Origin of the sequence: Escherichia sp. XD33, assembly GCF_019375075.1 — a bacterium.
GTDB lineage: Bacteria > Pseudomonadota > Gammaproteobacteria > Enterobacterales > Enterobacteriaceae > Enterobacter > Enterobacter flexneri_A.
On sequence record NZ_JAENDM010000002.1, the window covers coordinates 227519 to 274138 of the forward strand.

The following is a 46620-nucleotide window of genomic DNA, read 5'->3' on the forward strand; positions in this document are numbered from 1 at the left end:
TGCGGCTCATCGCCAGCGACAACGCTCCGCGCTTCATCCACTAACGCGAGAATTTGTTGGCTATAGCGTAAAAAGTTATGCCCGGCAGGAGAGAGACGTAAACGCTGATTCTCGCGAATAAACAGATCAACCCCCAGTTCTGTTTCCAGCTGGCGCAGACGGGTAGTGAGATTCGACGGCACGCGATGCACTTTTGCTGCAGCCTGGGTTATGCTGCCAGCTTCGGCAACCGCGTTGAACATCTCCAGTTGGGTCAGATCCATAGCATTCTCGATTCGTGAATAAGTGGCTTAATATTATTCATTTTAAAGCAAGAGTAAATCTGCGTATCTTCATACCATGACTCATAAAGGAGATACCCCGATGACCATTACTCCGGCAACTCATGCAATTTCGATAAATCCTGCCACGGGTGAACAACTTTCTGTGCTGCCGTGGGCTGGCGCTGACGATATCGAAAACGCACTTCAGCTGGCGGCAGCAGGCTTTCGCGACTGGCGCGAGACAAATATAGATTATCGTGCTGAAAAACTGCGTGATATCGGTAAGGCTCTGCGCGCTCGTAGCGAAGAAATGGCGCAAATGATCACCCGCGAAATGGGCAAACCAATCAACCAGGCGCGCGCTGAAGTGGCGAAATCGGCGAATTTGTGTGACTGGTATGCAGAACATGGTCCGGCAATGCTGAAGGCGGAACCTACGCTGGTGGAAAATCAGCAGGCGGTTATTGAGTATCGACCGTTGGGGACGATTCTGGCGATTATGCCGTGGAATTTTCCGTTATGGCAGGTGATGCGTGGCGCTGTTCCCATCATTCTTGCAGGTAACGGCTACTTACTTAAACATGCGCCGAATGTGATGGGCTGTGCACAGCTCATTGCCCAGGTGTTTAAAGATGCGGGTATCCCACAAGGCGTATATGGCTGGCTGAATGCCGACAACGACGGTGTCAGTCAGATGATTAAAGACTCGCGCATTGCTGCTGTCACGGTGACCGGAAGTGTTCGTGCGGGAGCGGCTATTGGCGCACAGGCTGGAGCGGCACTGAAAAAATGCGTACTGGAACTGGGCGGTTCGGATCCGTTTATTGTGCTTAACGATGCCGATCTGGAACTGGCGGTGAAAGCGGCGGTAGCCGGACGTTATCAGAATACCGGACAGGTATGTGCAGCGGCAAAACGCTTTATTATCGAAGAGGGAATTGCTTCGGCATTTACCGAACGTTTTGTGGCAGCTGCGGCAGCCTTGAAAATGGGCGATCCCCGTGACGAAGAGAACGCTCTCGGACCAATGGCTCGTTTTGATTTACGTGATGAGCTGCATCATCAGGTGGAGAAAACCCTGGCGCAGGGTGCGCGTTTGTTACTGGGCGGGGAAAAGATGGCTGGGGCAGGTAACTACTATCCGCCAACGGTTCTGGCGAATGTTACCCCAGAAATGACCGCGTTTCGGGAAGAAATGTTTGGCCCCGTTGCGGCAATCACCATTGCGAAAGATGCAGAACATGCACTGGAACTGGCTAATGATAGTGAGTTCGGCCTTTCAGCGACCATTTTTACCACTGACGAAACACAGGCCAGACAGATGGCGGCACGTCTGGAATGCGGTGGGGTGTTTATCAATGGTTATTGTGCCAGCGACGCGCGAGTGGCCTTTGGTGGCGTGAAAAAGAGTGGCTTTGGTCGTGAGCTTTCCCATTTCGGCTTACACGAATTCTGTAATATCCAGACGGTGTGGAAAGACCGGATCTGACGCGACATATTCAGCTCTGATATACTCGCAGGTCTTTTCAGACCTGCGGTCCAGGAGTAGAAAGTGGCAGTCGCCATGGATAATGCAATTTTAGAAAACATCTTGCGGCAAGTGCGGCCGCTCATTGGTCAGGGTAAAGTCGCGGATTATATTCCGGCGCTGGCTACAGTAGACGGTTCCCGATTGGGGATTGCTATCTGTACCGTTGACGGACAGCTTTTTCAGGCCGGAGACGCGCAAGAACGTTTTTCCATTCAGTCTATTTCCAAAGTGCTGAGTCTCGTTGTCGCCATGCGTCATTACTCCGAAGAGGAAATCTGGCAACGCGTCGGCAAAGATCCGTCTGGATCACCGTTCAATTCCTTAGTGCAACTGGAAATGGAGCAGGGTATACCGCGTAATCCGTTCATTAATGCCGGTGCGCTGGTGGTCTGCGATATGTTGCAAGGGCGATTAAGCGCACCACGGCAACGTATGCTGGAAGTCGTGCGCGGCTTAAGCGGTGTGTCTGATATTTCCTACGATACGGTGGTAGCGCGTTCCGAATTTGAACATTCCGCGCGAAATGCGGCTATCGCCTGGCTGATGAAGTCGTTTGGCAATTTCCATCATGACGTGACAACCGTTCTGCAAAACTACTTTCATTACTGCGCTCTGAAAATGAGCTGTGTAGAGCTGGCCCGGACGTTTGTCTTTCTGGCTAATCAGGGGAAAGCTATTCATATTGATGAACCAGTGGTGACGCCAATGCAGGCGCGGCAAATTAACGCGCTGATGGCGACCAGTGGTATGTACCAGAACGCGGGGGAGTTTGCCTGGCGGGTGGGACTACCGGCGAAATCTGGCGTTGGGGGCGGTATTGTGGCGATTGTTCCGCATGAAATGGCCATCGCAGTCTGGAGTCCGGAACTGGATGATGCAGGTAACTCGCTTGCGGGCATTGCCGTCCTTGAACAATTGACGAAACAGTTAGGGCGTTCGGTTTATTAATGCAGTCTCTCGATCCTCTCTTCGCGCGTTTATCCCGTTCAAAATTTCGCTCTCGCTTTCGTTTGGGCATGAAAGAGCGTCAGTATTGTCTGGAGAAAGGCGCGCCAGTCATCGAACAACATGCGGCGGATTTTGTCGCTAAACGTCTTGCTGCGGCATTACCGGTTAATGACGGTAAGCAAACCCCCATGCGCGGGCATCCGGTGTTTATCGCTCAGCACGCCACCGCGACCTGCTGTCGCGGTTGTCTGGCTAAGTGGCATAACATTCCGCAGGGTGTTTCGTTAAGCGAAGAACAACAACGTTATATCGTGGCGGTAATCTATCACTGGCTGGTTGTACAGATGAATCAGCCATGAGAATTGCGGAAAACGACAAAATAGCATTCCCAGGGTACCTTTATTTGCCGCCGCTGTCAGCGAACATGCTATCTTGGTTCGGTCAGTATTGATAGTCTGGATTTCTGGCCTTTGCTTGCGGACTGGTTCAGTGAGCAATTCTCAACGGGCGTGTTGATCGTGCCTTGTATGCTGACGTTGGCTATTCCTGGAGTGCTGCCGCGCTTTAAAGCAGAACAGATGATGCCCGCCATCGCGCTTATTGTGTCGGTTATTGCCTCGGTAGTCATTGGCGGAGCGGGGAGTCTGGCGTTCCCGCTGCCTGCATTAATCTGGTGGGCAGTGCGCTATACGCCGCAGGTAACATGTCTGTTGACCTTTGTCACCGGTGCGGTGGAAATCGTACTGGTGGCAAATTCGGTGATTGATATCTCGGTCGGTTCGCCGTTCTCCATTCCGCAAATGTTCTCCGCACGTCTCGGTATTGCCACGATGGCGATATGCCCAATTATGGTTTCTTTTAGCGTGGCAGCGATCAATTCGCTAATGAAGCAAGTTGCGCTGCGAGCCGACTTTGATTTTCTGACTCAGGTTTACTCACGGTCCGGTCTTTATGAGGCGCTGAAAAGTCCATCGCTGAAACAGACACAACATCTGACTGTCATGCTGCTTGATATCGACTATTTCAAAAGCATTAACGATAACTATGGACATGAATGTGGCGATAAAGTGTTAAGCGTGTTTGCCCGGCATATTCAGAAGATTGTCGGTGATAAGGGGCTGGTGGCGCGAATGGGCGGCGAAGAATTTGCTGTTGCAGTGCCGTCGGTGAATCCTGTCGATGGTCTGCTAATGGCGGAAAAAATCCGTAAAGGCGTTGAACTGCAACCATTCACCTGGCAACAAAAAACGCTTTATCTCACGGTAAGTATTGGCGTCGGTAGTGGTCGCGCATCGTACCGAACGCTGACCGATGACTTTAATAAATTGATGGTCGAAGCCGATACGTGTCTGTATCGCTCGAAGAAAGATGGGCGCAACCGTACCAGCACTATGCGTTACGGTGAGGAAGTTGTCTGACATCTTTATTCATTACGCGCGATTTGAATGCAATGTGTTCTACCACTTTATGATCCAGGAAAAGGCGTTTTTCCTCGATTAAACCATGATCCGCGCCACACTTTTCTCATAAAACTGCTCATTAATCATCAGGAGTTGATCAAAACAGGGGTTCGGCGTATTAAAGTTTGCTAACCTGTCGTACCAATTCAAACAGGTTGTATGACTAATCAGAAGGGAACCCATTGTGAAAACACTAAATCGTCGCGATTTTCCCGGTGCACAGTATCCAGAACGTATCATTCAGTTTGGTGAAGGTAACTTCCTGCGCGCCTTTGTTGACTGGCAAATCGATCTCCTGAATGAGCACACCGATCTGAATTCTGGCGTGGTCGTTGTTCGTCCGATTGAAACTTCATTCCCGCCGTCACTGAGCACGCAGGATGGTCTGTACACCACCATTATCCGTGGCCTGAATGAGAAGGGGGAAGCGGTCAGCGACGCGCGTCTGATTCGCTCGGTTAATCGTGAAATCAGCGTCTACAGTGAATACGATGAATTCCTGAAACTGGCGCACAACCCGGAAATGCGCTTTGTTTTCTCTAACACCACCGAAGCGGGTATCAGCTACCATGCGGGCGATAAATTCGATGACGCGCCAGCGGTAAGCTATCCGGCAAAACTGACCCGTCTGCTGTTCGAACGCTTTAGCCATTTCAACGGTGCGCTGGATAAAGGTTGGATCATCATTCCGTGTGAGTTGATTGACTACAATGGCGACGCGTTGCGTGAACTGGTGCTGCGCTATGCGCAAGAGTGGGCACTGCCAGAAGCATTTATTCAATGGCTGGATCAGGCTAACAGCTTCTGTTCTACGCTGGTGGACCGTATCGTTACCGGTTATCCGCGCGATGAAGTGGCTAAACTGGAAGAAGAACTGGGTTATCACGATGGTTTTCTCGACACCGCTGAACACTTTTACCTGTTTGTGATTCAGGGACCGAAATCCTTAGCGACTGAACTGCGTCTGGACAAATATCCGCTCAACGTGCTGATTGTTGACGATATTAAACCGTACAAAGAACGCAAAGTGGCAATCCTCAACGGTGCGCACACCGCGCTGGTGCCGGTGGCGTTCCAGGCAGGGCTGGATACCGTAGGTGAAGCGATGAACGATGCTGAAATTTGCGCATTCGTTGAAAAAGCTATCTACGAAGAAATTATTCCGGTACTGGATTTGCCTCGTGATGAACTGGAATCTTTCGCCAGTGCAGTCACCGGGCGTTTCCGTAACCCGTACATTAAGCATCAGCTGCTGTCTATCGCGCTCAACGGTATGACCAAGTTCCGCACCCGCATCCTGCCACAGCTGCTGGCAGGGCAGAAGGCAAACGGCACACTTCCGGCGCGCCTTACTTTCGCATTAGCGGCATTGATTGCGTTCTATCGTGGTGAGCGTAACGGCGAAACATATCCGGTACAGGACGATGCACACTGGCTGGAACGTTATCAGCAACTCTGGAGCCAGCATCGTGACCGTGTTATCGGCACCCAGGAACTGGTAGCGATTGTTTTGGCAGAAAAAGACCACTGGGAGCAGGACCTGACGCAAGTGCCTGGTCTGGTCGAGCAGGTTGCTAATGACCTGGATGCGATTCTCGAAAAAGGGATGCGCGAAGCTGTACGTCCGTTGTGCTAATAACACCGTTACTTCTGAACCCGGTTTCGACCGGGTTTCTTATTTCACCATATTAGTTACAACATCCTATATGCCTTTATCATTAACAGGTGCCACATGCAGCGCCTGCTAATGTTGTAAGCTTGTAGGTAATTTGTAAGTAGCGTCTTGAGAATGTGATCGTAATCACGTTTAATAGGGCGACTTTTCCACGCCTGAAGATAACCATGATTGTTCGTCCACAACAACACTGGCTGCGCCGTATTTTTGTCTGGCACGGCTCAGTATTATCCAAGATATCCTCGCGCTTACTACTCAATTTTCTCTTTTCTATCGCTGTTATTTTCATGCTGCCCTGGTACACGCATCTGGGCATCAAATTCACCCTCGCACCGTTCAGCATTCTCGGTGTCGCCATCGCCATTTTTCTTGGTTTTCGTAATAATGCCGGGTACGCCCGTTACGTTGAAGCGCGAAAACTTTGGGGGCAGTTGATGATTGCCTCACGGTCGTTACTGCGCGAGGTAAAAACGACATTGCCGGATTCGGCAAGTGTAAGGGAGTTTGCCCGGCTGCAAATCGCTTTCGCCCACTGTTTACGCATGACATTACGCAAACAGCCACAGGCGGAAGTGCTGGCTCATTATCTCAAGACTGAAGATCTTCAGCGTGTACTGGCTTCGAACTCTCCAGCTAACCGTATCTTGTTAATAATGGGAGAATGGTTGGCGGTTCAGCGCCGCAATGGACAGCTTTCAGATATCCTGTTTATTAGCCTCAACGATCGGCTTAATGATATTTCAGCGGTCCTGGCAGGATGCGAGCGCATTGCCTATACGCCAATTCCCTTTGCCTACACCCTGATTTTGCATCGTACCGTTTATCTGTTTTGTATCATGCTGCCGTTCGCGCTGGTCGTGGACCTGCATTACATGACGCCTTTTATCTCTGTGCTGATTTCCTACACTTTTATTTCGCTGGATTGTCTGGCGGAAGAACTGGAAGATCCGTTCGGTACTGAAAACAATGATTTACCACTGGATGCCATCTGCAACGCTATTGAAATTGACCTGTTACAGATGAACGATGAAGCCGAAATTCCAGCAAAAATTCTTCCCGATCGTCATTACCAGCTGACGTGATATTTACTCCATACGCCGGGCAACAATAAACAGACGCGGAAATGCCAGCAGTATCTGTCCGTTCTCTTGCAGTGGATACTGCTCTTCCAGCATCTGATGGTAGCGCTTAAGAAAAAGCTGCTGTTCGCTCTCGGTCAGATCCTGTAACCACGGACGTAATCCAGTGGCAGTCACCCAATCGATAATCGCCTGGTGTGACGGCATCTGGTGATAGTAGGTGGTTCGCCAGATATCGACCTCACATCCGGCTTCGCTCAAAATATCGTAGTAAGCATGAACGCCAGCCAACGGCTCACGCCCGCGATCCGGGTAGTTTTGTTCCCAGGCAACTTCGCGCATGAGCACATGGGTCGGCTCCAGCCAGTTATCTGGCATCTGTACTGCCAGCACGCCCTGCGGATTAAGTAAAGAAACCAGATGAGGAAACAATTCGTAGTGGTCGGGCAGCCATTGCAGTGAGGCATTAGCAAAAATCAGATCGAGTGCCTGTACCGGTTGCCAGTTGCGGATGTCTGCTTCCACGAACTGGCAGTCTGGCAAAGCACTGCGCGCTTCAGCAATCATCGCCGGAGACGAGTCGATGCCTGTTATCCTGGCCGCAGGCCAACGTTGTTGTAGAAGGGCGGTGCTGTTACCTGGGCCACAGCCAAGATCGGCAACATATTCGACATTTTCCAGCGGCACTCTGGCAAGCAGCTCCACCGCCGGACGCGATCGTTCAGCGGAAAAGTGCAAATATAAAGAGGGGTTCCAGTCAGACATTTTTTTACTCCCGTCAGCGCGTTACCCCAATTGTAGATAAAATTGATAAATTCGCCTCACGGCATCAAACCATTGAACAGACGTTTTTTACGCGGCCCGGTCATTAAAGATTCCAGTTTCGCGACACAGGTTTTGTAGTGGGGCGTGGTTTTATGGAACGCCACTGCGTCTTCATCTTTATAGGCTTCGTAGATATAAAAGCGCGAATTCACTTCCGGGTCCTGTAAGACATCGAAGCGCAAATTGCCTTCTTCCTGTACAGAGCCCAGGTGGTTCTGGCGAAAAACTTCGATAAACTCGTCAACCTTGTCTTCATGAACGTTAATTTCAACCAGTGTGACGTGCATAATTCTTCTCCTTAGATCCGCAGTTACTGTTTTTCACTCAGATAGAGTTCATATGCTCGATCAGCCGTTTCGTTATGGTGAACCACCGCCTGTACGGCTTTCATCATCGCCACCGGATGGTCAGACTGGAAAATATTACGCCCCATATCCACACCAGAAGCGCCCTGATCGATAGCCTGCCAGCACATTTCCAGCGCCTCGCGCTCCGGTAATTTTTTACCGCCAGCAATAACAATGGGTACCGGACATCCGGCAACAATCCGTTCAAAACCTTTTTCGACATAATAGGTTTTGATAATTTGCGCCCCCATTTCAGCGGCGATTCGAGTCGCGAGCGAGAAATAACGCTGATCGCGCACCATATCTTTGCCCACGCCAGTCACGGCCATGGTCGGCATTCCCACTTTCATTCCGGCATCAACCAGCTGAATAATATTTTTGATCGACTGATGTTCATATTCGCTGCCGATATAAACCTGCGCCGCCACCGCGCAACTGTTCAGGCGCACGGCATCATCCATCGATAACGCCACGGCTTCATTACTTAATTCCGCCAGAATAGAGTTCGCACCTGACGCCCTCAGTACCACCGGCTTATTGGTCGCTGGGGGAACTACGCTGCGCAAAATGCCGCGCGTACACATTAATACATCGGCATGTTCAAACAGCGGGGCGATATTTATATCAATGCGTTCAAGTCCGGTAGTCGGCCCCTGAAAATAACCATGATCAAAGGCCAGCATCACGGTATTACCCGTTTTCGGATTAAATATCCGCGATAAGCGTGACTGCATTCCCCAATCCAGCGCACCGCAACCTTTCAGGGTAAAAGGGATATTTTGTTGCGGTTGATCGGTACGAAAATCTTTACCATCTTTAATATCGTCTAAATCTGCCATAACTTACTCCGGTTAAGTAATGCACATCAGAAATCGTATTTGCCGATATTCTCTTTGTTGAATATCACGCGCTCCGGTAACAGTACGATGCCATTACCATCCGCTTCGTAGTCATAGCCCTGAACGCTATTTGGCGAGACTTCAACCTGACCTACGCCCTGGATATCCAGCTTGTCGCCCGTTTTCATTGATCCTTTTTTCAATAATGCATCCGCGACATACACTGAAATTTTGCCTTGCTGAACCACATTCCACAGGCCAAATTCTTTCACCGTGCCGCGTTCCACATATGGACGCATCACGTTTGGCGTACTGAATCCGACAATCGCTACTTTGTCATTTTTCAAGTTTTCTGCGGCTTGTGCGGCAGCGGGCAGGGCGTTGGCATCGGGGGCGATAATGGCGTCGAGATCGCTATACGCTTTTAATATTCCTTCTGCGGTTTGTAATGATTTAGTGGCATCGTTATAGCCAAACTGCGTAGTGACAATTTCCCAGCCAGGATGCTCTTTGGCGATTTTCGCTTTCGCTTCTTTCACCCACTGGTTTTGGTCCGTAACGGTGGGGCTTGAGTAGAAAAACGCGACTTTGGCTTTGTCTTTATTCACCTGACGCGCCGCCATATCCACCAACATACCTCCCAACTGGGCGGGCGTTCCCTGATTAATGTAGTAAGAGCGGCACTCCGGTTTAGTATCAGAGTCCCAGGTCAGCACTCTCACACCACGTTGCATGGCGCGTTTCAGTGCCGGACACAAGCCATCAGGCGAAACCGCAGAAACGATAATGGCGTTATAACCTTGATTGACGAAGTTATTAATCAACTGTACCTGACCAGAAACACTGGGTTCTGTCGGCCCGTCGTAGGTCACATCAACGCCCAGCTCTTTACCCGCTTGTTGTGCGCCGTTGCCACCGCTGGTAAAAAATCCCACGCCAACCAGTTTGGGAATAAATGCAATACGCTCTGCGGCCTGCACATTCATAGAGATTGCGGCAATGCCAAGAACGCTAAGTAAGGCGATTTTCTTAAAGCGATGAAGTGTCATGAAGATATCCTTTATGGCAATGGGTTATTGGCCCGACGCGCCAGCCACTCTTTAATTTGCTGGCGATGCAGGCTAACGGAACGACCTACGACAACGACGATAAGTAGCGCACCGGAAAGGGCGCTGGACACCTGATTTGGCACTCCTGCCATTTGCAAACCTTGTTGCAAATATCCCACTAATAAAACCGCAATGGCGGTGCCGATAATGGAACCGGAACCACCATAAATATTGGCACCGCCAAGCACCACGGCGGTGATGGCGGGCATCAGAAACGACGCACCGAGATCGGAACGTGCTGAACCAAAATACGATACCAGCAGCACAGCGGCGACCGCAGACGCCAGCCCCGTCATGGCATAGAGCGCACATAAGGTGCGGTTAACTGGAATCGCGCTATAAAGCGCCACGCGCGGGCTTTGCCCAATCAAAAACACATTACGTCCGGCATGGGTTTTATGCAGCCAGAGCCAGAAAACGAGGAGACATATCAGGAAGATAATCAGCGGAACGGGGAGTCCCAGCACATCCAGGTTAGCGAAATCTGTAAACGCCATCGGGAATCCACCAATACCTTCGTACCCCGTCGCTCCGGCCATACCGGAAAGCAGCAGAGCGCTTCCGGCAAACAGATACAGCGTGCCAAGCGTAATCACCAGCGGGTTAACTTTGGTATAGATAATTAATCCGGCGTTGATCAGCCCGCACAATGCGCCGAGCAGTAAGGTCAGGAGTATCGCCAGCGGCATCGGCACACCACTTTGAAACAGTACGCCCAATGCAATGGCGCAGAGGCCGATGGTCGAACCAAACGAAATATCGATCCCGCCACTGACAATCACCATCGTCAGCGGTAGGGCGACAATGCCAATGCAGATAAAGTCACTGGTGCTGAACAGCAACATATTGAGATCTAACATCCGCGGGTTAATTGCACCAAATGCGACAATCTCAATAACGAGCAGTGCGGCAAGAGCCAGTTCCCAACCGTAGCGAATACGCATTATGCGGCCTCCCGTTTTTTACCTGACGAAGCGGGTTTAACGGATGGCGGTGGCGTCATAAAGCGGGCATATTTTTGCCGCCGTAGATTACGTTCCAGCGCACAACGCAGGCGTCCATCAAACACCAGCACCGCCAGCAGAACCAGACCCGCGATAAAATCATTCCACCATGCCGGAATGCGCAACAGCACCAGTACGCTATCGATCTGCGTCAGGAACCATGCGCCGAGTACCGCACCAATGATCGCACCGGAACCACCGAGCAAACTAATGCCGCCCAGCACGCAGGCTGCAATTGCTTTCATCTCCAGCCCGGTACCGGTCTGGTTGGGGATAAAACCAATCTGCGAAGCAAACACAATTCCCGCCAGTGCCGCCATGCAGCCGTTCAACGAAAATGCCACAATGCGAATGGCTTCAGTACGAACGCCCAGTTGACGAGCGCCCTGTAAATTATCGCCCGTGGCATAAAAACTGCGTCCAAACGCCGTCTTTGCCAGCAGCCAGGCCATAAATGCCACCAGAATTATCGTCAACCAACCAATTGCTGAAACGCCAAGCAGCAGCGGGGCGGAGAGCTGTTTCAGTTCGGCGGGTAACCCTTCAATCCATTTGCCGCCAGTCCACAGCAACATGATGCCTCTGTACAACCCTAACGTGCCAAGGGTGGCAACAATGGCAGGGATCTTTAGCCACGCGACCAGGACACCGTTGAAAAATCCCGCGAGCAAACCAAGCAGTAAAGTCGCGACACAAGCAACAGGTAGTGAATATCCTGCGTTCAGTAACATCCCCAACAGCACCGCGCACATTCCGGTAATCGGAACCCACTGAAACATCAATATTGCGCGTAAGCATTACCAGCGTCGCGCCCATTGCCAGCAGGATCAGGATTTGCGCGCTGCTATAAACCATGGTCAGCGTTTGCACACTTAAATACTGGCGGTCGAGAAAACCGGGTAATACAAACAGCAGCACCACCGCCAGCAGTGCCGTGATTTCACGGTTGTTCTGAATAAACTTCAGCATGACGCCTCCTGACGCTGACTATCGCCGAAGGCAACGCGCATAATAGTCTCGACATTAATATCGCGCTCGGTCAGTGCAGAGTGGGTAATTTCGCCCTGATGCATCACATACACACGATCTGCCATCAGTTCGATCTCTTCCAGGTCGGAGGAGATAAGCAGCACAGCCACATTTTGTGCGGCGATGCTGCGCAACAGCTGGTAGATATCATTACGGGCCGAGACATCCACGCCGCGCGTCGGCTCATCGACAATCAATACTTGCGGCGAAGCTTCCAGGCATTTGGCAATGAGGATTTTTTGCTGGTTGCCACCGGATAATGTCCGTGCAGCTTGTTCCGGTTGGTTGAATTTAATATTCAGCGCCCGACGATAACGTTCCAGGGTGGCATTATCTTTCGCGGTTTTCGCCCAGAATCCACGAAGGTTATGAGTAAGGGCGCAGACGTTCCAGGCCAGCGAAGCATCGAGATTCAGTCCGGATGACTGGCGATCTTCCGGCAGATAAACCAGACCGCGCAGTAAACGTTCTCCAGTGGATAATTTATTGATCTCTTTACCATTCAGCATAATGCGTCCGCCACGCAAAGTACGCAGACCATAGAGCGTCTCGGCCAGTTCTGTGCGTCCGGCCCCCACCAGCCCAGCCAGGCCCAGAATTTCTCCGGCATTGAGCGTCAGGCTGACATTCCTGAAACCTTCGCCGGTCAGATTTTCCAGTGTCAGCACCGGCGTTCCGGCGGCATGTTGTGGGCGGTTACCAGGTAACTCCAGCCATAATTTTTGGCTGGCAGAGAGCGATTTTTCCCGTACCGCTGGGGTGATGGCCTGAATAATGTCGTCGGTAGACAGTTCGCTGGTTTTGCCGCTTAAGGCGATGGTTCCGTCGCGCATCACGCTAATTCGATCGGCAATCTGGCGAATTTCCGGCAGCTTATGCGAGATAAAAACAATACCCACGCCAGTAGCAAGCAGCTCTTGCAAGCGACTAAACAAGCGTTCGGTTTCCGCAGGGGTAAGCGAGGCGGTAGGTTCATCGAGGATCAGAATCCGCGAGTCGCGCATCAGCCCGCGGAGGATTTCCACCATTTGGCGATCGGCGACATCCAGCGATCCTGCCAGACTATGCAGATCAAACTGGCAGCCCAGCGCCGCCAGCAAGTTCTTCATTTTCTGCATGGAGAGCTGTTTTTTTGCCAGCCCAAACAGGATGTTTTCTTTTATCGACAGGCTTGGGAAAAGCAGCGGTTCCTGGGGAACGAGATAAATACCCAGCTGATGAGCATGAACTGGCGTTAATCTGACGTAGTTGTTGCCCTCAATCTCCAGCGTACCGCTATCAGCAGGGGTAATACCGGCAATAATCTTCATTAACGTCGATTTACCGGCACCATTGCCGCCGAGCAGGGCGTGGACCTCCCCCTGATGCAACGTAAAATCGATGCCTTTCAGGACATTGACCCCTGAATACTGTTTATAAACCGAGCGGGCGCAAAGTAGCGGTAACGCGCGGGTATCACTCGTTTGCATATTTCCCCCGTTCAGTTTTGCAGGTGAGTTTTGAACAAATGTATTTCTGCTTTTAATTTGTTCATAACCTTAGGTGGACATTGCACATATTTCCGACGAATAGATCACAATTTATGCTATTTTGATTTTCACGGTTGCGTTTGTTCATGCTCGTAGAGTCAAACTGTGGTTGCCATCACAGATATAAATGAGCAAGAACTGAACAATTGCATTAAAGATTTAAATATGTTCAAAGTGAAGAATGAATTATGACAATCAACGATTCGGCAATTTCAGAACAGGGAATGTGTGAAGAAGAACAGGTCGCGCGGATCGCGTGGTTTTACTATCACGACGGGCTGACCCAGAGCGAGATCAGCGATCGTCTCGGCCTGACACGTTTGAAAGTGTCGCGATTGCTGGAGAAAGGGCATCAGTCCGGCATTATTCGCGTACAGATTAATTCTCGCTTTGAAGGCTGTCTGGAATATGAAACTCAATTACGTCGTCAGTTTTCGCTGCAACATGTCCGGGTGATCCCTGGGCTTGCGGATGCTGATGTCGGTGGGCGACTGGGGATAGGCGCGGCGCATATGTTGATGAGTTTACTTCAACCACAACAGATGCTGGCGATTGGTTTTGGCGAGGCAACCATGAATACGCTGCAACGCTTAAGTGGTTTTATTTCGTCACAGCAAATTCGCCTGGTCACGCTCTCCGGTGGCGTCGGTTCTTATATGACGGGAATCGGGCAGCTTAACGCGGCGTGCAGTGTGAATATTATTCCGGCCCCGTTGCGGGCATCCTCCGCTGACATTGCCCGTACGCTAAAAAATGAAAATTGCGTCAAAGATGTTCTGTTAGCCGCGCAAGCAGCGGATGTGGCGATTGTCGGCATTGGGGCCGTGAGTCAACAAGACGACGCGACAATCATTCGCTCCGGTTATATCAGCCAGGGCGAACAGTTAATGATTGGCCGAAAAGGGGCGGTTGGCGACATTTTAGGCTACTTTTTTGATGCAAAAGGTGACGTTGTCACGGATATCAAAATACATAACGAACTGATTGGCTTACCTTTAAGCGCGCTGAAGACCATACCCGTCCGGGTTGGCGTGGCAGGGGGAGAAAATAAAGCCGAAGCAATTGCCGCTGCAATGAAAGGCGGTTATATCAACGCACTGGTTACCGATCAGGACACAGCAGCGGCGATTTTACGTAGTTAAATTTGCATGACCTTATTACCGGGAATGATGGAGAACGTATAGAGGAACAGACAGAACGCATAAGCCGAGGATAATCTAATGGCTCGACTCTTTACCCCTTCAGAATCAAAGTACTACCTGATGGCGCTGGATGCAGGCACCGGAAGTATTCGGGCTGTGATATTCGACCTGGAAGGCAATCAAATAGCAGTGGGACAGGCGGAGTGGCGGCATCTGGCAGTACCGGACGTTCCTGGTTCTATGGAATTTGATCTCAACAAAAACTGGCAACTGGCGTGTGAGTGTATGCGCCAGGCGTTGCACAACGCCGGCATAGCCCCGGAGTATATCGCTGCCGTTTCGGCATGTTCGATGCGTGAAGGCATTGTTTTATATAACAATGAAGGAACACCGATCTGGGCCTGCGCCAATGTGGATGCCAGAGCGGCGCGCGAAGTTAGCGAACTTAAAGAACTGCACAACAATACCTTTGAAAACGAAGTTTATCGCGCGACCGGACAAACACTGGCTTTAAGTGCCATCCCCAGATTACTTTGGCTGGCGCACCATCGTTCCGATATTTACCGTCAGGCATCAACCATCACCATGATCAGCGACTGGCTGGCCTATATGCTCAGCGGCGAACTTGCGGTGGATCCCTCTAACGCTGGCACCACGGGACTTCTTGATCTAACCACCCGTGACTGGAAACCTGCATTGCTGGATATGGCTGGCCTGCGTGCCGATATTCTTTCTCCTGTCAAAGAAACCGGCACATTGCTGGGTGTGGTGAGTTCACAAGCGGCGGAACTCTGCGGTCTGAAGGCGGGCACTCCGGTGGTCGTTGGAGGAGGTGACGTGCAGCTTGGTTGCCTGGGGTTAGGCGTTGTGCGTCCGGCACAAACCGCTGTTCTTGGCGGCACATTCTGGCAGCAAGTTGTAAACTTAGCCGCGCCGGTGACCGAGCCAGAAATGAACGTGCGCGTTAATCCCCATGTTATTCCTGGCATGGTACAAGCTGAATCTATAAGCTTTTTTACCGGACTCACCATGCGCTGGTTCCGCGATGCTTTCTGTGCCGAAGAAAAACTGATTGCCGAACGTCTAGGCATCGACACCTATACGCTGTTGGAAGAGATGGCCAGCCGGGTGCCGCCTGGGTCGTGGGGCGTAATGCCGATATTCTCCGACAGAATGCGCTTTAAAACCTGGTATCACGCTGCGCCTTCCTTTATTAACTTGTCCATTGACCCGGATAAATGTAACAAAGCGACATTGTTCCGTGCGCTGGAAGAAAATGCGGCGATTGTATCAGCGTGTAACTTGCAGCAAATTGCTGATTTCTCGAATATTCATCCTTCATCGTTAGTCTTTGCAGGCGGAGGTTCAAAAGGGAAATTATGGAGTCAAATTCTCGCTGATGTCTCGGGATTACCCGTCAATATTCCGGTGGTCAAAGAAGCCACTGCATTAGGATGTGCCATTGCAGCTGGCGTCGGTGCCGGAATTTTTTCATCAATGGCAGAAACCGGAGAACGCCTGGTTCGCTGGGAACGGACGCACACACCAGACCCGGAAAAGCATGAACTTTATCAGGATTCACGCGATAAGTGGCAGGCAGTTTATCAGGATCAGCTGGGGCTGGTTGATCATGGACTGACGACGTCGTTATGGAAAGCGCCTGGGTTATAGTTTCATTGACAGCCACATCATGATGACCGTGGCTGTTAGTTTTTGAGTATAGTTATTCTTATTTCCCTTCTTTTAGAACTGGCTTGTTAAATGCCAGCTTGCAGATTCATCCTTCCATCACCAGTAATATATTCAAGGGGAAATTGCTATTTTTCTTAAAGCATTAAGCATAACCCTTATTTTATAACGAATATTCCTAAAGACACTAATGGATGCAAAAGGGGTTTAATAAACTTCGATTTTTAGCAATTATTGCTATTCTTTGTTAAATATGATGATGATAATTTTCTTATTGAAAGAAACAGTTTTCTTATTAAGCAACAATAACTCATAGTTCATTTTTAAATAAAATAAGAACTATGCAATTTTTAATCTATCAATTCGAAAGCATTAGCAAATTAGCCAAATTGACACCTTCCCACCTCCAACTAACACTCAATACAGACCTCTGACAATTTAATAAGTTTCATTTTTAATGTCTGACGACTCATCTCTTTCGTGGCTGTATTGTTTGTATATGGAGCGTTTATATGAATAGAATCTATCGCGTGATATGGAATTGCACTCTACAGGTATTTCAGGCCTGCTCGGAATTAACTCGCAGGGCAGGTAAAACATCGACGGTTAATTTGCGTAAATCCTCTGGACTGACAACGAAATTCAGTAGATTGACGCTGGGTGTTTTGCTGGCACTAAGCGGTTCAGCGTCTGGTGCAAGTCTGGAAGTTGATAATGATCAGATTACCAATATTGATACTGATGTTGCTTATGATGCCTACCTGGTTGGCTGGTATGGCACTGGAGTGCTTAATATTTTGGCTGGCGGTAATGCCTCCTTAACCACTATTACTACCAGCGTCATTGGCGCTAATGAGGACTCAGAGGGCACCGTTAATGTTTTGGGTGGCACCTGGCGATTGTATGATAGCGGAAATAATGCAAGGCCTTTAAATGTGGGTCAATCCGGAACGGGGACGCTGAATATTAAACAGAAGGGTCACGTCGATGGAGGCTATTTAAGATTAGGTTCTTCGACAGGAGGCGTCGGGACGGTCAATGTTGAGGGAGAGGACTCTGTTCTGACGACCGAATTATTCGAAATAGGTAGCTATGGCACAGGTTCATTAAATATTACGGATAAGGGTTACGTCACGAGTTCAATCGTCGCCATTTTAGGCTATCAGGCGGGCAGTAATGGCCAGGTTGTCGTTGAAAAGGGTGGCGAGTGGCTAATAAAAAATAATGATTCCTCAATTGAATTTCAAATTGGTAATCAAGGAACTGGGGAGGCGACTATTCGCGAGGGGGGGCTGGTTACGGCTGAAAATACGATTATCGGTGGCAATGCCACCGGTATCGGAACCCTGAATGTGCAGGATCAAGACTCTGTCATCACGGTACGCAGACTCTATAATGAATATTTCGGTAATGGCACAGTCAATATTTCCAATAATGGACTGATTAATAACAAAGAATATTCATTGGTGGGCGTTCAGGACGGTTCCCACGGTGTCGTCAACGTGACCGATAAAGGGCATTGGAATTTCCTCGGAACGGGCGAAGCTTTCCGCTATATCTATATCGGTGATGCTGGCGACGGTGAACTTAATGTCTCGAGTGAAGGCAAAGTAGATTCGGGAATTATCACTGCGGGGATGAAAGAAACAGGCACAGGCAACATTACTGTTAAGGATAAGAACTCCGTTATCACTAATCTCGGAACTAATCTTGGTTATGACGGCCACGGCGAAATGAATATCAGTAATCAGGGGCTTGTTGTCAGCAACGGAGGAAGTTCACTCGGTTATGGAGAAACCGGCGTCGGGAATGTCAGCATCACCACGGGGGGAATGTGGGAGGTCAATAAGAATGTCTATACCACCATTGGTGTTGCGGGCGTCGGAAACCTCAATATTAGCGATGGCGGTAAGTTCGTATCGCAAAATATTACTTTTTTGGGCGATAAAGCAAGCGGTATCGGCACACTGAACCTGATGGATGCGACATCATCGTTCGATACTGTGGGTATCAATGTCGGTAATTTTGGTAGCGGTATCGTAAATGTCAGTAATGGTGCCACCCTTAATTCAACGGGCTATGGATTTATCGGAGGAAATGCCTCCGGTAAGGGGATAGTTAATATTTCAACGGACAGTCTCTGGAATTTAAAGACATCATCTACTAACGCACAATTGCTACAGGTCGGTGTATTAGGCACGGGTGAACTGAATATTACCACCGGAGGTATAGTTAAAGCGCGTGATACACAGATAGCTCTCAATGACAAAAGTAAGGGCGACGTGAGGGTGGATGGGCAGAACTCTCTTCTTGAAACATTCAATATGTACGTAGGGACATCTGGTACGGGTACGTTAACCCTGACGAATAACGGTACGCTGAATGTCGAAGGTGGAGAAGTTTACTTAGGTGTTTTTGAGCCTGCTGTAGGAACGCTAAACATTGGTGCTGCTCACGGTGAGGCGGCGGCAGATGCCGGATTTATCACCAATGCGACGAAAGTGGAGTTTGGTCTTGGCGAAGGCGTTTTTGTCTTTAATCATACCAATAACAGTGATGCCGGCTACCAGGTCGATATGCTGATTACAGGTGACGATAAAGACGGAAAAGTGATCCATGATGCAGGCCATACGGTGTTCAATGCAGGGAATACTTATAGCGGTAAAACGCTGGTCAATGACGGCCTCCTGACCATTGCGTCTCATACGGCAGATGGGGTAACGGGCATGGGGTCGAGTGAAGTAACCATTGCAAACCCCGGTACGCTCGACATTCTCGCATCAACGAACAGTGCAGGAGATTACACGCTGACCAATGCGCTCAAAGGCGATGACTTGATGCGAGTGCAGCTGTCATCCTCCGACAAGATGTTTGGCTTTACCCATGCAACAGGGACTGAATTCGCCGGTGTTGCCCAACTGAAAGACAGTACCTTCACTCTGGAACGCGACAACACCGCTGCGCTTACTCACGCGATGTTGCAGTCTGACAGTGAAAATACCACATCGGTAAACGTGGGAGAGCAATCCATTGGTGGACTGGCCATGAATGGCGGTACGCTCATTTTCGATACGGATATTCCTGCTGCGACGCTCGCGGAGGGATATATCAGCGTCGATACGCTGGTTGTCGGCGCGAGTGACTACACCTGGAAAGGCCGTAACTATCAGGTAAACGGGACGGGCGACGTGCTTATCGACGTGCCTAAACCGTGGAATGATCCCATGGCGAATAACCCTCTGACGACGCTCAATTTGCTGGAACACGACGATAGCCATGTCGGCGTTCAACTGGTGAAGGCGCAAACGGTTATTGGGTCGGGTGGCTCATTAACGTTACGTGATTTACAGGGCGACGAGGTGGAAGCGGACAAAACGTTACACATTGCGCAAAACGGAACGGTGGTCGCCGAGGGTGATTATGGATTCCGCCTCACGACCGCACCAGGTAATGGTTTGTACGTTAACTATGGGCTGAAAGCGCTGAACATCCATGGTGGGCAAAAGCTGACGTTAGCCGAACATGGCGGAGCCTATGGCGGAGCCTATGGCGCAACGGCCGATATGTCGGCAAAAATCGGTGGTGAAGGGGATCTGGCAATCAATACGGTGCGACAGGTTTCGCTTTCCAACGGTCAGAACGACTATCAGGGGGCAACCTACGTTCAGATGGGGACATTACGTACCGATGCGGATGGTGCACTTGGCAACACCCGGGAACTGAACATCAGCAACGCGGCCATCGTCGATCTTAATGGATCGACGCAGACGGTAGAGACATTCACCGGGCAGATGGGTTCGACTGTTTTGTTCAAAGAGGGGGCGCTGACGGTAAATAAAGGTGGGATCAGTCAGGGTGAACTGACAGGTGGCGGAAACCTGAATGTTACAGGGGGAACGCTGGCTATCGAGGGGCTTAATGCACGCTACAATGCGTTAACCAGCATTAGCCCAAATGCGGAAGTCAGCCTCGATAATACTCAGGGGTTGGGCAGAGGAAATATTGCCAATGACGGTCTGTTAACGCTAAAAAACGTGACTGGCGAACTGCGTAATAGCATAAGCGGGAAGGGTATCGTGAGCGCAACCGCCAGGACAGATGTAGAGTTGGATGGCGATAATAGCCGCTTTGTGGGGCAATTCAACATTGATACAGGCAGCGCGCTCAGCGTCAACGAGCAGAAAAACCTGGGTGATGCTTCCGTTATCAATAATGGCCTGCTCACCATCTCCACTGAGCGTAGCTGGGCGATGACGCACAGTATCAGCGGTAGCGGTGATGTGACAAAACTGGGTACCGGGATCCTGACTCTTAACAACGATTCCGCGGCGTATCAGGGTACGACGGATATCGTGGGGGGGAAATTGCTTTCGGTTCCGACTCTGCCATTAATATGGCAAGTCAACACATTAATATCCATAACAGCGGTGTGATGTCGGGAAATGTCACCACTGCAGGTGATATGAACGTTATGCCTGGGGGGGCACTGCGTGTCGCTAAAACCACTATCGGCGGCAACCTGGAGAATGGCGGCACGGTTCAAATGAATAGCGAAGGGGGGAAACCGGGGAATGTACTGACCGTTAACGGCAACTATACCGGAAACAATGGCCTGATGACGTTCAACGCGACGCTGGGCGGCGATAATTCGCCCACCGATAAGATGAACGTGAAAGGCGATACCCAAGGGAACACTCGCGTTCGGGTTGATAACATTGGCGGCGTCGGTGCACAAACGGTCAACGGTATTGAACTCATTGAGGTTGGCGGTAATTCTGCAGGTAACTTCGCGCTGACCACCGGAACTGTCGAAGCTGGGGCTTACGTCTACACGCTGGCTAAAGGGAAGGGGAATGACGAGAAAAACTGGTATCTGACCAGTAAATGGGACGGCGTAACGCCAGCGGATACACCCGATCCCATCAATAATCCCCCTGTTGTGGATCCGGAAAGCCCATCAGTTTATCGCCCGGAGGCCGGAAGCTATATCAGCAACATTGCCGCAGCCAACTCGCTGTTTAGCCATCGTTTACACGACCGTCTGGGTGAGCCGCAGTATACAGATTCACTGCATTCTCAGGGGTCGGCAAGCAGTATGTGGATGCGTCATGTCGGAGGGCACGAACGTTCAAGGGCCGGTGACGGTCAGCTAAATACTCAGGCTAACCGCTATGTATTGCAGCTAGGCGGCGATTTGGCGCAGTGGAGTAGCAACGCGCAGGATCGCTGGCATCTTGGCGTGATGGCAGGCTACGCCAATCAGCACAGTAATACTCAGAGTAATCGTGTGGGTTATAAATCGGATGGGCGCATCAGCGGTTACAGCGCTGGGCTGTACGCGACCTGGTATCAGAACGATGCGAATAAGACCGGCGCTTATGTTGACAGCTGGGCGCTGTATAACTGGTTTGATAACAGCGTCAGTTCCGATAACCGTTCTGCTGACGACTATGATTCTCGCGGTGTGACGGCCTCTGTTGAGGGTGGGTATACCTTTGAAGCGGGAACATTTAGCGGCAGCGAAGGGACGCTGAATACCTGGTACGTCCAGCCACAGGCGCAAATCACCTGGATGGGTGTGAAAGATTCCGACCATACCCGGAAAGACGGAACGCGCATTGAAACGGAAGGCGACGGAAATGTGCAAACGCGACTTGGGGTGAAAACCTACCTGAACAGCCATCACCAGCGTGACGATGGTAAACAGCGTGAGTTCCAGCCTTACATTGAAGCGAACTGGATCAACAATAGCAAAGTCTACGCCGTGAAGATGAATGGTCAAACCGTAGGCCGTGAAGGTGCGCGTAATCTCGGTGAAGTACGTACCGGGGTTGAGGCGAAAGTAAATAACAACCTTAGCCTGTGGGGGAATGTCGGTGTGCAACTAGGTGATAAAGGCTATAGCGATACTCAGGGCATGCTGGGAGTGAAATATAGCTGGTAAACCGTATAAGCCGCATGTCGAGATGGCATGCGGCTTAATATTGCCGACTTCAAACGGCGCATCAACGCCTTATTTAAATCCTCCTTTTTATCCGCGATCGCGGATATCGCAGCGTTTATCCCGTAGAGCGGATAAGATGTGTTTCCAGATTGACTTATCCTCACTAAAGGATAAAACTTATAATATCCCCTTAAGCGGATAAACTTGCTGTGGACGTATGACATGATGAGCTTTCAGAAGATCTATAGCCCAACGCAATTGGCGAATGCAATGAAACTGGTTCGCCAGCAAAATGGCTGGACGCAGAGCGAGCTGGCGAAAAAAATTGGTATTAAGCAGGCGACGATTTCCAATTTCGAAAACAACCCTGACAATACCACGCTCACGACATTTTTTAAGATTTTACAGTCGCTTGAACTCTCAATGACGCTATGCGACGCGAAAAATGCCTCGCCAGAATCAACAGAACAGCAAAATCTGGAGTGGTAATGCCTAAACTTGTCACTTGGATGAACAACCAGCGGGTAGGCGAGTTAACGAAGTTAGCCAACGGCGCGCACACCTTTAAGTATGCACCGGAGTGGTTAGCAAGCCGTTATGCCAGACCGTTGTCACTTTCGCTGCCATTGCAGAGGGGGAATATCACCTCTGATGCCGTATTTAACTTCTTCGATAACCTGTTACCCGATAGCTCGATTGTACGTGACCGGATCGTTAAACGTTATCATGCCAAATCCAGACAACCGTTTGATTTATTGTCAGAAATAGGGCGAGACAGCGTTGGTGCCGTGACGTTAATACCCGAAGACGAAACCGTAACGCATCCGATAATGGCATGGGAAAAGCTTACTGAAGCCAGACTTGAAGAAGTATTAACGGCTTATAAAGCAGATATCCCGCTAGGCATGATTAGAGAAGAAAATGACTTTCGCATCTCGGTTGCTGGCGCACAGGAGAAGACAGCACTGCTCAGAATAGGCAATGACTGGCGCATTCCGAAAGGAATAACGCCGACGACGCACATCATTAAATTACCGATTGGCGAAATCAGGCAGCCCAATGCGACGCTCGATCTCAGCCAAAGCGTTGATAATGAGTATTACTGTCTGCTGCTGGCGAAAGAACTTGGGTTGAATGTTCCGGACGCAGAAATCATTAAAGCGGGAAATGTGCGCGCGTTAGCGGTCGAACGTTTTGACAGGCGTTGGAATGCTGAGCGAACGGTTTTACTTCGCTTGCCACAGGAGGATATGTGTCAGACATTCGGTTTACCTTCATCGGTGAAATATGAATCAGATGGAGGCCCAGGCATCGCGCGGATCATGGCTTTTTTGATGGGGTCCAGCGAGGCGCTGAAAGATCGCTATGATTTTATGAAATTCCAGGTCTTCCAGTGGTTGATTGGCGCAACGGACGGTCATGCAAAAAACTTCTCCGTATTTATTCAGGCTGGCGGCAGTTATCGACTCACGCCATTTTACGACATCATTTCAGCATTTCCGGTCCTTGGCGGTACGGGAATACACATCAGCGATCTCAAACTGGCAATGGGGCTTAACGCATCCAAAGGCAAAAAAACGGCAATCGATAAAATTTATCCGCGACATTTTTTGGCGACAGCAAAGGTGCTGAGATTCCCGGAAGTGCAGATGCATGAAATCCTGAGTGACTTTGCCAGAATGATTCCAGCAGCACTGGATAACGTGAAGACTTCATTACCGACAGATTTTCCGGAGAACGTGGTGACGGCAGTTGAAAGCAATGTGTTGAGGTTGCATGGACGGTTAAGCCGAGAATACGGTAGTAAGTGAGATATGGGGTTTGGTCATTGTTAATGAGCATGACAATCATGACCGCCAACGACTGGATTCTTCCTTGGTTTATATTGGTGCGCATAATGTGTTGAACATGTTAAATGACTGCACGAAGTGCTGGCATTTAGCCTTCTGCAATGAACTGCCAGACGTTGTCACTTGTTTTCTGGCATAGAAAATCACTGCAACAGCGGAATTACAGATACATCCTGAATGTTCGTTTTTCTTATTAATAGATAGCATTGTGAAATGCCGGTTATTTTATGACTATTTATAGCATCATCAACAGGTTGTAGCAATACAGTTTATGTCGGGATTTCTGTTTTCCCACTGAAGTATGAGCCAGCGCAGGTAATAAACATAAACCTGTACATCACCATCAATCATGTAGCAATTACGCTGAATCTTTTTTGTGAGAGGCCAGAACAACACTGTGCCATAAGGAGTTTCACACAGGATTACTTTCATATTCCCGTCAAGAACAACTTCATAATGAATTTGATTGTTTTTTAATTCATCTTCAGCCTCCATTAATATCTTATCTCGAATTTTATTTATTTCATGATAATGCCCGGAAGGAATCTTCATGGCAACGCGTCGTAATCCAGCTTCCCTGGCATTTTCTTCTGTGCTGATAAATGCCACCGTGTCAGCAGAATAAATCCGGCGATGTGAGTAATCCTTATCGAGCTCATACTCTCCCGGATTATCCTTCCATTTGTTGTAGCCATGCAATTTTGGAAGGTCATTGCAGAAGTTCTGAAAGTTATGCCATCGCTCGCATACAGTGACACCTTTGTAGCCTTTAAAATACTGCTTCCCTTTGGTTGTCATGTAGCACCTTGCCAGCATGTTATGCCAGAGTATGAATGCTCTCGTTCTTTGGTGTGTTCGGGTGTTTTCAATAGTTGAATGACATCCATTACCAATATATCCGACGCCGTAATATTTTGGTGTCATCAGCAACTTTCGTCGTTCTTCCTCCGATGATGGAAAAGCTTCGTCTGATACAGAACCAGTTTTAATATGCGAGCCATAGGCTTCCTTGATGATGCCACTGTCTTTGAATTCCACGACATAATAGCCTCGCCTTGATTTATCATCAGAGCGGCCAAGAATGGCGCATTCTCCATTATGTCGGGTTCTGAATGTTGCGCCGGGGAACAATACGTCATGAGTATAATTTTGATGAAAGCAATTATTACGGATACCTTTTTTGTAGCGGGGCATGATATTTCTCCTGCGTGATTTAACTGAAAGGGAAGGGAGTAAAAAGAATCGGGGCGGGTCCTTCTTTTTCGATTCACCTTCAGTCAGGCACTCATGCCGGAGAGATGGATTATATTTATGTAATCACTTCAAAAAATAAAATATAAAATTTTTCAAACAATGAATTGTGACAGATGATGGTACAAACCGTCAGGCGCTCTGTGTGGCATCATTAATACGGCACATGCAAATGCGTCAGGTTGCAGCCGGATGCGCTCAGATGGCTGTACAGATGCAATAAACAGGGCGCAACAGGGGGGGTTGCCAGTGTGAGAGGGCGCATATGCCTGACAATTGCAGGACTGTTTATTTATACAGCATCTGGTATTTTGCTTACATCGTGACCGCTGACTGCCTGTATGCGGTTTTGGGGTGATTTTGGCTTTAGTCATGGCTTTGCATTGCTACTGACTCTGGCGTTGCGCATGGTGCATTACAGGGAGCGCACTCAGGGTCAGGACTGCGCCGGAATCACCCGATAGGGTGGGTAAATAAAAAAATAAATATAATCGTTTTACAGATTTAAATATCTGTGCTACCATCGCCAAATCGCCAACCGGGGTTAATTCTTTTATATATGTTCTGTTATTCTCTTATATAGACTTGCTGTTTAATTGTTATTATCGGTTTTCTGTACTTATCTGCATCTGTCTTTGATGTTTCAATATTATCCCAATATTAAGCCCTCCGCAGGAGAGCCATGCGGCTTGAGCTGACAATAATAAGAAAAGAAAAATAAGAATCTCCACAAAAGTGAAGACTCCTATCAGTAATAAAAATCAGAAACTTATCTTATGAGTAGTGTTTTTAAAAACTAAAATCAATAGGTGTATTTCTAAACACTTTGTACTGACTATCATTCATTGCACTGAGCTTGATTTTTTGGGTTCTCTTTAAAACATAAGAGCATGCATCATTATCACCGGACTCTACTTTTATTGACAACACATTACCACTTTGAGAGAACCATACTTTAATAGAGCACTTTTGTCCTGTTAAGTCAGGTGCGCCACTCCTGATTTGGCTAAATGCATTACGAATTTCCATGCTATAATTTTGTATTTCTTGCCTTTCCTCTATTTCCTTTTGTGATAAGGGTTTCGCTATTGCTTGCTTGTTTTCACTATTTATCTTGGGTGTTTGCTTTCCAACATTGCAACCCATGCGATATGCCTGAGAAATTTCAATATACTCAGCGCGTTCCATTCCATGCAATGTATCCGCCTGTTTATTGAATTGTCGTATTTTGCTTTCGCATGCTGAGTTTCGACCCTGCATCGATTCTTTAGCTCCATTCAGACACACTTCATAAACCACGCCTGGACTGGCAATTCTGGACATACTTGCGTAAGAATCACATGTAGCAGTCGCTCTCATCTGCATCTGTGATTGCGTAATCGCCAGTGACTGATTTGCAAATAACAAACCGGTCATTGATATCAATAAGGGAAGGGTGATTAATTTTTTCATTCAGCACCTACCTGTAAGATGCAATCAATTCCCATTACGTCAGTACCCCAAAGTTTGATATCCGGCTCGCCACCTGATGCACCCTGAGTGCTCATATCCAGAGCAAGGATATAGAAACTGTTTTTATCAACATCAAACTCGTAGTTAACAAGTGGAGCACCACTGGTCTGATACACCGATTGCTGAATGTCCTGAATGCGTTTTTGTGAAATGAGCTTGCCGTTATGCAATAACTTTATGACGCCAACATCTTTCATGTAGCTCATGAATCCACTACTGGCACTACCGGTAACGTGTCGCTCAATGCTCCAGCCGCCATGACAAACAATATTGTCTGCCATTGCAGCAACCGGAATGGTCATGCTTGCGGCAGAGGCAAGGATTGGAATCAATCGTTTCATTTGAATCAGTTCCTGAAGCGAACATTCAGAACACTCAACAAGCCCGGTGAAGGCCGCAAGACATTTCAACCGTTAGGCGAACCAACCAGACTCAGCACATCCATATTCTGCGAGAACAAGGATGTCCACAAATCACTGGATTCTCCCTTGGTTTATGTTGGTGCGCATAATGTATATTATGTTAAATCATGTCTGAGTGATGCGAAGTGCTTTTCTGGTAGTCGTTATTCGTTCAGGGTTCAAGAACTTAAGCCTCTCCTCTTTCATAATTGGCCTGTGCATGGAGAAATAGCCTGGTTATTCCCTGCCCCATGCTAAGAGCGCAGTGTCTGTCGCATAGACACTGCATACGAAAACACCAGAGGGTGCTGTTACTTATTTAAGGACGGATCAAGCGGGAATGAGTCCACTCCGGTATCAGAAATGGCTACGTCTCAATGAAGTCAGGCGACCGATGCTGAATGAACATTACGATGTCACCACAGCAGCCTATGCTGTCGGTTACGAAAGCTATCCCATTTCAGTCGGGAATATTCGCGGATGTTTGGAGAGTCACCCAAGAGAGATATTACCAGGTTAAGAAAGTCTGTCGGACAGCTTTAATAAACCCTGCACTTATCTGTTTAGAGCAATTCGGTGTTAGTTTCAGCAAGCAAACATTAACCATAGCTAATGATTTATAGCCATATTAACCATTGGTAGCTCTTGACCTTTCCTGACACTTCCCTTGTTCGCAATAATATTCTGTTTAGTCACGGTTTATAAATAACATGCATAATGAAATCGTCATGTTATTTAGCGACATAAAATGTTTTTGCAAATACTCTCTTCAACAAGTGCAGCAATAAACTTGTTGTGGAACCAATATCCAGGTCGCAGGATATCGCTATTCTACGCAAGGTTTTTATAACTTATCCGACAGTGCATACAGTCGAATGAGTGGTTACACCGTCAAGCCTCCTACCGGAGACAGCAATGAGCAGACACAATTTATTGATTATTTTAATCTGTTCTACAGTAAGCGTGGTCAGGAACAAATAAGCATCTCTCGGCAGCTTGGAAATTACGGTACGACATTTTTCAGTGCCAGTCGCCAAAGTTACTGGAACACGTCACGCAGCGACCAGCAAATATCATTTGGATTAAATGTGCCGTTTGGTGATATTACGACTTCGCTGAATTACAGCTATTCCAATAATATATGGCAAAACGATCGGGATCATTTACTCGCTTTTACGCTTAATGTTCCCTTTAGTCATTGGATGCGTACAGACAGTCAGTCGGCATTTCGTAATTCAAATGCCAGTTACAGTATGTCAAACGATTTGAAAGGCGGCATGACCAATCTATCGGGGGTTTATGGCACTCTGCTGCCGGATAATAACCTGAATTATAGCGTTCAGGTCGGTAACACCCAAGGGGGTAATACATCGTCTGGCACCAGTGGTTACAGTTCTCTTAATTATCGTGGAGCTTACGGTAATACGAATGTCGGTTACAGTCGGAGTGGTGACAGCAGCCAGATTTATTACGGAATGAGTGGTGGGATTATTGCTCATGCTGATGGCATCACCTTTGGACAGCCGCTGGGCGACACAATGGTTCTGGTTAAGGCTCCTGGCGCTGATAATGTCAAAATAGAGAACCAGACCGGAATTCATACCGACTGGCGTGGCTATGCAATATTACCATTTGCGACAGAATATAGAGAAAATCGTGTCGCTCTTAACGCGAATTCCCTTGCAGATAATGTTGAACTGGATGAAACCGTAGTCACTGTCATCCCAACTCACGGTGCTATTGCCAGAGAAACATTTAATGCACAAATCGGCGGGAAAGTATTAATGACGTTGAAGTACGGTAATAAAAGCGTTCCATTCGGTGCAATTGTCACACACGGAGAGAATAAAAATGGCAGCATTGTCGCGGAAAACGGTCAGGTTTATCTGACTGGACTTCCACAGTCAGGGAAATTACAGGTTTCATGGGGCAAAGATAAAAACTCAAACTGTATTGTCGAGTACAAGCTTCCTGAAGTTTCTCCTGGTACCTTACTGAACCAGCAGACAGCAATCTGTCGCTAAGGAACAATAGATTATGAAATACAATAACATTATTTTCCTCGGTTTATGTCTGGGGTTAACCACCTATTCTGCTTTATCCGCAGATAGCGTTATTAAAATTAGCGGGCGCGTCCTCGATTATGGCTGCACAGTCTCATCGGATTCGCTTAATTTTACCGTAGATCTCCAAAAAAACAGTGCCAGACAATTTCCAACGACCGGTAGCACAAGTCCAGCCGTCCCTTTTCAGATTACGTTAAGTGAATGCAGCAAAGGGACAACGGGGGTTCGGGTTGCATTTAACGGTATTGAGGATGCAGAAAATAATACTTTGTTGAAACTGGATGAAGGAAGCAATACGGCCTCCGGTTTGGGTATAGAAATATTGGACGCAAATATGCGTCCGGTGAAACTGAATGATCTTCATGCCGGGATGCAGTGGATCCCACTGGTACCAGAACAGAACAATATTTTGCCTTACTCCGCTCGTCTGAAGTCAACTCAGAAGTCCGTCAATCCGGGACTGGTGAGGGCTTCGGCAACCTTTACCCTTGAATTTCAATAATCAGAGTCAGATATGAAAAGACTTCACAAGAGGTTCCTGTTAGCTACGTTTTGCGCGTTATTCACAGCAACTCTCCAGGCCGCCGATGTCACTATCACTGTTAATGGTCGGGTAGTCGCTAAACCCTGCACTATTCAAACCAAAGAAGCTAACGTTAATCTCGGGGATCTTTATACGCGCAATCTGCAACAACCTGGTTCTGCATCTGGCTGGCACAATATTACTTTGTCATTAACCGATTGTCCGGTTGAAACAAGTGCAGTGACGGCAATCGTGACAGGTTCAACTGACAATACGGGTTATTACAAAAATGAAGGTACTGCCGAAAATATTCAGATAGAGCTGAGGGATGACCAGGATGCTGCGTTAAAAAATGGCGATAGCAAAACGGTTATTGTTGATGAGATCACTCGTAATGCACAGTTTCCACTTAAGGCAAGAGCTATCACGGTGAATGGAAACGCAAGCCAGGGAACGATCGAGGCGCTAATCAATGTGATCTACACCTGGCAATAACGTCGATTCGATTTTCTTAGCCTTCTTTTTAAATCAATTTTTAACCTTAGGATATATCATGGGTAAAACAATCAGTATAAAGGTCCTGTTCGGTATTTATCTTCTATTAATGGCAGGCAAAGTTTTTGCCTTCAGTTGTAATGTCGATGGCGGGTCAAGTATTGGAGCAGGTACAACCTCTGTTTATGTTAATCTCGACCCTGTAATACAGCCGGGCCAGAATCTGGTTGTAGACTTGTCTCAGCATATAAGTTGCTGGAATGATTACGGCGGCTGGTACGACACTGATCATATAAACCTGGTACAAGGCTCAGCTTTCGCAGGCTCCCTACAGTCATATAAAGGATCGCTGTACTGGAATAATGTGACCTACCCCTTCCCGTTGACGACAAATACCAACGTTATTGGATATTGGTGATAAGACACCGATGCCATTACCGTTAAAACTCTATATTACCCCAGTTGGGGCGGCCGGTGGAGTTGTCATAAAAGCGGGGGAAGTCATTGCCCGTATTCATATGTATAAAATTGCAACATTAGGAAGCGGAAATCCGCGTAATTTTACGTGGAATATTATTTCAAATAACAATGTTGTTATGCCAACAGGCGGCTGCACCGTTGATAGTCGTAATGTCACCGTGGATCTCCCGGACTTTCCTGGAAGCGCAGAAATACCTCTTGGCGTATATTGCTCAAGCGAACAAAAGCTCTCATTTTATCTTTCGGGTGCCACCACTGACAGTAGCCGACAAGTGTTTGCTAACACAGCACCTGATGCAACAAAAGCATCGGGAGTGGGTGTCACTCTAATGCGTAATGGAAAAATACTGGCTACGGGAGAAAATGTCTCCCTGGGGACAGTAAATAAAAGCAAAGTACCTCTGGGTTTAAGCGCAACCTATGGACAAACAGGAAACAAGGTTTCAGCCGGAACCGTCCAGTCAGTCATTGGTGTCACTTTTATCTATGAATAATTGTGATTTTGACCTTAGTCTATGCGCTCCATTCACGAAAATTGCGCGGATAATTATTTTGTGAAGGCTATTAGCCTACACCTGTAAGAAAATCCGCGCACAATTGAAGCCAGAGTCTTATTTTTTATATTGAAAAATATGTTAATTTAAACACTATGAGAGATGATGCTTAACTTATCGTATTTAATCTATTGTTTAACGATAATAGATTAAAAATAGAAAGAGAGTAGTCCCCTACTCTTATATATCCATGTTGGCGATAATCCCTTTGTATGTACTGTGCATCATCGCTATTACAAATCCTAATAATTCATTTCCACACAGGATAAGTAGATGAAGAAAAAAATTGAATCCTACCAGGGTGCTGCAGGTGGTTGGGGTGCTGTCAAATCCGTAGCGAATGCAGTACGTAAGCAGATGGATATACGCCAGGATGTTATTGCCATGTTTGACATGAATAAGCCAGAGGGCTTTGACTGTCCGGGTTGTGCATGGCCAGATCCTAAGCACAGTGCGTCATTCGACATTTGTGAAAACGGCGCAAAAGCAATCGCCTGGGAAGTCACGGATAAGCAGGTAAATGCCTCTTTCTTTGCTGAGAATACGGTTCAATCATTACTTACCTGGGGAGATCACGAGCTTGAGGCTGCGGGACGTCTCACTCAGCCTTTGAAATATGATGCCGTCAGCGACTGTTACAAGCCATTAAGCTGGCAACAAGCTTTCGACGAAATTGGCGCACGCCTTCAAAGCTATAGTGATCCCAATCAGGTTGAATTCTATACTTCGGGCCGCACTTCCAATGAAGCTGCCTTTCTTTATCAGCTTTTTGCCCGTGAATACGGGAGCAATAACTTTCCCGACTGCTCCAACATGTGCCATGAACCGACAAGCGTGGGTTTGGCAGCGAGTATCGGTGTAGGTAAAGGGACCGTGTTGCTGGAAGACTTTGAGAAGTGCGATTTAGTCATTTGCATTGGGCATAACCCTGGTACAAACCACCCTCGCATGCTGACTTCGTTGCGCGCTTTAGTGAAACGGGGAGCGAAAATGATCGCCATCAATCCTCTACAGGAACGTGGCCTGGAGCGATTTACCGCACCGCAAAACCCGTTTGAAATGCTGACGAACTCTGAGACTCAGTTGGCCAGTGCCTACTACAACGTGCGCATTGGTGGCGATATGGCGTTGCTCAAGGGGATGATGCGCCTGTTAATTGAGCGCGATGATGCTGCAAGTGCCGCAGGTCGGCCCTCATTGCTTGATGACGAATTTATTCAAACGCATACCGTCGGCTTTGACGAGCTACGCCGTGACGTTCTCAATTCCGAGTGGAAAGATATCGAACGTATTTCTGGACTAAGTCAGACACAAATCGCCGAACTGGCTGACGCATATGCCGCTGCCGAACGCACCATTATCTGTTACGGAATGGGGATCACTCAGCACGAACATGGTACCCAGAACGTACAGCAACTGGTCAATTTGCTGTTGATGAAAGGTAACATTGGCAAGCCTGGTGCGGGTATCTGCCCACTACGTGGTCACTCTAATGTACAGGGCGACCGAACCGTCGGTATCACCGAGAAACCGTCTGCAGAGTTTCTGGCTCGCCTGGGTGAGCGCTATGGCTTCACCCCACCTCATGCACCTGGACATGCTGCAATTGCCAGCATGCAAGCAATATGTACGGGGCAGGCTCGAGCATTGATCTGCATGGGGGGCAACTTTGCACTGGCAATGCCAGATCGGGAAGCGAGCGCTGTACCGTTAACGCAATTAGATTTGGCGGTACACGTAGCCACTAAGCTTAACCGCTCTCATCTGCTGACCGCACGGCATAGCTATATTCTGCCGGTTCTGGGGCGTAGCGAGATTGATATGCAAAAAAGCGGTGCGCAGGCGGTAACCGTTGAGGATTCAATGTCGATGATTCATGCCTCGCGTGGCGTGTTAAAACCCGCCGGTGTAATGCTGAAATCAGAGTGTGCAGTGGTCGCGGGAATCGCGCAGGCAGCACTACCCCAGAGCGTGGTAGCCTGGGAGTATCTGGTGGAAGATTATGATCGCATTCGCAATGACATTGAAGCTGTGCTGCCAGAGTTCGCCGACTATAACCAGCGCATCCGTCATCCCGGTGGTTTTCACCTGATAAATGCAGCTGCTGAAAGGCGCTGGATGACGCCGTCAGGTAAGGCTAATTTCATTACCAGCAAAGGGCTGTTAGAAGATCCCTCTTCAGCGTTTAACAGTAAGCTGGTCATGGCGACAGTACGCAGCCACGATCAGTACAACACGACGATTTATGGTATGGATGATCGCTATCGAGGGGTATTCGGTCAACGAGATGTGGTCTTTATGAGTGCTAAACAAGCTAAAATTTGCCGTGTAAAAAACGGCGAAAGAGTTAATCTTATTGCGCTTACGCCAGACGGTAAGCGCAGCTCACGCCGCATGGATAGATTAAAAGTGGTCATTTACCCTATGGCTGACCGCTCACTGGTGACCTATTTTCCAGAATCGAATCACATGCTAACACTTGATAACCACGATCCATTAAGTGGCATTCCTGGCTATAAAAGTATTCCGGTTGAATTAGAACCATCAAATTAATGCCTCTTCTCATTTCTTCTGCTGTCATCCGCACAGCAGAAGAATTCCTCATTGACTATTATCGCGCAATTTGCTCACATGGATTAAATTAAACTACATACTATAAGATATAAACTTCTGCCTACAGCTGTAAGAAACTCCGCTCAGTACTGAAGCACCAGTCCTATTTCCTCTTTTCTCCAGCCTGTTATATTAAGCATACTGATTAACGATTTTTAAGGTTATCCGCTAAATAAACATATTTGAAATGCATGCGACCACAGTGAAAAACAAAATCACGCAAAGAGACAACTATAAAGAAATCATGTCTGTAATTGTGGTTGTCTTATTACTGACACTTACGTTGATAGCCATTTTTTCGGCAATTGATCAGCTGAGTATTTCAGAAATGGGTCGCATTGCAAGAGATCTTACACATTTCATTATCAATAGTTTGCAAGACTGAAAATAAACAGCAAATTATAAATGTGAAATGTTAAAAAAGTATCGATAAAACTTTATTGTTTTAAGGAGATAAAATGTCGCTCGTTTGTTCTGTTATATTTATTCATCATGCTTTCAACGCTAACATTTTAGATAAAGATTACGCCTTCTCTGACGGCGAGATCCTGATGGTAGATAACGCTGTTCGTACAAATTTTGAACCTTATGAGCGGCATTTTAAAGAAATCGGATTTAATGAAAATACCATTAAAAAATATCTACAATGCACTAACATCCAGACAGTGACGGTGCCTGTTCCTGCGAAGTTTTTACGTGCTTCAAATGTACCGACTGGATTGCTTAATGAAATGATTGCTTATCTCAACTCGGAAGAACGCAATCATCATAATTTTTCAGAACTTTTGCTTTTTTCTTGCCTGTCTATTTTTGCCGCATGCAAAGGTTTCATTACACTATTAACTAACGGTGTGCTATCCGTTTCTGGGAAAGTGAGAAATATTGTCAACATGAAGCTGGCGCACCCATGGAAGCTGAAAGATATTTGTGACTGCCTGTACATCAGTGAAAGCCTGTTGAAGAAAAAACTTAAGCAAGAGCAAACGACATTCTCACAGATTCTTTTAGATGCAAGAATGCAGCACGCAAAAAATTTGATACGCGTAGAAGGTTCAGTCAATAAAATTGCCGAACAATGTGGTTATGCCAGTACATCTTATTTTATTTATGCGTTCCGCAAACATTTCGGCAACAGTCCGAAGAGAGTTTCTAAGGAGTACCGTTGTCAAAGTCACACGGGTATGAATACGGGCAACACGATGAATGCTTTAGCTATTTGATTATTTGCTAACGAGTAGTCAACCACACACGCTGCGTAAGAATTAAATGGGGCAGCCATTCCCTGCCCCGCGTTGTTTTTAGGCGATATATTTATTGAAATAAATAAGTGACATCCATCACATATTTATGCACTTGCATAACCTGTTGCATGATTATTTATGATCTCAATTCTGCATTTTGTCAGTAAAATGCAATAATTTATTAAATATCAATAAATTAGTTGTTTATCGGCGAGAAATTACTTAATAGAACAGAAAGTAATGTCAACGCTTTATGGACTGTTTTTTCCCTTTTTTTAGCTAAATCTGCTATCTCTTTATGTGACTAACTTCACTTACATCCACTTATTTCTCTTCGTAAAATTACTTTGGAATTAAGTACAATAAGAAGAGGAACATTTATGAAGTCTGCATTAAAGAAAAGTGTCGTAAGTACCTCGATATCTTTGATACTGGCATCTGGTATGGCTGCATTTGCTGCTCATGCGGCAGATGATGTAAAGCTGAAAGCAACCAAAACAAACGTTGCTTTCTCAGACTTTACGCCGACAGAATACAGTACCAAAGGAAAGCCAAATATTATCGTACTGACCATGGATGATCTTGGTTATGGACAACTTCCTTTTGATAAGGGATCTTTTGACCCAAAAACAATGGAAAATCGTGAAGTTGTCGATACCTACAAAATAGGGATAGATAAAGCCATTGAAGCTGCACAAAAATCAACGCCGACGCTCCTTTCATTAATGGATGAAGGCGTACGTTTTACTAACGGCTATGTGGCACACGGTGTTTCCGGCCCCTCCCGCGCCGCAATAATGACCGGTCGAGCTCCCGCCCGCTTTGGTGTCTATTCCAATACCGATGCTCAGGATGGTATTCCGCTAACAGAAACTTTCTTGCCTGAATTATTCCAGAATCATGGTTATTACACTGCAGCAGTAGGTAAATGGCACTTGTCAAAAATCAGTAATGTGCCGGTACCGGAAGATAAACAAACGCGTGACTATCATGACAACTTCACCACATTTTCTGCGGAAGAATGGCAACCTCAAAACCGTGGCTTTGATTACTTTATGGGATTCCACGCTGCAGGAACGGCATATTACAACTCCCCTTCACTGTTCAAAAATCGTGAACGTGTCCCCGCAAAAGGTTATATCAGCGATCAGTTAACCGATGAGGCAATTGGCGTTGTTGATCGTGCCAAAACACTTGACCAGCCTTTTATGCTTTACCTGGCTTATAATGCTCCGCACCTGCCAAATGATAATCCTGCACCGGATCAATATCAGAAGCAATTTAATACCGGTAGTCAAACAGCAGATAACTACTACGCTTCCGTTTATTCTGTTGATCAGGGTGTAAAACGCATTCTCGAACAACTGAAGAAAAACGGACAGTATGACAATACAATTATTCTCTTTACCTCCGATAATGGTGCGGTTATCGATGGTCCTCTGCCGCTGAACGGGGCGCAAAAAGGCTATAAGAGTCAGACCTATCCTGGCGGTACTCACACCCCAATGTTTATGTGGTGGAAAGGAAAACTTCAACCCGGTAATTATGACAAGCTGATTTCCGCAATGGATTTCTACCCGACAGCTCTTGATGCAGCCGATATCAGCATTCCAAAAGACCTTAAGCTGGATGGCGTTTCCTTGCTGCCCTGGTTGCAAGATAAGAAACAAGGCGAGCCACATAAAAATCTGACCTGGATAACCTCTTATTCTCACTGGTTTGACGAGGAAAATATTCCATTCTGGGATAATTACCACAAATTTGTTCGCCATCAGTCAGACGATTACCCGCATAACCCCAACACTGAGGACTTAAGCCAATTCTCTTATACGGTGAGAAATAACGATTATTCGCTTGTCTATACAGTAGAAAACAATCAGTTAGGTCTCTACAAACTGACGGATCTACAGCAAAAAGATAACCTTGCCGCCGCCAATCCGCAGGTCGTTAAAGAGATGCAAGGCGTGGTAAGAGAGTTTATCGACAGCAGCCAGCCACCGCTTAGCGAGGTAAATCAGGAGAAGTTTAACAATATCAAGAAAGCACTAAGCGAAGCGAAATAACTAAACCTTCATGCGGCGGATTTTTCCGCCGCCTTATTGAGCGAGATAGCGATGCACGTTACAGCCAAGCCCTCCAGTTTTCAATGTAATCTCAAATGTGATTACTGTTTTTACCTTGAAAAAGAGTCGCAGTTTACTCATGAAAAATGGATGGATGACAGCACTCTGAAAGAGTTCATCAAACAATATATCGCAGCGTCTGGCAATCAGGTCTATTTTACCTGGCAAGGCGGTGAACCCACTCTGGCTGGCCTGGATTTTTTCCGTAAAGTTATTCACTATCAACAACGCTATGCAGGCCAAAAACGTATTTTTAATGCATTACAAACGAATGGCATTTTATTGAATAATGAATGGTGTGCCTTTCTCAAAGAACATGAATTTCTGGTTGGTATCTCGATCGATGGCCCCCAGGAGTTACATGACCGTTACAGACGCAGTAATTCAGGTAACGGTACTTTTGCAAAAGTGATAGCAGCCATCGAGCGTCTGAAATCATATCAAGTAGAGTTTAATACGTTAACCGTCATTAATAACGTTAATGTCCATTACCCTCTTGAGGTTTATCATTTTTTAAAATCTATCGGCAGTAAACATATGCAATTTATCGAATTGCTAGAAACCGGGACGCCGAATATTGATTTCAGTGGTCATAGTGAGAACACATTCCGTATCATTGATTTTTCTGTGCCTCCCACGGCTTATGGCAAGTTTATGTCAACCATTTTTATGCAATGGGTTAAAAACGATGTGGGTGAAATTTTCATCCGTCAGTTTGAAAGCTTTGTCAGCCGTTTTTTGGGGAATGGGCATACCAGTTGTATTTTCCAGGAGTCCTGCAAGGATAATCTGGTTGTTGAAAGTAATGGAGACATTTACGAATGCGACCATTTTGTCTATCCACAGTACAAAATTGGAAACATTAATAAATCTGAACTCAAAACGATGAACAGTGTACAACTGACAGCGCAAAAAAAACGGATTCCAGCGAAATGTCAGCAATGTGCATATAAACCTATCTGCAATGGCGGTTGTCCTAAGCATCGTATTACTAAAGTAAACAATGAGACTGTTTCTTATTTTTGCGAAGGTTATAAAATCCTTTTTTCAACCATGGTACCTTATATGAACGCCATGGTAGAGTTAGCTAAGAACAGAGTACCGCTTTACCACATTATGGATGTTGCAAAACAAATGGAGAATAATTAATAACGCTCTCTTTTAACTCCATTCTTAGCCTCCTTCTTATGACCTTAACAAGGCACCCGACATAAATTCCTGTCGGGTGTTTCGTCATCATCATCTTCCCTTGCGAAAATCCTGGCTTACGTGGTATGCATCAGGGCATTAGCAATATCCTTGATTATCAATAGCATAACCATAACCACTGAAAATGAAATATTCCTTTATATTTCATATTGTTAAATGATACTTAAATAAATTTCATCAGTAAATCATTGCCATAGATAATCATTGGATGGCACAATCAATTTTCGCTAATGATAACCATTCCCATTACGCTTCGTATGTTGATAGCAAAGTATCTCTGTCTGTTGAAGCCCTTTTGGCTGCGTAAGAATAATAAAACTTCAGTGTTGTTAATCATTATTATCCTCGCAATGATCCTTGGCGTGGTTAAAATTCAGGTCTGGTTAAACGACTGGAATAATGATTTTTTCAGTGCGCTAAGCCAGAAAGAAACCGATAAGCTTTGGCAGCTTGTCCTTTGGTTCCCTGCCCTGCTGGGGATCTTTGTATTAATATCCGTAAACAAAACATGGTTAATTAAACTGCTGACTATTCGCTGGCGCGAATGGTTAACAGATTACTACCTTAATCGGTGGTTTGCAGATAAAAACTACTACTTCACGCAGATCTACGGCGAGCATAAAAATACAGATAACCCTGACCAACGTATCGCTGAAGACATTCTCTTACTGATCAGCAAAACGCTCAGTCTTTCATTTGGCTTCATCCAGTCACTTAGCATGCTGATCACCTTTACCGTTATTCTTTGGCAAAGCGCGGGTACGCTCTCATTCACTGTTGGTGGAACAGAATGGAATATCCAGGGGTATATGGTCTATACCGTCGTGCTCATTGTGATCGGTGGAACTTTATTTACCCATAAGGTGGGTAAACGTATTCGTCCGCTTAATGTGGAAAAACAACGTAGCGAAGCGACATTTCGAACAAATCTTGTGCAGCATAATAAGCAGGCAGAACTGATTGCGCTAAGCAATGCTGAGTCTCTACAACGCCAGGAGTTGAGCGACAATTTTCATACCATTAAAGAGAACTGGCATCGTTTAATGAATCGTCAGCGGTGGCTTGATTACTGGCAGAATATTTATTCGCGCTCGCTTGGCGTTCTTCCCTACTTTCTGTTATTGCCGCAGTTTATTAGCGGGCAGATCAATCTGGGCGGACTGATGAAATCGCGCCAGGCATTTATGCTGGTATCGAACAATTTAAGCTGGTTTATTTATAAATATGACGAACTTGCTGAACTGGCTGCGGTTATCGATCGCTTGTATGAGTTCCATCAACTCACTGAACAGCGCCCTACGAATAAGCCTAAAAATTGCCAACATGCGGTACAAGTGGCTGATGCGAGTATTCGTACGCCTGATAATAAGATCATATTAGAGAACCTGAACTTTCATGTTTCGCCAGGCAAATGGCTATTACTGAAAGGCTACTCTGGTGCGGGAAAAACCACACTGCTTAAAACATTATCCCACTGCTGGCCGTGGTTTAAAGGTGATATTTCTTCTCCTGCTGACAGTTGGTATGTGTCACAAACACCGTTAATCAAAACCGGCTTACTGAAAGAGATTATTTGTAAAGCACTTCCCCTGCCCGTAGACGATAAATCGTTGAGCGAAGTACTGCATCAGGTTGGTCTTGGGAAATTGGCTGCGCGTATTCATGACCACGATCGCTGGGGAGATATTCTTTCCAGCGGCGAAAAACAACGTATCGCCCTGGCACGATTAATTTTACGACGTCCGAAATGGATATTTCTTGACGAAACTACCTCTCATCTTGAGGAACAAGAGGCTATCCGCTTACTGCGTTTAGTGCGTGAAAAACTACCCACAAGCGGCGTCATTATGGTTACACATCAACCCGGTGTCTGGAACCTGGCCGATGATATTTGTGACATTAGCGCGGTTTTATAAAAACAATAAAAGCCCTGCTGTACGGAGATATAAATAAATGAAGCGAGTTCTTATTCCTGGCGTCATTTTATGTGGCGCTGATGTGGCGCAGGCCGTCGATGACAAAAACATGTACATGCATTTTTTTGAAGAGATGACGGTCTATGCTCCTGTCCCTGTACCCGTAAACGGCAACACGCATTACACCAGTGAAAGCATCGAGCGTTTACCGACCGGGAATGGCAATATCAGCGATCTGCTGAGAACCAACCCTGCGGTACGCATGGATTCAACGCAAAGTACCTCGTTGAACCAGGGAGATATTCGCCCTGAGAAAATCTCTATTCACGGTGCGTCGCCCTACCAGAATGCCTATTTGATTGACGGTATTAGTGCAACTAATAACCTGAACCCAGCGAATGAGTCCGATGCCAGTAGTGCAACCAATATTAGCGGGATGTCACAGGGGTATTATCTTGATGTCAGCTTACTGGACAATGTGACGCTTTATGACAGTTTTGTGCCGGTTGAATTTGGTCGCTTCAATGGCGGGGTAATTGATGCAAAGATCAAACGCTTCAACGCTGATGATAGCAAGGTGAAATTGGGTTATCGCACTACGCGTTCGGACTGGTTAACATCGCATATCGATGAGAATAACAAGAGCGCATTTAATCAAGGCTCTTCAGGAAGTACTTATTACTCCCCAGATTTTAAAAAGAACTTTTATACCTTGTCGTTTAATCAGGAACTCGCTGATAACTTCGGCGTTACCGCCGGTTTATCGCGCCGCCAGTCTGATATCACCCGCGCGGATTATGTTTCGAATGACGGCATTGTCGCCGGTCGGGCACAGTATAAAAACGTTATCGATACTGCATTGAGCAAATTTACCTGGTTTGCCAGCGACCGCTTTACCCACGATTTAACCTTAAAATATACCGGCTCCAGCCGTGATTATAATACCAGCACCTTCCCGCAGTCTGATCGCGAAATGGGTAATAAATCCTATGGTCTGGCATGGGATATGGATACGCAGCTCGCATGGGCCAAACTGCGTACCACCGTTGGTTGGGATCATATTAGTGATTATACCCGTCACGATCATGACATCTGGTACACCGAACTTTCATGTACATATGGTGATATTACAGGGCGTTGCACCCGTGGCGGATTAGGACACATTTCCCAGGCTGTAGATAATTACACCTTCAAAACACGCCTGGACTGGCAAAAATTCGCCGTGGGTAATGTTTCGCATCAACCCTACTTCGGCGCGGAATACATCTATTCCGATGCGTGGACTGAACGCCATAACCAGTCTGAATCCTATGTGATTAATGCTGCCGGAAAGAAAACTAACCATACCATTTACCTTAAAGGTAAAGGCCGCCTGGGAATTGACAACTACACGCTGTATATGGCGGATCGCATTAGCTGGCGTAATGTGTCATTAATGCCCGGCGTGCGGTATGACTATGACAACTATCTGTCAAACCACAATATCTCCCCGCGCTTTATGACGGAATGGGATATTTTTGCTAATCAAACCTCAATGATTACAGCAGGTTATAACCGTTACTATGGCGGGAATATTCTTGATATGGGATTACGTGATATCCGCAATAGCTGGACGGAATCGGTATCAGGTAATAAAACTCTGACGCGTTATCAGGATTTGAAAACGCCTTATAACGATGAACTGGCAATGGGATTGCAGCAGAAAATCGGTAAGAACGTTATTGCGCGTGCAAACTATGTTTACCGTGAAGCGCATGATCAAATCAGCAAAAGCAGTCGTACCGACAGCGCGACTAAAACCACCATTACTGAATATAACAACGATGGCAAAACCAAAACGCATTCGTTCAGCCTCAGTTTTGAACTGGCCGAACCCCTGCATATCCGCCAGGTAGATATTAACCCACAAATTGTCTTTAGCTATATCAAGAGCAAGGGCAACTTGTCGTTAAACAATGGTTATGAGGAGAGCAATACCGGTGATAACCAGGTGGTTTATAACGGTAATCTGGTCTCTTACGAGAGCGTTCCAGTGGCAGATTTTAATAACCCATTAAAGATCTCCTTAAACATGGATTTCACGCATCAACCGAGCGGGTTAGTGTGGGCGAATACGCTGGCCTGGCAAGAAGCGCGTAAAGCTCGCATTATCCTTGGTAAGACAAATGCGCAATACATCAGCGAATATTCAGATTACAAGCAGTATGTTGACGAAAAACTGGATAGCAGCCTGACCTGGGACACCCGCTTGTCCTGGACGCCACAATTTCTGAAACAACAAAACCTGACGATCAGTGCCGATATTCTCAATGTACTGGATAGCAAAACCGCTGTTGATACAACGAACACCGGTGTGGCGACCTACGCCAGTGGCCGTACTTTCTGGCTTGATGTCAGCATGAAATTTTAATAGTTCGGATTTTACTTAACCGGGTAAATTCGCCCGGTTTTCGCATGGAGATAATTATGAGAAACCTCTGTTTCTTACTGACGTTAGTGGCAACTCTGTTGCTCCCCGGGCGGCTGATTGCCGCCGCCTTACCGCAGGATGAAAAGTTAATTACCGGGCAACTGGACAATGGCTTGCGATATATGATTTATCCGCATGCTCATCCAAAGGATCAGGTAAATTTATGGCTGCAAATTCATACCGGTTCATTGCAGGAAGAAGACAATGAGCGCGGCGTGGCTCATTTTGTAGAACATATGATGTTTAACGGCACAAAAACATGGCCGGGTAATAAAGTCATCAAAACATTTGAGTCAATGGGCCTGCGTTTTGGTCGCGATGTTAATGCCTATACCAGCTATGACGAAACGGTGTATCAGGTGAGTTTGCCGACTACGCAGAAACAAAATCTGCAACAAGTGATGGCAATCTTCAGTGAATGGAGTAATGCCGCCACCTTTGAAAAACTCGAAGTAGACGCTGAACGTGGCGTAATTACTGAGGAATGGCGTGCCCATCAGGATGCGAAATGGCGCACCTCTCAGGCGCGCCGCCCTTTCCTGCTGGCTAATACCCGTAATTTAGACCGTGAACCTATCGGCCTGATGGATACTGTCGCCACGGTCACACCGACACAATTGCGCCAATTTTATCAACGCTGGTATCAACCCAATAATATGACCTTTATCGTGGTCGGCGATATCGACAGTAAAGAAGCGCTGGCGCTGATAAAGGATAATTTAAGTAAGCTTCCGGCTAACAAAGCAGCTGAAAATCGCGTCTGGCCGACAAAAGCTGAAAATCACCTGCGCTTTAATATCATTAATGATAAAGAAAACCGGGTGAACGGCATCGCACTCTATTATCGCCTGCCAATGGTACAAGTGAACGATGAGCAAAGCTTTATCGAACAAGCTGAATGGAGCATGTTAGTTCAGCTGTTCAATCAACGTCTGCAGGAACGCATACAGTCGGGCGAGTTGAAGACTATTTCTGGCGGCACTGCGCGCAGCGTTAAAATTGCACCCGATTATCAGTCGCTGTTTTTCCGTGTAAATGCACGAGACGATAATATGCAGGATGCTGCGAATGCATTAATGGCAGAGTTGGCAACCATTGATCAGCATGGTTTTTCTGCTGAAGAACTCGATGATGTCAAATCTACCCGCCTCACCTGGCTGAAAAATGCGGTTGATCAGCAAGCTGAACGTGATTTACGTATGCTGACCAGTCGCCTGGCATCCAGCTCATTAAATAATACGCCGTTCTTGTCGCCGGAAGAGACATATCAACTTTCGAAACGTCTGTGGCAGCAAATTACCGTGCAAAGTCTGGCGGAAAAATGGCAGCAGTTAAGAAAGAACCAGGACGCATTTTGGGAGCAAATGGTAAACAATGAGGTTGCCGCCAAAAAAGCATTGTCTCCTGCGGCTATCCTGGCGCTGGAAAAGGAGTACGCCAACAAAAAGCTGGCGGCTTACGTCTTCCCAGGCAGAAATTTATCGTTAACAGTAGACGCAGACCCACAGGCGGAAATTAGCAGCAAAGAAACGCTGGCGGAGAATCTGACATCATTAACACTTTCCAATGGTGCCAGGGTTATTCTGGCAAAATCCGCGGGTGAAGAGCAAAAGCTACAAATTATTGCCGTATCGAATAAAGGCGATTTAAGTTTCCCTGCGCAGCAAAAATCACTTATCGCGCTGGCAAATAAAGCAGTTAGCGGAAGCGGCGTTGGCGAACTCTCCTCTTCCAGCCTGAAACGCTGGAGTGCGGAAAATTCGGTAACCATGAGCAGTAAAGTCAGTGGCATGAATACGTTGCTCTCCGTTAGCGCGCGGACTAATAACCCTGAACCTGGTTTTCAGTTGATTAACCAGCGAATCACCCACAGCACGCTTAACGATAATATTTGGGCATCGCTACAAAATGCTCAAATTCAGGCGTTGAAAACGCTCGACCAGCGTCCAGCGGAGAAATTCGCCCAGCAGATGTATGAGACGCGCTATGCTGATGACCGCACGAAATTACTGCAAGAAAATCAGATTGCACAGTTTACTGCCGCAGATGCGCTGGCTGCCGATCGCCAATTGTTTTCATCTCCAGCGGATATCACGTTTGTCATTGTCGGTAATGTCGCAGAAGACAAACTCGTGGCGTTAATTACGCGTTACTTAGGATCAATCAAACACTCTGATTCGCCATTAGCCGCAGGTAAACCATTAACTCGCGCGACGGACAACGCATCGGTTACTGTAAAAGAACAAAATGAACCTGTGGCACAGGTTTCACAGTGGAAGCGTTATGATTCCCGGACACCTGTTAATCTGCCGACGCGTATGGCGCTCGATGCTTTTAACGTCGCACTGGCAAAAGATCTACGCGTTAATATTCGTGAACAGGCATCTGGGGCATACAGCGTTTCTTCTCGCCTCTCGGTTGATCCTCAGGCCAAAGATATCAGTCATTTGCTGGCTTTTACTTGTCAACCAGAACGACATGATGAACTGTTAACGTTAGCGAATGAAGTGATGGTTAAGCGTCTGGCTAAAGGGATCAGTGAGCAAGAACTGAATGAATACCAGCAAAACGTTCAGCGCAGCCTCGATATCCAACAGCGTAGCGTTCAACAATTAGCGAACACCATTGTAAATAGTCTTATTCAATATGACGATCCTGCAGCATGGACTGAGCAGGAGCAATTGTTGAAACAAATGACGGTAGAGAATGTTAACACTGCCGTTAAACAATATCTTTCTCATCCGGTAAATACTTATACCGGAGTATTATTGCCAAAATAATAACAGCCCCGTCAACACATCGTTGGCGGGGATTTTAGCAATATTCGCTATTTTTATGTAATAATTTTATAAATGCGTTCAAAATAATAATCAAGTACTAATAGTGATATTTTAAGGTCTGATTTTTACGTGATAATTCAGGAGACACAGAATGCGCATAAAAATAACAGCATAAAACACCTTACCACCACCCAAGAATTTCATATTGCATTGTTTTTCAATGAAAAAATATTATTCTCGTAATATCTCACGATAAATAACATTAGGATTTTGTTATTTAAACACGAGTCCTTTGCACTTGCTTACTTTATCGATAAATCCTACTTTTTTAATGCGATCCAATCATTTTAAGGAGTTTAAAATGGATAAGAAGCAAGTAACGGATTTAAGGTCGGAACTACTCGATTCACGTTTTGGTGCGAAGTCTATTTCCACTATCGCAGAATCAAAACGTTTTCCGCTGCACGAAATGCGCGACGATGTCGCATTCCAGATTATCAATGACGAATTATATCTTGATGGCAACGCTCGTCAGAACCTGGCCACTTTCTGCCAGACCTGGGACGACGAAAATGTCCACAAATTGATGGATTTATCCATTAACAAAAACTGGATCGACAAAGAAGAATATCCGCAATCCGCAGCCATCGACCTGCGTTGCGTAAATATGGTTGCCGATCTGTGGCATGCGCCTGCGCCGAAAAATGGTCAGGCCGTTGGCAC

The 46620-nt window shown here is 46.9% G+C and carries 31 protein-coding genes and 6 pseudogenes (1 of these 37 running past the window's edge); 25 read left to right on the top strand and 12 right to left on the bottom strand.

Annotation, left to right across the window (positions count from 1 at the left end):
- On the bottom strand, positions 1–263 hold the 5' portion of the coding sequence (locus tag K0778_RS02690) for a LysR family transcriptional regulator (RefSeq protein ID WP_000366501.1). 619 nt of this gene lie to the left of the window's left edge; the window shows 263 of its 882 coding nt (coding positions 1–263); it begins with the start codon at positions 261–263; its stop codon lies off the left edge, out of view.
- Between the two features lie 100 nt (positions 264–363).
- On the opposite strand from K0778_RS02690, the gene sad reads away from it, so the two are divergent.
- The 6 genes and pseudogenes from sad (at position 364) to K0778_RS02720 (ending at position 6959) form a co-directional block, all read left to right on the top strand.
- Positions 364–1752, top strand: a complete 1389-nt coding sequence (sad, locus tag K0778_RS02695; RefSeq protein ID WP_000156615.1) for a succinate-semialdehyde dehydrogenase — start codon at positions 364–366, stop codon at positions 1750–1752.
- Between the two features lie 63 nt (positions 1753–1815).
- Positions 1816–2742 carry a glutaminase B gene (glsB, locus tag K0778_RS02700; protein ID WP_000257409.1) on the top strand — a complete coding sequence of 309 codons (927 nt, stop codon included), beginning with the start codon at positions 1816–1818 and terminating at the stop codon, positions 2740–2742.
- Positions 2742–3101, top strand: coding sequence for a DUF4186 domain-containing protein (locus K0778_RS02705; protein WP_001191019.1), 360 nt, complete (start codon positions 2742–2744; stop codon positions 3099–3101). Before glsB ends, K0778_RS02705 begins: the two co-directional genes overlap by 1 nt.
- A gap of 72 nt (positions 3102–3173) precedes the next feature.
- A pseudogene (locus tag K0778_RS02710) lies at positions 3174–4160 on the top strand (GGDEF domain-containing protein); the annotation flags it as partial.
- A 226-nt stretch (positions 4161–4386) separates the two neighbouring features.
- The gene (gene uxaB / locus K0778_RS02715; protein WP_000854633.1) at positions 4387–5838 is read left to right on the top strand and encodes a tagaturonate reductase; all 1452 of its coding nucleotides are present in this window, start codon (positions 4387–4389) and stop codon (positions 5836–5838) included.
- Between the two features lie 206 nt (positions 5839–6044).
- Entirely contained in the window at positions 6045–6959 is a 915-nt protein-coding gene (locus K0778_RS02720; protein WP_001313828.1) for a bestrophin family protein, read from the top strand.
- 3 nt (positions 6960–6962) lie between these two features.
- Here the strand turns inward: K0778_RS02720 and tam are convergent, their stop codons facing one another.
- The 7 genes and pseudogenes from tam to lsrA form a co-directional block, all read right to left on the bottom strand.
- The gene (gene tam, locus K0778_RS02725; RefSeq protein ID WP_001286597.1) at positions 6963–7721 is read right to left on the bottom strand and encodes a trans-aconitate 2-methyltransferase; all 759 of its coding nucleotides are present in this window, start codon (positions 7719–7721) and stop codon (positions 6963–6965) included.
- 56 nt (positions 7722–7777) lie between these two features.
- On the bottom strand, positions 7778–8068 hold the full coding sequence (lsrG, locus tag K0778_RS02730) for a (4S)-4-hydroxy-5-phosphonooxypentane-2,3-dione isomerase (protein ID WP_000558527.1): 291 nt from the start codon (positions 8066–8068) through the stop codon (positions 7778–7780).
- Positions 8069–8091: 23 nt separating this feature from the next.
- On the bottom strand, positions 8092–8967 hold the full coding sequence (gene lsrF / locus K0778_RS02735) for a 3-hydroxy-5-phosphonooxypentane-2,4-dione thiolase (RefSeq protein WP_000774189.1): 876 nt from the start codon (positions 8965–8967) through the stop codon (positions 8092–8094).
- 26 nt (positions 8968–8993) lie between these two features.
- Positions 8994–10016, bottom strand: coding sequence for an autoinducer 2 ABC transporter substrate-binding protein LsrB (gene lsrB / locus K0778_RS02740; protein WP_063084866.1), 1023 nt, complete (start codon positions 10014–10016; stop codon positions 8994–8996).
- 11 nt (positions 10017–10027) lie between these two features.
- Positions 10028–11020, bottom strand: a complete 993-nt coding sequence (gene lsrD / locus K0778_RS02745) for an autoinducer 2 ABC transporter permease LsrD (protein ID WP_001222721.1) — start codon at positions 11018–11020, stop codon at positions 10028–10030.
- Positions 11020–12049 (bottom strand): annotated as a pseudogene (gene lsrC / locus K0778_RS02750) (autoinducer 2 ABC transporter permease LsrC). The gene lsrD and the pseudogene lsrC overlap by 1 nt, the downstream one beginning before the upstream one ends.
- Positions 12043–13578: an autoinducer 2 ABC transporter ATP-binding protein LsrA gene (gene lsrA, locus K0778_RS02755; protein ID WP_001194860.1), complete on the bottom strand. Its 1536-nt coding sequence runs from the start codon at positions 13576–13578 to the stop codon at positions 12043–12045. Before lsrA ends, lsrC begins: the two are co-directional and overlap by 7 nt.
- Positions 13579–13826: 248 nt before the next feature.
- Here lsrA and lsrR point away from each other — a divergent pair, with 248 nt between their 5' ends.
- The 5 genes and pseudogenes from lsrR to hipA all read left to right on the top strand — a co-directional run bounded on the left by lsrR (position 13827) and on the right by hipA (position 24224).
- Positions 13827–14780, top strand: coding sequence for a transcriptional regulator LsrR (lsrR, locus tag K0778_RS02760; protein ID WP_000154339.1), 954 nt, complete (start codon positions 13827–13829; stop codon positions 14778–14780).
- A gap of 78 nt (positions 14781–14858) precedes the next feature.
- Entirely contained in the window at positions 14859–16451 is a 1593-nt protein-coding gene (gene lsrK, locus K0778_RS02765) for an autoinducer-2 kinase (protein ID WP_063084865.1), read from the top strand.
- Positions 16452–16981: 530 nt separating this feature from the next.
- Positions 16982–22413 (top strand): annotated as a pseudogene (locus K0778_RS02770) (ECSE_1600 family autotransporter).
- A 222-nt stretch (positions 22414–22635) separates the two neighbouring features.
- On the top strand, positions 22636–22902 hold the full coding sequence (gene hipB / locus K0778_RS02775) for a type II toxin-antitoxin system antitoxin HipB (RefSeq protein WP_001301023.1): 267 nt from the start codon (positions 22636–22638) through the stop codon (positions 22900–22902).
- The gene (gene hipA / locus K0778_RS02780; protein ID WP_021559062.1) at positions 22902–24224 is read left to right on the top strand and encodes a type II toxin-antitoxin system serine/threonine protein kinase toxin HipA; all 1323 of its coding nucleotides are present in this window, start codon (positions 22902–22904) and stop codon (positions 24222–24224) included. Before hipB ends, hipA begins: the two co-directional genes overlap by 1 nt.
- Positions 24225–24509: 285 nt before the next feature.
- Here the strand turns inward: hipA and K0778_RS02785 are convergent, their stop codons facing one another.
- From K0778_RS02785 to K0778_RS02795, 3 genes are all read right to left on the bottom strand, one after another.
- Positions 24510–25457, bottom strand: coding sequence for a hypothetical protein (locus K0778_RS02785; protein ID WP_063084864.1), 948 nt, complete (start codon positions 25455–25457; stop codon positions 24510–24512).
- Positions 25458–26303: 846 nt separating this feature from the next.
- Positions 26304–26966, bottom strand: coding sequence for a cell envelope integrity TolA C-terminal domain-containing protein (locus K0778_RS02790; protein ID WP_016239973.1), 663 nt, complete (start codon positions 26964–26966; stop codon positions 26304–26306).
- Positions 26963–27367: a hypothetical protein gene (locus K0778_RS02795; RefSeq protein ID WP_016245988.1), complete on the bottom strand. Its 405-nt coding sequence runs from the start codon at positions 27365–27367 to the stop codon at positions 26963–26965. Before K0778_RS02795 ends, K0778_RS02790 begins: the two co-directional genes overlap by 4 nt.
- Positions 27368–27761: 394 nt before the next feature.
- Between K0778_RS02795 and K0778_RS02800 the strand changes: the two are divergent.
- The 10 genes and pseudogenes from K0778_RS02800 to K0778_RS02845 all read left to right on the top strand — a co-directional run.
- A pseudogene (locus K0778_RS02800) lies at positions 27762–27970 on the top strand (helix-turn-helix domain-containing protein); the annotation flags it as partial.
- A gap of 254 nt (positions 27971–28224) precedes the next feature.
- A pseudogene (locus tag K0778_RS02805) lies at positions 28225–29451 on the top strand (fimbria/pilus outer membrane usher protein); the annotation flags it as partial.
- Between the two features lie 13 nt (positions 29452–29464).
- Positions 29465–29995 (top strand): fimbrial protein, encoded by a 531-nt coding sequence (locus K0778_RS02810; protein ID WP_000876763.1) that lies wholly within the window; start codon positions 29465–29467, stop codon positions 29993–29995.
- Between the two features lie 12 nt (positions 29996–30007).
- Positions 30008–30511, top strand: a complete 504-nt coding sequence (locus tag K0778_RS02815) for a fimbrial protein (RefSeq protein ID WP_000825452.1) — start codon at positions 30008–30010, stop codon at positions 30509–30511.
- Positions 30512–30569: 58 nt separating this feature from the next.
- Positions 30570–31485 (top strand): annotated as a pseudogene (locus K0778_RS02820) (fimbrial protein).
- 333 nt (positions 31486–31818) lie between these two features.
- Positions 31819–34098 carry an acid resistance putative oxidoreductase YdeP gene (ydeP, locus tag K0778_RS02825; RefSeq protein ID WP_000726695.1) on the top strand — a complete coding sequence of 760 codons (2280 nt, stop codon included), beginning with the start codon at positions 31819–31821 and terminating at the stop codon, positions 34096–34098.
- A 247-nt stretch (positions 34099–34345) separates the two neighbouring features.
- The gene (safA, locus tag K0778_RS02830) at positions 34346–34543 is read left to right on the top strand and encodes a two-component system connector SafA (RefSeq protein ID WP_000543394.1); all 198 of its coding nucleotides are present in this window, start codon (positions 34346–34348) and stop codon (positions 34541–34543) included.
- Between the two features lie 73 nt (positions 34544–34616).
- Positions 34617–35378 (top strand): acid stress response transcriptional regulator YdeO, encoded by a 762-nt coding sequence (gene ydeO / locus K0778_RS02835; protein WP_000060500.1) that lies wholly within the window; start codon positions 34617–34619, stop codon positions 35376–35378.
- A gap of 401 nt (positions 35379–35779) precedes the next feature.
- Positions 35780–37462 carry a sulfatase-like hydrolase/transferase gene (locus tag K0778_RS02840; protein ID WP_001295684.1) on the top strand — a complete coding sequence of 561 codons (1683 nt, stop codon included), beginning with the start codon at positions 35780–35782 and terminating at the stop codon, positions 37460–37462.
- A 51-nt stretch (positions 37463–37513) separates the two neighbouring features.
- Positions 37514–38671, top strand: a complete 1158-nt coding sequence (locus K0778_RS02845) for an anaerobic sulfatase maturase (RefSeq protein ID WP_001301030.1) — start codon at positions 37514–37516, stop codon at positions 38669–38671.
- Here K0778_RS02845 and K0778_RS02850 read toward each other — a convergent pair.
- Entirely contained in the window at positions 38637–38759 is a 123-nt protein-coding gene (locus K0778_RS02850; protein WP_120795387.1) for a protein YneP, read from the bottom strand. The genes K0778_RS02845 and K0778_RS02850 overlap by 35 nt on opposite strands.
- 202 nt (positions 38760–38961) lie before the next feature.
- On the opposite strand from K0778_RS02850, the gene K0778_RS02855 reads away from it, so the two are divergent.
- From K0778_RS02855 to K0778_RS02870, 4 genes are all read left to right on the top strand, one after another.
- On the top strand, positions 38962–40647 hold the full coding sequence (locus K0778_RS02855; RefSeq protein WP_153449053.1) for an ABC transporter ATP-binding protein/permease: 1686 nt from the start codon (positions 38962–38964) through the stop codon (positions 40645–40647).
- 37 nt (positions 40648–40684) lie between these two features.
- Entirely contained in the window at positions 40685–43057 is a 2373-nt protein-coding gene (locus K0778_RS02860) for a TonB-dependent siderophore receptor (protein ID WP_072651178.1), read from the top strand.
- 56 nt (positions 43058–43113) lie between these two features.
- The gene (locus K0778_RS02865; RefSeq protein ID WP_063084862.1) at positions 43114–45897 is read left to right on the top strand and encodes a pitrilysin family protein; all 2784 of its coding nucleotides are present in this window, start codon (positions 43114–43116) and stop codon (positions 45895–45897) included.
- Positions 45898–46258: 361 nt separating this feature from the next.
- The coding region (locus tag K0778_RS02870; protein WP_001491014.1) for a pyridoxal-dependent decarboxylase at positions 46259–46620 on the top strand (362 nt) is incomplete at its 3' end.

Excerpts from the sequence above, each read along its gene's own strand:
- hipA (WP_021559062.1), top strand. The coding sequence starts at position 22,902 with ATGCCTAAACTTGTCACTTGGATGAACAACCAGCGGGTAGGCGAGTTA.
- lsrG (WP_000558527.1), bottom strand. The coding sequence starts at position 8,068 with ATGCACGTCACACTGGTTGAAATTAACGTTCATGAAGACAAGGTTGAC.
- K0778_RS02815 (WP_000825452.1), top strand. The coding sequence starts at position 30,008 with ATGAAAAGACTTCACAAGAGGTTCCTGTTAGCTACGTTTTGCGCGTTA.
- lsrB (WP_063084866.1), bottom strand. The coding sequence starts at position 10,016 with ATGACACTTCATCGCTTTAAGAAAATCGCCTTACTTAGCGTTCTTGGC.
- ydeP (WP_000726695.1), top strand. The coding sequence starts at position 31,819 with ATGAAGAAAAAAATTGAATCCTACCAGGGTGCTGCAGGTGGTTGGGGT.
- K0778_RS02705 (WP_001191019.1), top strand. The coding sequence starts at position 2,742 with ATGCAGTCTCTCGATCCTCTCTTCGCGCGTTTATCCCGTTCAAAATTT.
- K0778_RS02790 (WP_016239973.1), bottom strand. The coding sequence starts at position 26,966 with ATGAAAAAATTAATCACCCTTCCCTTATTGATATCAATGACCGGTTTG.
- lsrD (WP_001222721.1), bottom strand. The coding sequence starts at position 11,020 with ATGCGTATTCGCTACGGTTGGGAACTGGCTCTTGCCGCACTGCTCGTT.
- K0778_RS02810 (WP_000876763.1), top strand. The coding sequence starts at position 29,465 with ATGAAATACAATAACATTATTTTCCTCGGTTTATGTCTGGGGTTAACC.
- K0778_RS02855 (WP_153449053.1), top strand. The coding sequence starts at position 38,962 with ATGATAACCATTCCCATTACGCTTCGTATGTTGATAGCAAAGTATCTC.
- K0778_RS02840 (WP_001295684.1), top strand. The coding sequence starts at position 35,780 with ATGAAGTCTGCATTAAAGAAAAGTGTCGTAAGTACCTCGATATCTTTG.
- K0778_RS02785 (WP_063084864.1), bottom strand. The coding sequence starts at position 25,457 with ATGCCCCGCTACAAAAAAGGTATCCGTAATAATTGCTTTCATCAAAAT.
- lsrK (WP_063084865.1), top strand. The coding sequence starts at position 14,859 with ATGGCTCGACTCTTTACCCCTTCAGAATCAAAGTACTACCTGATGGCG.
- sad (WP_000156615.1), top strand. The coding sequence starts at position 364 with ATGACCATTACTCCGGCAACTCATGCAATTTCGATAAATCCTGCCACG.
- K0778_RS02795 (WP_016245988.1), bottom strand. The coding sequence starts at position 27,367 with ATGAAACGATTGATTCCAATCCTTGCCTCTGCCGCAAGCATGACCATT.
- K0778_RS02860 (WP_072651178.1), top strand. The coding sequence starts at position 40,685 with ATGAAGCGAGTTCTTATTCCTGGCGTCATTTTATGTGGCGCTGATGTG.
- tam (WP_001286597.1), bottom strand. The coding sequence starts at position 7,721 with ATGTCTGACTGGAACCCCTCTTTATATTTGCACTTTTCCGCTGAACGA.
- K0778_RS02865 (WP_063084862.1), top strand. The coding sequence starts at position 43,114 with ATGAGAAACCTCTGTTTCTTACTGACGTTAGTGGCAACTCTGTTGCTC.
- lsrA (WP_001194860.1), bottom strand. The coding sequence starts at position 13,578 with ATGCAAACGAGTGATACCCGCGCGTTACCGCTACTTTGCGCCCGCTCG.
- safA (WP_000543394.1), top strand. The coding sequence starts at position 34,346 with ATGCATGCGACCACAGTGAAAAACAAAATCACGCAAAGAGACAACTAT.
- K0778_RS02850 (WP_120795387.1), bottom strand. The coding sequence starts at position 38,759 with ATGACGAAACACCCGACAGGAATTTATGTCGGGTGCCTTGTTAAGGTC.
- lsrF (WP_000774189.1), bottom strand. The coding sequence starts at position 8,967 with ATGGCAGATTTAGACGATATTAAAGATGGTAAAGATTTTCGTACCGAT.
- K0778_RS02845 (WP_001301030.1), top strand. The coding sequence starts at position 37,514 with ATGCACGTTACAGCCAAGCCCTCCAGTTTTCAATGTAATCTCAAATGT.
- ydeO (WP_000060500.1), top strand. The coding sequence starts at position 34,617 with ATGTCGCTCGTTTGTTCTGTTATATTTATTCATCATGCTTTCAACGCT.
- K0778_RS02720 (WP_001313828.1), top strand. The coding sequence starts at position 6,045 with ATGATTGTTCGTCCACAACAACACTGGCTGCGCCGTATTTTTGTCTGG.
- lsrR (WP_000154339.1), top strand. The coding sequence starts at position 13,827 with ATGACAATCAACGATTCGGCAATTTCAGAACAGGGAATGTGTGAAGAA.
- hipB (WP_001301023.1), top strand. The coding sequence starts at position 22,636 with ATGATGAGCTTTCAGAAGATCTATAGCCCAACGCAATTGGCGAATGCA.